Source organism: Humidesulfovibrio mexicanus (assembly GCF_900188225.1).
GTDB lineage: Bacteria > Desulfobacterota > Desulfovibrionia > Desulfovibrionales > Desulfovibrionaceae > Humidesulfovibrio > Humidesulfovibrio mexicanus.
The window spans coordinates 1-55,733 of sequence record NZ_FZOC01000007.1 but is presented as its reverse complement, the minus strand read 5'-3'; the positions used below and the strand labels follow the sequence as shown (position 1 = coordinate 55,733).

Below are 55,733 nucleotides of genomic sequence, written 5' to 3'. Positions count from 1 at the left end.
GTCATCTAGACAACGCAAGGCGGGGCGTTTCGGCCATTCCCGGAACGCCCCGTCCATTTCCACCCTCACACACCGGAGCGCCGATGTTCACCAAGGCCGGACTGCTCATCGCCCTCGCCCTTGTCTTCTTCGGCTACCGCTGGGGCAAGCGCAAGGCCCTGGAACGCCTGGCCCCGCCGCAGGCCCGCGCGGCCGCAGCCCCCCCGCCAGACGCAGCCCAGCCCAAGGCCGCCGGTTGGCTGTCGGTCAAGCTGCTGCTCGGCGTCGTCATCGTGCTGCTCATCATCGCCATCTTCACCAGCCTGCAACGCTGAGGCCTTCCCGGAAACAGTGCCCGCGCGGCTACTCCCCGTCCGGGGAGCACGCGTCCTCCGGGCCGGTCAAGACGGCCAGATCCGCCAGGTCGGCCAGCTTGTGGCCGAACACGTGCAGCCGGATGTTCCTGGCTTCGCGCACGGCGCCCACGGCGCGAAAACCCTCGGGCGTCATCTCGCTGACCTCCAGATCCAGGTTGATGGCCGAAAGCGGGCCGAAGGACGGGTACTTCTCGCCCCGAAGATGCCGGATCTCGACATCGAGCCGCAGCGCATCGCCAAAGCCCTCCTGCACGCCGCGGTAGACGTGCGTGTCGTTGGCGCCGTGCACGCCGCAGGCGTCGAACACGACGATGCCGTCGCCCACTGTGGCCAGGCTGGATTGGAACTCGACGCGATAGATTCCTTTGAGCATGGGGACCTCACGGTTCGGGGTTGCAATCCGCTTTACCCCACTTCCGCCCGCCTGTGAAGCCGCCCCTCTGGAAAAAGCTTAATCTTGCCGCCAGATGACGGACATCATGCGGCCGGTCTTACGCGCGGCGCGGTACGAGAAGAAGGCCTCCGGCTCGGACAGGGTGCAGCGGTCCAGGCCAAAGACGCGCTCCGGCGCAAGGCCAGCGCGCTCAAGCTGATGTCGGGTGAGCCGCCACAAGTCCACGGTGTCGGCCCGGCGGTCGAAATAGGGCAGAAACTCCTGCCCGAACTCCTGGGCGAAATTGAGGAACTGGGCCTTGTCCGGGCCGAGGCTGGGGCCGCGCACGGCGAAGAGCTCGCCCGGCGCGCAGCCGTAGCGCGCGCACAGCCGCGCCACGGCCGTTCCCGGCAAATTCAGCACGTTGCCGCGCCAGCCCGCGTGCAGGGCGGCCACGAAGCGCCCGGTCTCATGGGCCAGCAGAATGGGCTGGCAGTCCGCGGTCTTGATGCACAGGGCCACGCCGGTCCGGGCCGTGGCCAGGGCGTCGCCCTCCAGCACGGCCCCGCGCGCGGCGAATTCCTCAAGCGGCGCTGGACGGGGGTCCAGGTGCAGCACATCGCCATGCACCTGGCGCAGCTCGCACCACAGCTGCGGCCCCATTTGCGCGGCCAGGGCGCGGCGATTGGCCGCCACGGCCAGCGGATCGTCGCCCACGTCAAAGGACAGGTTGGCCCCGTCAAAGGGCGGCGGGCTCGCCCCGCCCTTGCGCGTGGTGAAGACGCAGCGCACCCCCTCCAGGCCCGGGAAACGAAACTCGACGGTCCCGATCACCGCCAGTCCCCTACCGGAACCACTTGAGCTCGCGCTCGGTGCATACGGCCTGCACCGGCTCGTCCCAGGCGTTGGTGGGCAGCACGGGCAGGCGCTGGAACTCGTAGCACAGGCCGATGGTCACGGCCTCGTCCATCTCGGGCCGTGCCAGCAGGCGGTCGTAATAGCCGCCGCCGAAGCCCAAGCGGTAGCCGTGGGCGTCGAAGGCCACGGCGGGCACCAGCACCAGATCGGGCACAAAAGGCTCGCCGGAGTCCTCGCTGGTGGCGCAGCAGGCCGCGGGCTCCATGATGTTGAACGACCCTTCCGTCAGATCCTCCTCGCAGGAGCAGGCGCACAGGTCCATGAATCCGGGCTGCTCCGGCCGACAGCGGGGCAAAAGCGCGTTGGCGCCGCGCGCCCACAGCTCTTCCAGAAGCGGCCGCGTGTCCACCTCGTTCTTGATGGGCCAGTACAAAAGCACCGACCAGGCGTTCTTCCACTCCGGCAGCGCACGGATGCGCTCGGCCACGGCCTGGCTGGCGCGGGCCACCTCTTCAGACGTCAGCGCCATGCGCCGCTCCACCAGACTCTTCCGCAGCCGGTCCTTCTCCTGGCTCGCATCGGTCATCTTCTCCCCCCCAAAACGCTTGATTTCCGGGCGCCCCCGCACCCTTTGCGCCGTGATTTTGTGTATGCTATGACCGCCCCGAATGGAAGGGGAAAATTCCCCGTCCCCCAGTCGGAACATAGCGATTTCCCCAATTTCTGCGGGTGGATGCCCACACCGTATGAGAACCAGAAGAGGCGCAACATGGAGTGGATCGTGCTGGGCGACGTGCATGAGGATGCGGGAGTGTTCGCTGGCATTCCAGGCGTGGCCGGGGCCGACGGGCTCATCATCTCCGGCGATTTGACCAACCGGGGCGGCCCGCGCGAGGCCGGACTGGTGCTCGCCGCCGCACGGCGCGCCAACCCCGCCGTGCTGGCCCAGATAGGCAACATGGACGAGCCCGGCGTCACCGGCTTCCTTGAGGCCGAGGGCGCGAACATCCACCGTGCGGCGCGGCTTCTGGCCCCCGGCCTGGCCCTCATGGGCGTCGGCTGGTCCACGCCCACCCCATTCGACACGCCCAGCGAGGCGTCCGAGGCGGATCTGGCCGCCTGGCTGGACCAGGCCCACGCCGCGGCCCTGGCCCTGGCCGGGCCTGGGGGCCGGGTGCTGGCCGTGGTCCACAACGCGCCCCACGGCACCGGGCTGGACCGCCTGCCAAACGGCGTAAGCGTCGGCAGCCGGGCCGTGCGCGCCTTCCTGGAATCCGCCCAGCCCGAGATCTGCGTCTGCGGGCACATCCACGAAGGCCAGGGCGAGGAGCGCCTGGGCCGCTGCCATGTGCTGAATCCCGGCCTCGCCGGGGACGGCGGCTTCGTGCGGGTGCTGCTGGCGGACGAGGGAAGGCTCTCGGCCCGGCTGGAGCGCCGCTAGTGCCGCTGGGCTGCCTGTTTGTGGGCAAATGCCGCGAGGCCGCCCTGCGCGACGCGGCCGAGCTGTACGCCCTCAAGCTCTCCCGCCTGGCCCGCTGCGACTTCGTCACCGTCAAGGACGCCCCGGCCGCCTGCCCGCCTGCGGAAAAACCCCAGCGCGAGGGCCGCGACATTTTGGCCAAGCTGCCCGCCGGGGCCACGCCCGTGCTCCTTGACGAACGCGGCGAAACCTGGTCCAGCCGGGAGCTCGCGGCGCGCATCAAGGCCTGGGAGGACGCGGCCCGCACGCCCTGGTTCATCGTGGGCGGGGCCTTCGGCCTGTCCGACGAGCTGCGCGGCCGGGCCAAAAACGGCGGCGCCATGTTCTCCCTGGGACGCATCACCCTGCCGCACGAGCTGGCCCGCGTGGTGCTGCTGGAACAGCTGTACCGCGCCGCCAGCATCAACAAGGGCCTGCCCTATCACCACGACTGAAACGGCCCCCCACGGCCAAAGGACGCGACAATGCTCGACTCCGCCTACCTGGACAAGCTCGAACAGTACTTCAGCTCCGGCGACCTGACCTTTGACTTCGAAAACGGGGACGAGGCCCGTCGGCACGCCATCCTCGAATACCTGGAGAAGCTCATGGACCTGGCCGAACAGGCCGACGAACTGGCCACCCGCCTCATCTTCAAGGGCGGAATGCTTCAGACCCTGTCCAACTCCAGCAACCAGAAGTAGCGCCGCCCCCCGCCCGCCGGATACTCCCGCGCCCCGGCCAGCCGGAAGCCCGCGCCCAGGCCCTCCCCGATGGCGGCTGGCGGGGCCTCGTTGGCCAGCACCACCAGTTTGCCGCCTGCCTCTGCGCGGTCCGGGCCCAAAAGCCCGGCCGCCAGGGGCAGCAGCCTGGGCCAGGGCATGAAGGCCCGGCTCAGCACCAGGTCCGCGCCCTGGCGCGGACGCAAAAGCCCAAGGCCCGGCAGGGCCTGCACGGCGCCCTCGGCCCGGCCGTGCAGCACGAAGGTGCGCGCCAAGCGCACGGCCGCAACGGCCTGGGTCAAGAAAATGGCCCGTTTTTCGCGCAGTTCCACCAGCACGTACTCGCCCTCCGGCCAGAGCACCCGCAGGGGGATGCCGGGCAGGCCCGCGCCCGCCCCAAGGTCCAGGGTCAACGGATTCGGCGGCAGGCCCGCTTCGGCCAGAAAGCGCGCCAGGTGCAGGCTGTCCGCCGCCAGGTCGCGGAACACCTCGGGCCAGCCGGTGCGGCCCACCAGGTTCATGGCCCGGCTCCACTTGAGCAGCAGGGTCAGGTAGCGGGACAAGGCCTCCGCCTGCGGCGCGGACAGCTCGAAGCCCGCGCGGGCGGCCTCGGCGGCCGTCTCGGCGGGCGTGGGTGCGTACGGAGCGGCAGCGGCCGCGCCTTTCTGTCTCTTGGTCATGGGCGTCCCCTCCGGGGCGCGTGCCGGGACTGCGCGGGTGCGCCTAGTTCTTGAGGTCGGCCTCGGACGCCGGAACCGCTGGCGAGGCTTCTGGCTGGGACGCGGCAGAGCCGGGCTGGGGCCGGACGATCTCCACTGGATCGTCCACGGGAACCACCGGAGCGGGCGCAGGGGCCGGGGCGGCGATGCCCGAGAGAGACGGCCTCCGGGCCTTGAACTCGGCCACGGCCTTTTCCTTGGCGGCCACGCGATTGGTCCAGTCGCGCACCATCAGCGTGGCTGGTCCGATCTTGGACTTGAGCTCCCGGCATTCCAGGTCGTTCTCGGCGCGGTCGCTCTTAAGCCCGTCGAGCACCTTGCGGTTCTCCTCGCCCTTGCCCAGATTGCTGCCCATGACGGCCTCCATCTTGGCGATGTCCAGGGCGATCTCCGCGGCGCGGGTCTGGCATTTGGCCAGCTTGGCGTAGAGGCTCGCCAGGTCGTCCTGGCGGTCGGCCAACTCCTCTTTCAGCTCCGCGAGCTCCTGATCCTGTTTGGCGCAGGCCAGCAGGAACTCGGCCTTGTTGATGCCCTCGCGCTTGGCCTGGGGCACCCGTCCCACCAACTCGGCGTCCACGGGCGACCCGAACAGGCCGCCCATGCTCAGGGCATGGGCCTGTCCGGGCCAGACCAGCGGCGCGGCGGCGAGAAGCGCGGCAAGTGCGGCCGCGAACGCGGTTCGGGAAAGCGGAAATGGTGCGCGCATGGGCTCCTCCTGGCTCGAACGGTGGCGGCTTTCTGCCGACGGCATGGCGCAACGCTAGCCCAAAGGCGCTCCCAAGGCAACGCCGCCCCGACTCCCGCTTCGCTCCGGGGTCTCGCCGCTCCGCCTCGAAGCCGCGCACTTGTTCCCCTGGCGTAACGGCACGGTAACCACGGCCCGCCGGGCGCGTGATAGCCGTCTTCATGCTCGGCGGTACAGCCGGGCCTTCCGCCAAACCAGGAGGACACGCCATGCAGACGAACCTTCGCCAGCAGTTGATGGACGCCCTGAACGGACTCATGCCCCCTGTCGCCCCGGACCCGGACATGGACGACGCCACCCGGCTCGACGCCTGCGCCGATGAAAACGAGTACGCCTCCCGCGTGGTGGAGGTGGGGATGCAGCTGGTGCTGCGCCGCCGCATGGAGGCCCGGCGCGCCGAGATAGAGGAGGCCCTTGCCCGCATGGACGCCGGGACCTACGGCGTGTGCGAGGACTGCGGCGAGGACATCGCCCTGGCGCGGCTTTTCGCCAACCCCACGGCGCGGCTGTGCGTGCACTGCCAGTCCGACCGGGAGCGCGGCCCGCTGCCGCGCTGCGCCTGACGCCCACGGCCGCCGCGAGACCAGCATGACAGAAACAGCAGCCGACCGTCAGCGCTTTTGCATCGACCTGCACGTGCACTCGCGCCACTCCACGCGGCCCTCCCAATGGGTGCTCCAGCGCATGGGCTGCCCGGAGAGCTTCACCGCCCCGCGCACTATTTACGACACCGCCCGGGCGCTGGGCATGGGGCTCGTCACCATCACCGACCACAACACCATCGCCGGGGCCCTGGAGATCGCCCACCTGCCCGGCGCCTTCGTCAGCGAGGAGATCACCACCTACTTCCCCGAGGACCGCTGCAAGCTGCACGTGCTGGCCTACGACATCACCGAGGCCCAGCACGCGGACATCCAGCGCGTGCGCGGGGACGTGTTCGAGCTGGTCCCCTATCTGCGCGCCCAGGGCATCGTGCATGTGCTGGCGCACCCGCTCTTCGCGGTCAACGGCAAGCTCACCGCGGAGCACTTCGAGCAGGCGCTCCTGCTCTTCAACGTCCTGGAGCTCAACGGCTCGCGCGACGAGGGCCAGAACCGGGCCCTGCGCCGCATCGTGGGCGGGCTTGGCCGCGAGGACGTGGAACGTCTGGCCTGCAAGCACGGCATCGCCCCCTTCGGCGACACGCCCTGGGAAAAGGCGCTGGTGGCCGGCAGCGACGACCATTCGTCCCTGGGCATCGCCCGGATGCACACCAGCTTCCCCGGCCCGGCCACGGTGAACACCCTGCTTAGAGGCCTGGCCGCTGGCGAGGGCCTGGTGCAGGGCGAGGCCGCCACCCCCTGGAACATGGCCCACAACCTGTGCGGCATCGCCTACCAGTTCTACAAGAGCCGCGCGGGCAGGCTGCCGGAAAGCCATCTGTGCCTGCGCTACGCCAACGCCCTGCTCGACCCCCGCGCCAGGCGGCCCAGAGGCTTCGGGCACAGGCTGCGCGCCCTGGCCGACCGCGCCCGGCTGGCCGCCTTCTCCCTTGCCGCGGACAAGAACTCCACCAGCGCCATGCTGCTGGCCGAGGCCGGGCGGGTCATCCGCGCCGATGCGGCCATGCTGGACGCCGCGCGGGGCCGCAACGCTTCGGCAAAGCCCGAAGACTCCTGGCGGCGCTTCGTGTCCCGCGTGGCCGACAGGATGCTTGCGCGCTTCGCCGGGCGCACGCTGGCGGCCGTGCAGCGCGCGGACATCTTCGGCCTGCTGCACGAGGTGGCCCAGGCCGGTTCGCTCTACGCCATGCTCTCGCCCTTCCTCATCTCCTGCGGGCTCTTCGCCTCGGAGCGGGCCTTCGCCCGGCAGTGCCTGGAGGCATTCGGCCACGCGCCGGCTCGGCACAAGCCCGGCGGCCTCAAGATGGCCCATTTCACCGACACCTTCGCCGAGGTCAACGGCGTGGCCCGCACCATCCAGCAACAAATCGCCCTGGCCGAAAAGCACGGCAAGGACATGACCGTGGTCACGTGCGGGGCCGGGCTGGAGGCGGACGACCTGGGCCCCGGCGCGGCCCGCTTCGCGCCCATCGGCTCGTTCCAGCTGCCGGAGTATCCGGAGATCGCCCTGCACTACCCGCCGTTCCTGAAGCTGCTCGCCTGGTGCGCGGAGCAGGACTTCGACTGCATCCTCACCGCCACCCCCGGCCCCATGGGCCTGGCCGGGCTGGCCATCGCGCGCATCCTCAAAATCCCCGTGCACGGCACCTACCACACCGCCTTCCCGGAGTACGTGCGCATGTTCACCGAGGACCCGGCCATGGAGGACACGGCCTGGCGCTACATGCGCTGGTTCTACGGCAGCATGGACACGATCTACGCCCCCAGCCGCAGCACCGCCCAGGACCTGGCCCAGCGCGGCATCGGCGCGGAGCGCATCGTGGTGCACCCGCGCGGAGTGGACGCCGAACGCTTCCGCCCGGACAGGCAAGGCGCCTTCTTCCGCGACCTGGGCCTGGAACGGCAGTTCAAGCTGCTGTACGTGGGCCGCGTGTCGCGCGAAAAAAGCCTGGACGTGCTGGCCGAGGCCTTCCGCCTGGTGCACGCCCACCGCCCGGACGCCCGGCTGGTGGTGGTGGGCGACGGGCCGTACCTGGAGGAGATGCGCGCGGCCACGGCGGACCTGCCCGTGGTCTTCACCGGCTATCTCTCGGGCGAGGCCCTGGCCCAGGCCTACGCCGGGTCGGATCTCTTCGTGTTCCCCTCGGCAACGGACACCTTCGGCAACGTGGTGCTGGAGGCGCAGGCCAGCGGCCTGCCCGTGGTGGTGACCAGCGCTGGCGGCCCGCGCGAGGCCATGCAGCCGGGCCGCACCGGACTTGTGGTGGAGCCCGGCGACCCGGCCGCCCTGGCCATGAGCGTGCTGGACCTGATGCTGGACCGTCAGCGTCTGGCCGACATGGCCGTGCTGGCCCGCAAGCACGCGGCCCAGACCTCCTTTGACCAGGCCTTCCTGCGCACCTGGGACATTTACGCCAGCACGGTGCGCGGCGAGGCCGACACCACGCCGACGTTCCAGCCGGGCCCGCCTTCCGGCCCCCGGCCCGGCCCTGTGCGCCCGGACGCGGGCGGTCCCGCCGGGCAGCAGGCCCGCGCGGCATAGGCAACGACTCTCCAGCCCCGCCTCCTTCCTCCAGGCCCCGGACTCCGGCAGCGCGCCGGGCTCCGGGGCCGCACGGTTCCGGGACGCTGGCGCGGCGATACGACGAACCCCGCCCCCGGCGCAGGGCCGATGGGCGGGGGCAGGGTCGAAGGGGGAAGTCCGGCGTCTAGGCCTTGGGCGCGGGCTTCGTGGCCGGGCCGGAAGCAGGGGAGACAGCCGGGCCGGAAGACGGGATGGCGGCGGGGATCGCGGCGTTCTTTTCTTCAGGCTTGGCCTCAGGCTTGGCCTCAGGCTTGGCCGCAGGCTTGGCCGCAGGCTTGGCCTCGGGCTTGGCCGCAGGCTTCGCATCGGACGTCTTGTCCTCCTCCTTGCGGTCCTTCTTTTCAAGGGCCTTGGCGGGGCCGTCCTTGCCCGCGCCCACCGAGGCCTCGGCGCTGATGCGCAGGGCCGTTGGGTCATCCTGCTCGCGAGCCACGCGCCAGGTCACCTCCAGGGAAAAGCGGGCCTTATCCTTCTTGACGCGGGCCTCCACCTCCACCTCGGCGGTCTCCACCGGGATGAGGGTCAGGCTTTCGCCGCCCTTTTCAACGGTGATCTGTCCCTTTTTGAACCCCCTGGCCAGTGCCTCCAGGTAGTCGGCCACGGCGGCGGTCTCCATCACGGCCTTCATCTCGATCTTGTCCTTGTCCATAGCCACCTCCATCTGTCGGGTTACGTGGTGCAGCGGCGTTGTGGTCACGCCAGGGAAAGCAGAATGGGCGCGAGAAAACGGTCGTCGATGTCCGTGCTGGCGCCGTAGCCGATGAGCGGGCAGTCGATGACCTCCACGCCCAGGTTCCGTATGCGCGGCACGTCCAGCCCGCCGGGGTACTGCCCGTGGCGCGAGTCCACCAGCACGTAGTGCAGCACGTCGCACAGGCGGATGCCGGGGGCGTCGGCCATGAGGGTTTGGCCCAGGCGCTCCACCTGGTCGGCCACGCCCAGGCCCAGGCATTCCGGGTCGTCCCCGGTGGAGGGCACGTAGACCTTGGGGCAGGAGGCCCCGGCCACGGCCTGGCCCACCCCGCGCGGCAGCAGGTTGGCCAGCAGGCTGGAATGGAAGCTGCCCATGGGGTAGCAGATGAGCTCGGCCGAGGCGATGAGGCCGCGCATCTTGTCGCGGATGGGCTGTTCCACCGGGCGGCCGGTCTCGTCGGAGAGAAACAGGCGGGCGATGGGCTGGGAGAGTCTGGCCGTCTCCTTGCCGGTCATGCGGTGCTGGCCCACCACAAGGGCTCCGTCGGCCAATTCCGCGGCTAGGTGCAGGTTCTTGTTCACCACAGGGCGTACGGTGCCGCGCACCTGCACCAGGTTGGAGAACATGAAGATCACCGGATCCAGGTGCCTGCGGTTGGCCAGATACCCCCCGGCCAGCACCAGGTTGCCGATGCTCGCCCCTGAGAGGTCGAAGCTGTCGGGCATGTTCTGCTGGAACATGGCCAGATGGTTGCGCACAATCTTGCGCATGGGGTCGGGAATGCCCGCCACCAGTTCGTGCCTGCCGCGCACCATGCGGTCCAGCTCGCGGCGCAGCTCGTCCTGGCCGCCTGTCGCCTTGGGCAGGCGGTGGGCGAAGAGCGCGAAAATCTCCGGGTTGCCGCGCAGGCTCTGGTCGGCCAGGGCCATAAGCCGGTTGCGGATGTCGCCCACGGCGGGCATGTTGAAGGCCTGCCGGAGCTTGGCCGAGCTGCCGCCGGAGTCGAAGGGCGTAACCACGTGCACGGAGTTGTGCGTGTAGTGCACCAGCCGGGCGCTGGTTCTGCGCAGGGCCGTGCCCCCGCTGAAGAACAGCACCCGGGGCCCCAGCTCCGGGCACTTCTCCAGCCGCGCCAGGGCCATGTGATTGGGAATCTCCACCTCGCGGCGGATCCAGGTCTTGGCCACGTTCGCCCCCTGCCTAGCCGTGCACAAGGTATTCGATGCAGAAGTCCGCCGCGCGGCCGAAATCCACGCCCCCGGAGACCTCGACAAGGTCGCAGCGGGACAGCAGCTCCGCATAGGCCGACTGGTCCGGGTCGCGCCAGGCCGCGTCGCCGTTCATCGGCAGGGCGAACAGCCCGGCGGCCTTCATGAACGCGGGCAGCAGGTCCGGCCGCTCGGCCGCATCGACGAAGCGGATGGAGGTCTCGCCGCCGCCGCGCCGCCAGTTGAGCACCACCAGCCCGTCCATGGGGGCCTGGAGCACGAAGCGCCCCTCCCCGAAGCAGGCGTCCAGGAACACGTCGTACTTGTGCTCCAGCTCCCACAACTCGTCGGCCGGGAGGTCGGAAAAACGCTCGCGGTCTTCTTCCGGCACAACGGCGGCCAGGTGCGGGTTGTTCAGGGCGGTGCCGGGGTTGATGCGCGGCAGCTTGGGGATGCCGAACATGCGCAGTCCGGCCGCCCCCTGCGCCGCCGGGCGGCCGTTTCCATGGCCGGGGGCCTGGCCGGGCTGCACCAGCAAGCGGTCATTGCTGACGAACAGCGCGCCCCGGCTCATGACATGCATAGCCAGGGTGCTTTTGCCCGCGCCGGAAAAGCCGCACAGGGCCAGTCCCCGCAGGCGCCCCCCGGCGGGGTCGGCCATGAGGTGGGCCACGGCCGCCGCGTGTCCGAGCAGGCAGCCCTGGCGCAATTTGTGCTCGATGTAGCGGTTGTTGATGAAGTTCACCACCTGGTTGGCGTTCGCAAGGCAGGGGCCCATGGCCAGATTCAACTCCTTGCCGAAGAGGAACACCATGCCGGTGAGGGCCTTGCGCACCAGCCGCCCGCCGGGCAGGTCGGCGAACTCCTCCTTCACCTTGGTCTTGCCGGGGTCGGGCTCCTTCACCGCCAGCTCCAGGGGAACGTTGGGGGCCGGTCCTTCCAGCGCGGTGACGGCCACCTGCGCCGGGCCGGGCGCGGCCACAAAGCCGCCGAAGTAGGCGTCCAGCGCCTGAAGCAGCGCAGCGGAGTTGGAGCGCACCTCCATGCGGCAGTCGCCCAGATCCAGAAAGAGCGAGTGCGGGGCCGGCGCGCCGCCGCCCAGCATCTCGGCCAGGGCGCTCATGACATACGTGTGCCTGCTCATGCGTCGATCCTCCCCGCGGCGTACTCCGCGTACAATTGTGCGGCGTCCAGGCCCCTGGCCTCCAGAATGCCCCGGAAGCCCCCGAAGGCCGACACCTCGAACACCTGCGGGCCGTTGTCGGTCAGGGCCACGTCCACGCAGGTGAAGTCCAGGCCGAAAAGGTTCTGCGCCCTCCAGGCCAGGTCGACGACCTCCCGCGGGGGGTCGAAAGGCTCGTAGCGCCCGCCCGAGGCCGTGGTGGTGTTCCACGCGCCGGGCTGGCGGCGGCGGGAATAGGTGGTCAGGTACTGCCCGCCCAGAAACACCACGCCCAGGTCGCGCTCGCCCAGGACAACAGTCTTTTGGATGTAGAAGAAGCCCTGCGCGCGAAGATAGCCCTCCAGCGCCGCGCGCAGGCCGGGCCCGGGCCGCAGCACCATCATGCCGCGGGCCTTGGTGGAGTACAGCGGCTTAAGCACGGCCTCGCCGTAGGCCTCCACCGCGGCCTGGGCCGCGTCCAGGTCCTCGGTGACGGTGGTGGGCGGCATGGGCACCCCGCCCAGGACCATGGTGGTGGTGCAGGCCAGCCGGTCCAGCAGGCCCGCCACAGCTCCGGGGCGCGAGAACATGCGCACCCCGCGCCCTTCCAGAAAGCGCAGCATCTCCAGCCGGTCCAGCAGGCCGGGCGAATACTCCGGCCCCAGTTTCTTGAGCAGGAGCCCGCCGCAGCGGGAGAGGTCCAGGCCCTCGTACAGGGCGCGGCCGGTCCCAAGGTCCAGGCTCAGGCGCTCCAGCTCGATGACCAGCGGCTGGCAGCCCGTGGCCTCGGCCGCGCGCCGGGCCAGCAGATCGGAGGACCAGCCCCCGCGCACGCCCACCACGGCCAGCCGGGGGGCGGAATGGTTCGTATGTGCCGTCATGGATGCGTCCCGTCAGCTGAAGAGCACGGCCTCGGGCAGGACGAAGTCCTCCCAGGGGCGGCCCCGGTGTTCGGCCACGCGCTCCATGAGGTAGTGCGCCCGCTGGCACATGCCGCGGGAGAAGGCCGGGTTGAGTTCAAAACGCGTGGAGGTGAACAGCGAGCGCGCCAGGGCAAGGGCCATGCGCGCCTCAAAGGCGGCGTCGCCCGATTCCTTGGCGAAGGCCCTGGCGAAGGCCAGGAACTCGGCCATGATCCAGTGGATGCGCTCGCGCAGGGGCGGCTCGAACACGGGCATCCGGTAGTTGGACACCAGGAACACGCTTGCGTCCTGCACATAATCGCCCGGGCGCGAACGGTGCACGTCCAGGTAGTGCAGGCGCTGGGTCTGGTGGTTGTAGACCAGGTTGTTCACGTTGAAATCGCCGTGGATGAGCACTGAGAAGGGCGCGAAGAGCTCCTTCTCGGCTTCGGCGCAGGCCTCCATGAGGGCGCGGGTGCCGGGCGCGGCGCAGCCGCAGATGTCCGCATCCGGCCGGGTAAAGCCGGGGTGGATCTGCAGCACGGAATCCAGACGCGCGTTGAGCTGGGCCATGAAGGCCGCCGGAACCTCCCGGCGGCTCCTGCTGGTCTCCCAGATGTCCTGCACGGTCTGGGTCAGAATGAACAGGGCGTTCTGCAGCACATCCTCGCCGGAGGTGAGCAGCACCTCGTCCATGTTGCAGCCGGGCAGAAACTCCACCAGGAGCGAGGCCTTGTCCCCTTCCTCGTGATACCCGTAGACCGCCGCCACCAGGCCGGGATAGGTCTTGGCCCAAAGCTCCAACCCGGCCTTTTCGGCCACGATCTTGGCCCTGGCGCCCTCCTTGTAGATGCTGCCCAGCGGGTCCACGCCGGGGCCGCCGGTGTCGCCCTCGGCCAGCTCCGGGCGCGAATCCACCCGGCCGATGCGGCAGCCGCTGCGCGTGCCCCAGATGGCCTTGAAGTCCACGCCCGAAAGCCCGCCGGGAAAGCCGGTCTTGGTCAGGGTCTGCTGCAGGGCCTCGAACTGCTCGATCTTGATGCGCTCGCCCAGGATGGAGAAAATGAGCGCCTCGCCCACGTTCAGAAGCGCGTCGCCGATGCGCTCCAGGTAGCGGAAGATGAACAGCACGGTGATGAGGTTCTGCACGTTCTTGCCCGTGCGCAGTTCGCCCATGATGCGGTCGAAGCCCACCTTGTAGAGCCGGTCCAGTCCGTACTCCGAACGGCACACGGAGAGCGCGCCGGAGATGTCGGCCTGCTGGAAGGCGGGCAGCACCCGCGACAGGCAGCCCTCGATCTCGGCGAACATCTCGCGGTAGGCGTAGGTGTGCAGAAAGCCGTGGTCGGTAAGGTAGTTGGTCTGCTGCACGATGTTCACGCAGAAGTCGGCCACGCGCTCCAGGTTCACGCACATCACCTGGATGGCGCGCACGCGGTTGGCCCTGGCCTTGTCCGGCCCGCGCCCGGCCGCGTCATCATGAAACCGGCCGTAGCACTTGTTCTCGATGACGGTCTTGAGGTTGTCGATGTAGTCGTCGCGGCCCACGATATGGTCGTAGAGGCTGTGGCTGGGCGCGTCGAGGAAGGCCAGGGTGGCGCGCACTTGCCGCTCCACCTCGGCCACCATGAAGGTGAAGTTCTCCTCAAGCCCCTCGAAGGTCATCATGCCGGGCCGCCCCTAGGATTCCACGCGGATGGAGCGCTCGGCCCCGGCCGCGGGATTCTTGGCGTCCTTCCAGCCGATTTTGATGGTCATCTTGCTCTCGCCGTCCTTGCGCTTGGCCTTCACCGAAAAACTCACCAGACTGGAGGGGCTCAGCACGATCTCGTCGGCCTCGCTCCTGAGCACAACGCGTCCCTTGCCGAAGCCCTCGGTAAGGGCGGCCAGAAAGGCCTGGATGCTTTTCTCGTCCTGAACGGAATCGAACTCGAACTTGCCGTCTGTGGGCATGGGGCGCTCCTTTTTGGGCTTTGGCCTAGCCGTCGAGCCGGGCGGTGTATTCGTTGATGACGCAGGCGCGGTCCATGCCCGAGGCGAGCAGGCGCTTGCGGATGCCGATGTCGTCCCAGGCGCTCTGCACGCCGATTTCGCGCAGCACCTTGTCCGAGGCCTGGTCGGGGTTCCTGATCTTCTCGCTCATGTGGGTGTCGTCGCCCATGAACACGAGCTGCCTGCGGTCGGTCCAGCCCTTGCGGTTCTTGCGCGCCAGGGTGTCGATGAGGAACTCGGTGTAGCGCTGGGACTGCGGATTCCAGACCTCGTAGCCGTCCACGTCGTAGTCGGCCAGAAGAATGGGCCAGAACTGCTCCGGGTGCGGAATGACCACCCCCGCGCCAAAGCCCCGCGCCTCCTCGATGACCTCCGAGGCGCGGTAGAAATACTGCATGGGGAACTGGGCCTTGACGCGCAGCTTCACCGCCTGGGCGAAGGACTGCACGCGGGTCACCAGCCGGTCGCCAAAGCGCGGGCGCTGGGCGTCCAGAAAGCCGCGCACCAGCTTGTTCTTGAGGGTCTCCAGCGGCACGTCGCCCGCGTGGCGCTCCAGCAGGGCGGAGAGTTTGCGGGCATGGATGCGCGCGAAGCGGATGGTCTCTTCCGCCGCGCCGGTCTCGGCGGCCACGCGGTTCAGGCGCTCCTCGTCGCGCCCGGCCAGCACGTCCAGGAACTCGAAAAGCTGCGAGGAGCGGTAGCGGGCCGTGTGCGCCAGCATGGAGGCCAGCACCCCGGCCTTGTCCTGGCGGTCGGCCCGAAAATGGACGAGCAGCTGCACCTTCTGGTTGAAGCCGCTGGAATAGCAGTCCACCTCCACCCCGCAATAGGCGTCGTAGGAAAGGATCTGGTTGTGCTGGGTGGGGATGAACAACCCCTGGGCGCAGCCGGGGAAGGTGGCCTCGATGCGCCGCCGGATGAGCTCCATGGGCACGAATTCCGGGTGCCAGTGCACGGCCAGCACGCGCTCCTGCCGGGGCAGCACCACGGCGGGCCGGGCGATGCGCTCCCGCTCCTCGTCCGTAAGGGCCGTGGCGGTGATGGCCGCGAACGCGCGCTCGTCCTCCTCTGTGGGCTCCGGGCCCAGGCCGCCCCGGAGGGCCTCCGCCTCGGCGCAGGCGCAGTCACCGGCCGAGAGCGTTCCGGCGGGCGCGTCCTTGGCCGAGTCTCCCTTGGCGAGGCGAGCCGCGCTTCGTTGCTGCTTCATCTTCATGCCGCTCCTTATTTGGCCACCGCGTGGCAGGCCTTCTTGGAGGCGTTCAGCTCCTCCAGGGCCTGGGCGGCGGCGGCGCGGTCCCTGTTGTCGCAGGCGGCCTTGAAGCCGTTCAAAACCTGGAGGTACGGCCCGTAGTCGGCGCTTCCCCGATCCGGGTGGGCGCACATGGCCAGGGAGTCCTTGAGGAAGGCGTCCACCACCTCGGCCGGAGGCAGGGTGAGGGCGTCCAGGCTGTGCTGGAGGAACTTGAAGCTGGTCTTCATGCGCTTCTTGATGGCTTTGTAGCTGTCGCCCTGTCCCTCTTCCTCGCCGGGGCGGGGCACGCCCTTGGCCTTGAGCTTGAGTTCGGCCATGCCGCCCAGCTGCTTGACGGAGAGCTCCAGCTTGGAGCAGGCCGCAAGATGCGGGGCGATGACCTTCAAGGCGTCGGGCTGGACCGCGTGACGGAAGCCGTCGGCCAATGCCCTGAGCAGAACCGTGGTCTCCTCGGCCTGGAGAATGATCTCGATCTTGGTGTCGTCGCGTGCCATGGGCGTGCTCCTTGGAGGGTCGTTGGTGCGTCGAGCCCTGTGGTAGCGGAAAGCGCGACCGGAAGTGTGACGCGGCCGTCACGCCGGGGTGAAGGTCTGGCAAAGGGGCAAGGGCATTGCCAGGCCGCACGGACCGGAGTATTGCCGCCCCATGGACGCCTGCCCCCGCCTTGTGGACCTCTCCTGGCCATTGCGGCCGGGCATGGCCATGTTTCCCGACGACCCGCCCCTGGCGCTGGCGCCCCTGGGAGCCTACGGGCCGGACGGCTTTCTGTCGCACCTGGCCAGCCTGCCCCTGCACAGCGGCACCCACGTGGACGCGCCGGGGCATGTGCTGCCGGGCGCGCCCATGCTCTCGGACCTGCCCCCGGAGCGCTTCCGCGGCCCCGGCGCGCTGCTGGACCTGCGCGCCCGGCCGAGCCTGGCCGTGACGGCGGCGGACCTGGCCCCGCGCCTGGCGGGTCTTGCCGGGGCGGAGTTCGTGCTGCTGTCCACGGGCGACGAGGAACGCTGGGGCGGGGCGGACTATTACACGGCCGGGGCGCACCTGACGCCCGAGGCCGCGGCCCTGCTGGCGGCGCTCCCCGGGCTCAAGGGCGTGGGCCTGGACGCGGGCTCCGCGGATGCGGCGGATTTGCGGGACTTGCCCGCGCACCGGGCGCTGCTGGGGGCCGGGTGCATTATTGTGGAGAACCTGCGCGGCTTGGCGCAGCTGGCCGGGAAGCGCTTCCGCTTCTGGTGCCTGCCGGTGTTCGGGGCCGATGGCTCGCCCGTGCGCGCCGTGGCCGAGATCCACGGCCCGGAGGCCCGGCCGTGAGCGCCGCGCGGCCGGGGCTGGCCGTCTACGCCAAGCTTGTGGGCTCCATGGCCCTGTGGGGGGCCACCTGGGTCTCGGGCCGCTACGTGGCGCAGGTGCTTTCGCCCTTTGCGGCGGCCTTCCTGCGTTTCCTGTTCGCCTCGACGTTCCTGTACCTGCTGCTGTGCCGGGCCACGGCCCAGCTGGGCGGCCAGGCGGGCCAAGCGCATGGGGGAACACCCCCGGATGCGTCGCGCACGCGCTGGCCCCGGCCCCCGCGCGCGCTGCTGCCGGGGCTGGCCTTCCTGGGCTTCACGGGCGTATTCCTGTACAACGCGCTGTTCTTCTCCGGCCTGGCGCGCATCCCGGCCGGGCGCGCGGCCATGATCGTGGCCTGCGTGCCCTCGGCCGTGGCGCTGTATTCCGGGCTGGTGCTGCGCTCGCCCACCGGGCTGGTCAAGGGGCTGGGCATCGCGCTCTCCCTGGCAGGGGTGTCGGTAATCCTGTCCGAGGGGAACCCGCTGTCCCTGTTCACCCACGGTGCCGACCCCGGCGACCTGCTGATCCTGGGCTGCGTGGCGGCCTGGGCGGCCTACACCATCGCAGGCGGACGCGTCATGCGCCGCGCCACGCCGCTTGCCGCGGTCACCTGGTCCTGCGTGCTGGGTTGCGCCATGCTGCTGCCCGCCGCGCTGGCCACGGGCCTGGCCGGGCAGGTTCTGGCGGCGGACTGGATCATCTGGGCCAACATGGCTTTTCTCGGCGTGGGGGCCACGGGCCTGGCCTTCACCTGGTACTACGACGGCATCCTGGCCCTTGGCGCGGCGCGGGCCAGCGTGTTCATCAACCTGGTGCCGGTGTTCGCCACGGCCCTGGGCTGCGCGCTTCTGGGCGAGGGCGTGGGCCTGCCGCTGGTGGCGGGCGGGCTGATGGTGCTTGGCGGCGTGGCCCTGGCCAACCGCACGGCGGCCAGCGGACAATCCGGCCAAGGGCGGAACGACGGCAAACGCACAGACGGCGTCCGCAGCGGCGCGGACCAGGGCCGCCCCTAGCTCCCCGGACCGGACTCCGGCCCCGCGTCCTCCATGGGCAGGGAAAACGCCAGGACCACGCGTCCGTCTTCCTGGCGCAGGTCAAGGGAGCCGCCTAGGGCCTGAGCCAACAGCCGCGACACGTGCCGAGCGCGGCGCAGGGCGAAGTCCGCATCATCGGGCCGGGGCTTGGCGAAATAGTCCTGCGCCTCCTGCGGGGGCAGAACGCCCGGCCGCGACACCTCAAGCGCCGCCCCGCGCTCCATGCGGACGATGGCGGCCCGCAGCGCAGCGCCCGATGCGCAGCCGTGCAGCGCATCGCACAGCAGCCGTTCCACCAGGGCGCGGGCCAGCAAGGGATCGCCCGGCGCAGGCACGGCCGCTTCCTGCGCCAGGGGCGCGCCGTCCACCTGCACGGCCACCTCGACCCCGGCGGCGGCGGCCTGTGAGGCCAGGTTCTTTGCGGCGCGCCGCAGGACCGCGGCCAGGTCCATGCCGCGTCCCGCGGGCGGGCGGTACCGCCCGCGCTCCATGCGGAACACGTCCACGGCCAGATTCACCGTGTTCACCAGCCGGTAGCCGGAATCCCGGATGTCGGCGAGCTTGGCGGCCTGGCCGGGCGGCGTGGCCGGGTCGTCCAGCAGCTCCTGCGGCAGGCGGATGAAGGCGGCCAGGGACTGGCCCAGCTCCCCGCGCGTGGCGGCCTCGACCTCGTCCAGCAGGCGCTCCATGTCCCGCTCCAGGTCCGCGCGCAGAGCCGCCCCCTGCTCCGCTTGCTCCAGCGCCCCGGACCGGGCCCTGTCCAGCTCCGCGCAGCGCGCCTCGGCCTCGGCCAGGCGCTCTTGGAGCGCATCCCGTTTCCGACGCACATCATCAAGCCGCGCGTTCGCGGTGCGCGCCGCGTCCTCCAGGGTCTGTGCGCGGCCACGCACAGCCTCAAGCTCGGTGGAAAGCGAGCCGGTGCGCTCCTTCTCCCGCTCAAGCTCGGCGGTGACGCCCGCAATCCGGTTCAACGCCTCCTCGCCCTCGGCGGCGCGCACGGCGGCCAGCCGCGACCCGGTCTCGGCCAGGCGGGCGCGCATGGCCTCGGCCTCGTCGGCCAGGGCGGCGCGCTCGGAACGCAGCCGCGCGAGCAGAGCCTCCTGCTCCTTGAGGCTGCGCCCCCCGGCCTCGGCCTGGATGCTCAGTTCCCGGGCACGACGCTCCGCCGCGCGCAGCGCCTCGGCGTGGCGGTCGGCGTCGGCCTGGGCGGCCTGCGCCTCGGCCTGCGCCAAATCGAGCCGCTCACGCAGGGCGCGAACCTCCGCGGCATATTCCTCCCTGTCCCGGCCCCGCGCGGCAAGGGCCACCTGCAGCTCCGCCACCCGCGCCTTCACGGCGCCGTGCTCGGCCTCGGCCTGGGCGGCCTCCCGCTCGCAGGCCGCCTCGCGGGCCGCAAGACGTTCCTGCAGCTCCGCCGCCTGCCCGCGCGCCAGCTCCAGACCGGCGGCAAGGACCTCCGCGCGCTGACGCGACTCGCGCAGGGCCGTGGTGAGCCTTTTGGCCGCGTCCATGGCGCGGCGCAGCTGGTCCTCGCGCAGGGCCAGGCGCTCGGTGAGGCCGGGCGCGGGGCGCTGCGCCTGGGCATGGCCCGTCCAGGCGGCCACCAAGCCGGCCAGGGCGCGCTCGAAAAACCGCTCCACGTCCTCATGCGCGCGCGAGCGGGTATCCTTCTCCACCCAGGACTCGCGCACAAGGTCGTCGTAGGCGCGGCGCAATAGCCGCTGCGTCTTCAGCGATGCGGACAGGTCGAACCCGGCCTGCCGGTGCGCCTGCCCCTGTTCGCGGCCAAGGGCGAAGGCCGGGTCGGCGTTCTCGTCCGGGCGCAGTGCGGCACGGCCCTCGGCGGCAAGAATCCCGGCCAGAACGCGCGAAGCCCCGTCAACGGCGGCCTGGGCCACTTCGCGGTCAAGGTTCAGGTCCGCCTGGGAGGCCAGGCGCAACAGACGGTCCGCAAGCCAGGGTCCATTGGCCGCAGCCAACCCGGCCAGGCTCGGAGAGTCTGGTGCGGGGGTGTCGGGCATGGAGCCTCCTGCCGGTTGAGCCGGTTGGACAGTTGAGGGAGGAAGCCCGCGGCGGGGCCTTTGCTCAGGCCCCGTTCCGGTCGGGGATGGCCAGCAGCAGGGTGTCCGCCCACTGGAACGAGGCGTTGTAGGCCGAGGACACCGACCCTGTGGGCAGGCCCAGGTCCAGGGCCAGCCGCCCCATGTCCTCCCAGCGCGTGTCCTCTATGGCCTGGGCCAGGTCCAGCCAGCCGGAATAGGGGCCGGGCTCGCCCAGCAGGGCGGCGCGCAACTGGTCGTCCAGGGAGATGGCCTCCAGAACCTGGGGCATGGCGGTTTCGAGCATGGTGGGCAACAGGGAGAACAGGCCCAGCAAAAACAGGCTCTCGGCCTTTTCGCCCCAGTTGGCGGCCAGGCCCAGAAGCTCCAGAAACTTCGCCCGCTGGGCCGAAAGGTGCAGCAGCTCACGCGCCTTGGTGGTTGGCGAAAGATCGCCAAGGGCCATGACCCGCAGCCAGGCGGACAGCTGCACCCAGCCCGCCAGCAGCACGGCCTGGCGCACGGAAGACACCTTCTTGAGCAGCCCGAAGTGCGGGGAATTGAGCATGGACAGCACCCGATAGGAAACCGAGGCGTCGGCCTCTATGGCCAAGACCACCTTGTCCATGGGCGGTTCGCTCCGGCAGAGCAGGTCCAGCAGGGACAAGCGGGTGCTCTCCGCCGAGGAGACCTTGCGCTGGGACAGGGTCACCGGCTCGCGGAAGAAGTGCCCCGCGAAAAGGGTCATGCCCAGGCTCCTGGCCAAATCAGCCGCCTCATGGGTCTCCACGCGCTTGGCCAGCAGGGTGTGCCCGCTTGCCAGCAGCGCCTTGGCCGCTTTGGCCAAGGCCGCCTTGCCGCCCTCCGGGGCCCGAAGGTCCAGAATCACGGTATCGGCCACCCCCAGCAGGGGGTTCGCCAGGTCGGCGAGCCGGGGCAGGTCCAGCGCGAAGGAGTAGCCTTCCGCCCGCAGCCCGCGCAACGCCTCGACATATTTGGGGTCGTCTGCCGGGAAGGAGTCCAGAACGGGCACCACGCACTCCGGGCCCAAGGCCCTGGGGATGCCGGTGACAAGCGCCTGAGGAGGCAGATGGATGAGGGCCTTGTGCGGTCTGGAGCAGGTTTCGATGCAGGCGGGCAGGCACTGGATGACCGACAGGGTCGCCAGCAGCGGGTCGGTGAACTCGGAGTAGGTATGCTCCACGCACCGGCGGTAATAGTGGAAATACCCCCAGGTGTTGAGGGCCGAATCGAGCACGGGCTGCCGGGCGACGAAAAGTGTTTCGTAAGGCGAGGGAGGGGGCATTCCGCGCTCCTCTAATGTAACTTTTTTGACAATCTGCGCGTTGACATGGACTTGTTCAAAAACAAATGCTAGCGACTCCTTCTATGAATGTAAAGGAACTGCTGGAGGAAGGGGCCGGTCCCGAACTCGTCTCCCGGCTCTTCCACATCGAGCGCTACGCCTGGATGTCCCTGTCCTACGACATGGCCGTGGCCCTGGACATGGACGGCTGCATTCTGGCGGCCAACGCGGTCTGGCAGCGCGCCACCGGCCTTTGGCCAGAGGCCCTGCGCGGCCAGTATCTGCTTGAATTCATGGACTTTGACGAACGGGAGCGCGTTCTGGCCGCCTTCCAGAGCCTCATCACCAGCGATGCGGCCAGCACCACCCTGGACTTCCGCTTCCGCTGCGAAGCCGGACGCTTCAAACGCTTCAACTGGAACGTGCTCTTCTTCCCGGACACGGAAATCTTCTATTGCATCGTCAAAGACTTGAGCAACGTCCATGACCTGCAGCACGCGGCCTACCACGACACCCTCACCGGGCTGCCCAACCGGCTTTTCCTCACCGACGCCCTGCCCAGACTGTTTGAAGGCGCCCTGCAACGCCGCCACGAGCTGGGGCTTTTCTTCATCGACCTGGACGGCTTCAAGGCCGTGAACGACACCTTGGGGCACCAGGCCGGAGACATCCTGCTCCAGACCGTGGCCGAACGCCTGCGCCACTGCGCGGCGCTGCCGGAAAACTGCGTGCGCCTGGGCGGCGACGAGTTCGTGCTGCTGGAAACCTGGCCCTGCCAGAACGCCCGCCCGGAGCTGCTGGCCCAGCGCGTGCTGAGCGCCGTGAGCCTGCCCGTGTGCATCGACGGCCGCGAGGTGCGCGTGGGCGCGTCCATCGGCGTGGCCCTGGCCCCGGCTGCCGCAACCAGCCCCTCGGAGCTCATGGACCTGGCCGACAAGGCCATGTACAGCGCCAAGCGCGGCGGCAAGAACCGCTTCACGATCGCCGCCGGGGAGGACGGGGCGGCCTGCCGCATGGAGCTTGAAACCTCCGGCGCGAACAGGTAGGCCAAAAGCCGCTCCGTCTGCCGGGGATGCGCCAAAGCGGGCCATCCCAAGACGGATACGCCCCAAGCGGAGGTTTCCCCACATGCGCACCAGACCCCATGCCCTGACGGCACTGGCGACGGCCTTGCTGGCCCTTGCGGCCGCCATGGCCCTGAACTACGCTTTCTGGTGGCGCGACGGCCGCCCGCAGGACATTCCCGATGCGCGCACCCCGCGCATAAAAAGCGCCTCCTTCAGTCCGTACCGCGCAGGCCAAAGCCCCTTCGGCGCCCCCTTCACCCGGGAGCAGTTGGAGCAGGACATGGCCGTGGCCGCGCGGCACTTCTCGCGCATCCGCACCTATTCCAACACCGCGCAGTTCGCCCCCGTGCCCGAGCTGGCCCAAAGACACGGGCTCAAGGTCATCCTTGGGGCCTGGGTGGGGGCCAACCTGGAATCGAACGAAAAGGAGATCGCCGGGCTCATCCAGGCGGCCAACGCCTACCCGGACACCGTGGAGCGCGTGGTGGTGGGAAACGAGGTGCTGCTGCGCCGAGAGATCACCCCGGAACTGCTCATCGACTACATCCGCCGCGTCAAGGCGGCCGTCAAGCAGCCCGTGACCTACGCCGATGTCTGGGAGTTCTGGCTCAAGTACCCCCAGGTGGCCAGGGAGGTGGACTCCATCACCATCCACGTGCTGCCGTACTGGGAAAACACCCCCACGCCCATCGACCACGTGGTGGAGCACATGCTCGAAGCCCATGCGGAAATCTCCCGCGCCTATCCCGGCAAGCCCATCCTCATTGGCGAGATAGGCTGGCCCAGCGCGGGCCGCGTGCGCAAGGGCGCCGTGCCCGGCCGCGTGGCCCAGGCCCGCTTCGTGCGCCAGATCATGAACACGGCGGAAGACAGAGGCATCGACTTCAACCTGTTCGAGCTCTTCGACGAGCCCTGGAAGTTCGGCCAGGAAGGCACCGTGGGCGGCAACTGGGGCATCATCGACGTGGACAGGGACATCAAGTTCCCCCTCACCGGACCGGTGAGCGAAAACCCGCGCTGGTTCGAGTGGTTTCTGGGCTCCTCGGCCCTGGCGGCGCTCCTGGCCGGGGTGGCCCTGTGGCGACGGCCCCCGCAGGGCTTCGGCCGCACGGCGCTCGTATGCCTGACCGCCCAGGCCCTGGCCACCCTGCTGGCCCTCAGCGCCGGACAAAGCCTGCGCCTGGCCTTCGGCGCGATGGGCGTGGCGGGCGGCGCGCTTTTGACCCTTGGCGGCGCGACCCTGTGCCTGCTGGTGCTGCGCGAGCTGGCCGACCTGGCCGCGGGCGGTCCCGGACCCAGGCCCCTGCCACCGGTCATCGCCCGGCTGGAGGCCCTGCGCTCCTTTCGGCTCAACCTGCGCGATCCGGTGTCCCTCATCGGCCTGCTGGACCTGGTGTTCGGCCTCGCCGCCCTGGCCCTCACCTTCGGCCTGCTGGTGGACCCGCGCTACCGCGACTTCCGCACCGAACAGTTCCTGCCCGTGGCCGTGTTCATGCTGCTGCGCGCCCTGGCCACGCGCGAAGCTCCCAGACCAATGGGCTCCCCGCGCGAGGAGTGGCTGCTTGCAGGCACGTTCCTTGTGGGCGCCGTGGCCATTCCGCTCATGGAAAGCCTGACCAACACGGCCGCGCTGGCCTGGGGTGGCACGCTGCTGCTTTTGGCCGCGCCCTGGGCCCTGTCCATTTTGCGCCAGCGGCGCGCCTTGATGCAGGCGGGCTGAGGATGCACCCTGCGCGCGCCCGCCTCATCCACGACCGGCCCCAAACGCAGGGGCCGGTACTCTACTGGATGCACCGGGAAATGCGCGCGGCCGACAACTGGGCCCTGCTCCACGCCCGCGAGCTGGCGGACCAGCGAAGGCAGCCCCTGGCCGTGGCCTTCTGCCTGGCGCGGGAATACCCGTTGGCCGCCCTGCCGCACTTCGCCTTCCTGCTGCACGGCCTGCGGCACACGGCGCAGGAGTTGGAGGCCCTGGGCGTCCCCTTTATCCTGCTGCGCGGCGAACCGGGCCAGGCCGTGGCCCAGTATGCCCGGGACGCCAGGATCGGGCTGCTCGTCACCGATGCCGACCCGGCCAAGCCCAAGCGCGCCTGGCTGGCCGATCTGCTCTCCCGCCTGCAATGCCCGGCCATGGAGGTGGACAGCCGCAACGTGGCGCCCGCCCGGCGCGTCTCGGACAAGGCCGAGTACATGGCACGCACCATTCGGCCCAAGATCCAGCGCCTGCTGCCGGAGTTCCTGGACCCCTTCCCCGCCTTGCAGCGCCAGTCTTTGCCCTGGCCCGGCCCCGCGCCAGCCACGGACTGGGACGTCCTGCTGGCGACCTTCGGCCCGCCGCCCGCGCACTTCCCCCCCGGCGAGGCCGCGGCGCGACAACGCCTGGACGCGTTTCTGCGCCAGGGCTTGCCCCGCTATGCTGACGAGCGCAACACGCCCGTTTCGCCCGCGTCCTCCGGTCTGTCCCCGTACCTGCACTTCGGCCAGCTTTCCGCCCAGCGAGCGGCGTTGGCGGCCATGGCCGCCAACGCCGCCCCCCAGGCGCGCGAGGCCTTTCTGGAGCAACTCATCGTGCGCAGGGAGTTGGCCGAGAACTTCTGCCTGCACACCCCCCACTACGACACAGTGGAGGCCTTCCCGGCCTGGGCGCGGCAGACCCTGGCGCGGCACAGGGCCGACGCCCGGCCCTTCCTGGCCAGCGAGGCCCAGCTGGACGCGGCCGCAACGCCGGACCCGCTCTGGAACGCGGCCCAGCGCCAACTGCTGGCCACCGGGCACATGCACGGCTGGCTGCGCATGTATTGGGCCAAGCAGATCCTTTTCTGGTCGCCGGACGCCGAAACCGCCCTGGCGCGGGTGCTGCGCCTGAACGACACCCTGTCCCTGGACGGCCGCGACGTGAACGGCTACGCCGGGGCCGCCTGGAGCATCGGCGGCGTGCACGACCGCCCCTGGCCCGAGCGCCCGGTGTTCGGCACGGTGCGCTCCATGACCTTCTCCGGCGCGGCGCGCAAGTTCGACGTTAGGGCCTTCGTCTCCCGCTGGAGCGGGCCGGAACCGGCCTGAGGCGAACCTTCCGCACACCGCATGGCTCAGTCGGACACAACCGGTTGCACATAGCAACCTTTTGCGCCGTACGTCTTCCAGAATGGCTGGCGACAGAGGGATGGCGGGGGAGGATGGCGGGCCGCGGACTCCCGCCAGCGGCTGGCAGGGCATGGGCCTTGGGCAAAAAAAGGCTCCGGTCCCCTCCCTAATGAGTCCCGGAGCCGCGCCGCGGTTCACATGCGGCCTGTGCCATGCTTATCGGTCGCCCGGGGCCGGGGATTAGCCCGCAAGCGCAAAAAAAGGCCGGGTCCTTGCGGACCCGGCCAAAACGGAATCGTGTCGGCGTTCCGCTTGCGCTACTTCTTTTCGTCTTTCTCTTCGGCCTTGTCGGCCACGGCGCACTCGGTGGTGAGGAGCAGGCTGGCCACGGAGGCGGCGTTCTGCAGGGCCACGCGGGCGACCTTCTTGGGATCGATGACCCCGGCCTTGAAGAGGTCCTCGAAGACGCCGGTGGCGGCGTTGAAGCCGAAGGCGGCCTTGCCCTCGCGGACCTTCTCCACGATGACCGAGCCCTCGAAGCCCGCGTTGGCGGAGATCATGCGCAGGGGCTCCTCCAGGGCGCGGCGGATGACGCCAATGCCCGCGAGCTCGTCGTCGTCAATGCCCTTGACCCCGTCCAGCACGCCGGACACGCGCACGAAGGCGGTGCCGCCGCCGGGGATGATGCCCTCTTCCACGGCCGCGCGGGTGGCGTTCAGGGCGTCCTCCACACGGGCCTTCTTCTCCTTCATCTCCACTTCGGTGGCCGCGCCGACCTTGATGACGGCCACGCCGCCGATGATCTTGGCCAGGCGCTCCTGCAGCTTCTCCTTGTCGTAGCTGGAGGTGGTGGCGGAAATCTCGCCCTCAAGCTGCTTGATGCGCGCCGTGATGTCGTCCTTCTTGCCCGCGCCGTCGACGATGGTGGTCTTCTCCTTGTCCACGGTGATGCGCTTGGCGGTGCCCAGGGAGTCCACGCGGACCTTGTCCAGGGTCAGGCCCATGTCCTCGCTCACCACCTGGCCGCCGGTCAGAACGGCGATGTCCTGGAGCATGGCCTTGCGGCGGTCGCCAAAGCCGGGGGCCTTGACCGCGCAGACCTTGAGGGTGCCGCGCAGCTTGTTCACCACCAGGGTGGCCAGGGCCTCGCCGTCCACGTCCTCGGCGATGATCATCAGCGGGCGGCTCATCTTGACCACCTGCTCCAGCACGGGCAGCAGATCCTTCATGTTGCTGATCTTCTTCTCGGAGATCAGCAGCATGGCGTCGTCGAACTCGCAGGTCATCTTGTCGGGATTGGTGGTGAAGTAGGGGGAGAGGTAGCCGCGGTCGAACTGCATGCCCTCCACCACGTCGAGCACGGTTTCCATGCTCTTGGCTTCCTCAACCGTGATGACGCCTTCCTTGCCGACCTTGCTCATGGCCTCGGCCAGGATGGTGCCGATGGTCTCGTCGCTGTTGGCGGAGATGGTGCCGATCTGGGCGATTTCCTTGCGGTCCTTGGTGAACTTGGCGATCTTCTCCAGCTCGGCCACCACGGCCTCCACGGCCTTGTCGATGCCGCGCTTGACGCTCATGGGGTTGCGGCCCGCGGCGATGAGCTTCAGGCCCTCGCCAAAAATGATCTGCGCCAGCACGGTGGCGGTGGTGGTGCCGTCGCCCGCCACGTCGTTGGTCTTGGAGGCGACCTCCTTGACCATCTGCGCGCCCATGTTCTCGAACTTGTCCTCAAGCTCGATCTCCTTGGCCACGGTGACGCCGTCCTTGGTGATGGTGGGCGCGCCCCAGGACTTCTGGATGGCGACGTTGCGGCCCTTGGGGCCGAGGGTGACCTTTACGGCATCGGCAAGGGTGTCCACACCAATCTTCAGGCCCGCGCGGGCGGTCTCGTCAAAGCGGATGGTCTTGGCCATGATATGTCTCGCTCCTGTATGTGTGTGAGGATTCGTGTGCCTGGGCTATTTCTCGATGACGGCCAGGATCTCTTCCTGGCGCATGATGACGCATTCCTCGCCATCCATCTTGAACTCGGTGCCCGCGTACTTGGCGAACAGCACCACGTCGCCCTTCTTGACCTGCATCTTGACCTTGTCGGTGCCGGGGCCGGCGGCCACCACGGTGCCGCGCATGGGGCGTTCCTTGGCGCTGTCGGGGATGATGATGCCCCCGGCGGTCTTCTCCTCCTCGGGCAGGCGCTGGATGATCACGCGGTCGTGCAACGGGGAAAGCTTCATGTGAGACTCCTCCTCAAAGGGTATGTGTGTGGATTGCCGCGCCGGACCGGACGGCGATGAAGCCGTGCGAAATGTCGGACGGTCCGGCTTGGGCGAGGGAAAGATAAGCAGGGGTCGGGGGATGTCAACGGCGTAGGCGCGCATTTTCTTGCCGCCGATCCGTGGCGGGGAACGGGCGGGCGCCGACGGGGCGGTCCCGTCGGCGCCCCTGGCGCAACCGGAAAAACGGTCCCGCCCGTCAGGCGGCTAGCCGCACTTGGTGTAGCCGCAGGCCTTGCAGCAGTTGCAGCCTTCCTCGAAGGTCAGGGTCTCGCCGCATTCGGGGCACACTTCGCGCACAAGGCCGTTGGCGTGGACGCTGGCGTGCTTTTCGCCCGCAAGGTAGCGGTTCTCCAGCACCCAGGCCACGGCGTCGGGTATGGATTGCAGCAGGATCTTCTTCTGGAACTTGGGGTGCTCGCCGCCGATGCCCTTCAATTGCTCCACAATGTCGCGCACCTCGACCCCGCTGCGCAGGGCCAGGGACACCAGCCGCCCAATGGCCTCGGCCTTGGCGGTGATGGACTTTCCGGACTTGCCGATGGTGGCGAAGACTTCGAAGGGCCTGCCGTCCTGTTCGTTGATGGTGAGGTAGAGCGCGCCCAGGCCCGTGTCCACCTTCTGGGTGAAGCCATAGACGATGTCCGGCCGCTTGCGCACCACGGTCTTGGGCTTGGCGTCCTCGCCCGCGCCCTCGATCTTCTCCTGGCCCTCGCCGGTGCACAGCACCTGGCTGGTCTTGCAGCCGTCGCGGTACACGGTGACGCCCTTGCAGCCGTACTCGTAGGCCTTCCAGTAGATGTCCCAGATGTCTTCCTGCGTGGCGGAGTTGGGCAGGTTGACGGTCTTGGACACGGCGTTGTCGGTGTATTTCTGGAACGCGGCCTGCATCTTGAGGTGCCAGATGGGCTCGATGTCCATGGCCGTGACGAACACCCGGCGGATGTCCTCGGGCAGGTAGTCCATGGCCTTGATGCTGCCGATCTTGGCCACCTCCTCCATGAGCTTGGGGCTGTAGGCCTGGGCCATTTTAAGCGCGGCCTCGAAGTGGGGGTTCACCTCCACCAGCCTGTCGCCGTCCATGACGTTGCGCACGAAGGACAGGGCGAAGAGCGGCTCCACGCCGGAGGAGCACCCGGCCAGAATGGACAGGGTGCCCGTGGGGGCGATGGTGGTGGTGGTGGCGTTGCGGTAGGGGCCCTGCTGCTTCTGGGCGAACACGCTGCCCGCATAGGCCGGGAACGCCCCGCGCTCCTCGGCCAGGGCCTTGCTGGCCAGCTTGCTCTCGTCCTGGATGAAGCCCATGAGCTTCTCGGCCAGGTTCACGCCCTCCTGGGAGTTGTAGGGCACGCCCAGCTGGTAGAGCAGATCGGCGAAGCCCATGACGCCCAGGCCGATCTTGCGGTTGGTGCGCACGGTCTCGGTGATCTGGGGCAGGGGGTACACGCTGGCCTCGATGACGTTGTCCAAAAAGCGCACGCTCTGGTGCACGACCGTTTTGAGGCCCTCCCAGTCCACGCCATCGCGGGCGTTTTCATCGTGGAACAGGGCCAGATTGATGGAGCCCAGGTTGCAGGCCTCGTAGGGCAAAAGCGGCTGCTCCCCGCAGGGGTTGGTGGCCTCTATCTCGCCCAGCTGCGGGGTGGGGTTGTCGCGGTTGATGCGGTCCAGGAAGACCATGCCGGGGTCGCCGGACTCCCAGGCCTTCTGCACCAGCATGGAGAACACCTCGCGGGCCTTGAGCCGCGCCTTTTCCTCGCCCGTGTGCGGGGCGACGAGCGCGTACTCCTCGTCCGCGTCCACAGCCTTCATGAAGGCCTCGGTAAGCCCCACGGAAAGATTGAAGTTGTTCAGCTCGCCCTCGCGCTCCTTGGCCTTGATGAAGCGGATGATGTCCGGATGGTCCACGCGCAGGATGCCCATGTTGGCCCCGCGCCGGGTCCCCCCCTGCTTGATCTGCTCGGTGGCGGTGTTGAAGATGCGCAGAAAGGACAAGGGCCCGCTTGCCACGCCGCCGGTGGAGCCCACCCTGGCTTCGGCCGGGCGCAGGCGCGAGAAGGAGAAGCCCGTGCCGCCGCCGGATTTGTGGATGAGCGCCGCGTGCTTCACCGCGTCGAAGATCTCCTCGATGCTGTCGCCCACGGGCAGCACGAAGCAGGCGGCCAGCTGGCCCAGGTCCGTGCCCGCGTTCATGAGCGTGGGCGAGTTGGGCAAAAACTTGAAGCTGGTCATGAGCTCGTAGAATTCCCGCGCACGCTGCGCCACCCTGGCCTTGCCGCCCTTGAAGGCCGCCTCCTGCGCGGCAATGTGCGAGGCCACGCGCCAGAAAAGCTCCTTGGGCAGCTCAAAGGGCTTGCCGTCCGGCCCCTTGCGCAGGTAGCGGCGAGAAAGCACCACCTTGGCGTTCTCGTTCAGGGTCACGTCTGGCAGGTCGGCGGGAATGGGCAGCTGCGTCATACGGGCATCCTTGCGCGGGGGTTCGGTCCGCGTTTTCATCATCATGGTTTATTTTGAAAAAACAGGCGGGGGGGCGACTGCAACGAAAACCTATCAAGTTTCTCTAGAAAAATCCAGAAGCCGGGAGGTGTTGCAGATCAAGCCTCAAAGACAAAAATCCGCGCCGCACAAGGGCTGGCGGACGGCGTTTTTTCTAAAACCAGGAATCTTTCCCGCTTTCAGTCCTCAAACCCCAGGGCGCGGATGACGCTGTTCGACACCAGCATCCCCGCCGTTGTGAGGGCCAGACGCCCTGCGGACACGCGCGCAAGCCCGGCGCGGTCAAGCTGCTCCAGCAGTTCCGCTTGGCCCCTGCGCACGTCGATGCCGTGCGCCAATGCGTAGGCGTCCAGGTCCAGGCCCTCGGCCGTGCGCAGGGCCAGCATCAACGCCTCGCGCGCCCGTATCTGCGGGGACAAGACCTCCCGGTTCGCCTGCCCGGCGCGGCCGGAAAGCGCCAGGTCCGCCCATTGCGGCACATCGGCGGGGTTGGCCCAGCGCAGCGGCGCGCCGGGACCGCTCAGGGTGGACACGGCGGCAGGGCCGAAGCCCAGCGCGTCCTCGCCGCGCCAGCAGGACAGGTTGTGGCGGCAGCGCAGGTCCGGCCCGCCCACGCGGGCGAAGTTGGATACCTCGTAGTGCGCGTAGCCTTGAGCGGCAAGCAGGTCCGCCCCGCGCAGGAACATCTCGGCCTGGGCGTCTTCGTCCGGCAGGCCAGCCAGGGCGGCGGCGTCCGCGGCCAGGGGGGTGCCGGGCTCGATGGTCAGGCCGTAGCAGGACAGGTGCTCCGGCCCAAGGGCGACGGCCTGGCGCAGGGTGTCCAGCCAGTGTTCCACGCCTTGCCCCGGCAGGCCGAAGATGAAGTCCATGCCGATGTTGTGGAATCCGGCGTCCCGCGCCGCGGCGAAGGCGACTCGGGCCTGCCCGGCATCGTGCGCGCGGCCCAGGGCGGCCAGCATGGCGTCGTCCAGGCTCTGCACGCCAAGGCTCAGGCGGGTGACGCCCAGGGCGCGCGCGGCGGCGAGGAACTCCGGCGTGGCCGAATCCGGGTTGGCCTCAAGGCTGATCTCGGCGTCGGGAAGCAGCTGGAACTGCGCGCGCAATATGGCGAACACGCGGGCAAGGCCGTCCGGCCCAAGCAGACTGGGGGTGCCGCCGCCGAAAAAGAGCGTCGGCGCGGTCACGCTGCCGAAGCGCTTGGCCTGTGTCCCGATTTCGGCCTCAAGGGCGGCGCAATAGCGGGAGAGCGCCTGCGCCTCTGGCCCGGAAGGCCCGCAGGGTGCGGAAAAAAAGGCGCAGTAGCGGCACTTGGCCCGGCAAAAGGGCGCGTGCACGTACAGGCTGGCGCGCACCCTGCCCTCCCCGGCCCTAGCGCGTGTAGCGCCGCGCGCCCAGATAGCGTCTGGCCCAGTAGCCGTCGCTCATGCTGGCCTCGGAAATGCCGCGCCCCGGCCTGGGGCTGTGCACGAACACGCCGTCCTCCATGTAGATGCCCACATGCCAGCGGCCCCGGCGGTTGATCTTGTAGAACACCAGATCCCCGGCGCGCAGCTCGTCGCGGTTCACGCGCACGCCCTCCTGGTACTGCTCGCGCGCGGTGCGCGGCAGGGTCACCCCATGCTGCCGGAAGGTCCATTGGGTGAAACCGGAGCAGTCGAAGCCCGTGGCCGGGGAGGTCCCGGCGCGGCGGTAGCGGCGTCCCTTCTGGGTCAACCCCGTGCGCACGATGTCCAGTCCGAGCGAGGGCGGCAACTTGGCCAGCCGCTCCAGTCGGGCCTCGACCTCCAGGTCCTCCAGGGTGGGGAATTCGGGGATGTCCGTGGCCTTTGGCGGGGCCTCGGCCAGGCCGGGCAGCCGCAGGGTGCCGGGGCGGCCCGGCGGAGCCAGGGGCGGTTTGCCGGGCAGGGGGCCGGGCAGTTCGTCCAGAACCGCCATGGGCAGGCGCTCGCCGCCGGGCAAATTCTGCTCGGACAGCAGGCCGGAGTTCTCGGCGAGAATGGGATCGGGCTCGCCACGGAGTGCGCGGACGCTCATGCCGGAAGGGGCGCAAGCCGCCATAAAAAGCGCGCAGCACAAAACAAGCGGGATGCGCGCGGCAAGCCTGGCGCGGGACAGGGCTTTCGGAGTGCGGGCGGTGCGCCCGCCGATGTCTGCGGTCACGATGTGGCGTTGCTCCTTGGAAGCCGCCCTGGCGCGGAGCGCCCGGCCGTTTGGCCGGATGGGCGCGTGGCGGCGTTATGCCGGGTCCGGGCCGCGTGCCCGCCAGGATTGCGGCGGGAGGAAGAGGGGGGCGGCGCGGAGCGCGGTTTCGGCACCATAGCCCGAACACTGCCCCCGCGCCAAGAAAAAACCGCACCCTACTGCGGTGGACGCGCACAGGCTTCGCCCCCGCTGCGCAGCCTCGGGGTGGGCCTTGACGCACGCCGCCATTGGGGAATATCGATAAGCGTCGGAACGCCCCCACGCCGCGCCCGCAAGCATTCGGCCAGGCAACCGCGCGCCCGCACCAGCCGCCAGGAGACCAATGCCCCCGCACACCAGCTATACGCACCGCGACCTTGCCCAAGCGCTGGGGGTGTCCGAAACCACCATCAAGAGCTACCGGGCCAAATTCCCCGCCTTCCTTCCCGTGGCCCGGCTGGGCAAGCCCGTGCGCCTGCACCCGGAGTCCCTGGACATTTGCCGCCGCATCCGCGACCTTTTCGCCGATGGGATGTCGATTGCTCAAGCAACTGCTGCTCTTCGCACTGAATTCAAAGAGTTTCCACAGAATCGACGCTTATCGACAGCAAAAGGCTTCGCACCGCGCCCCCCTGTTCTTCCACCGGAGACCGAGGACGGCCAGACGCTGTCGGCGCGGCTCGACGCCCTGGCCCAGGCCCAGGACCAGACACGTCTGCGCATGGAGCAATTGGAGCGCGAGTTGCGCAACCTGGCCACCCTCGAAGCCGCGTCCAAGTCCCTGGTGGCCGAGCTTGTGGAGGAGTTCCGCGCCGCGCGCAGGGACGCCGGGCGACAGGCAGCGCAGGGGCCCGTTCCCCTTGCCGCCGCCCAGGGCACGCCCGGTCAGCGCCAGCAGGACGCGCCTTCGCCCAGTCCCAGCCCCGGTGACAGCGCCGCCACCGGTCCTGCGGCGAATTCAGGCGCGGAGGCGGACCTCCCCCCCGGCGGTCGTCCGGGCGCCAAGCCTGTTTCCACGCCTGGAGAGCACCACGGGCCACCGGCAGAGCACGCGGCCGAGGCCAAGTCGCCCGCTCAGGACCAGGACGGCCCCACCGTGCTCACGGCGCGCAAGATCGTCACCCTGCACGGCCCCGCCGGGCCCGTGGCCTCCTACTCCCTGGGCCGCGAGCCCAGCCCGCCCCCGCCCTTTCCGGAGCCCGAGGCCCCGCCTGCGGCCTTTCTGGACCTGCCCGCCGTGATCCGTTCGGGGCGGGGCGACTTTCTGGGCCTGCCAGGCGGACAGAGCGTGCGCCGCCTGGTCCATGTGCTGCGCCCGGAGGGCGGCCCCGCCCCGGCCTGGATACAGGAAGGGCCGGACGCCTGGACCTGCGCCATTCCCCTTGGACGCGCACAGACCCGCGAGATGCTCTTCGAGCGCACCACCACCCCGCGAGGCAATCTGGTGGGCCACATCCGGCGGATGCGCATCAACGAGGTCGAAGCCACCCCGGAGCAATTGCAGGAAATTTTTCGCCAGCTGCGCGATCAGCTGACCTAACTCGCAACCCGTACAGGAGAATTCCCCCCATGCAGCGCATCTGCGTCTTTCTCGGCTCCAACCCCGGCAACAGCCCGGAGTATCGCAAAACCGCCCAGGAGCTCGGCACTGAGCTTGCCCACCGGGGCATCACCACGGTCTATGGCGGGTCCAACGTGGGGCTCATGGGCGCGCTGGCCGACGCAGCCCTCGCCGCGGGCGGCGAGGTCATCGGCGTGATTCCCGAGGCCTTGCAGAAAAAGGAGATCGCCCACACCGGGCTTACGGAGCAGCACATCGTGGGCTCCATGCACCAGCGCAAGGCCCTCATGGCCGAATTGTCCGATGGCTTCATCGCCTTGCCCGGCGGCATGGGCACCCTGGAGGAGCTCTGCGAAATGCTCACCTGGGCGCAGCTTGGCTTCCACAAGAAGCCCTGCGGCCTGCTGGACGTTGGGGGCTACTACCAGAACTTGTGCGCTTTTCTGGACAACGCCGTGTCCCAGGGCTTCGTACAGCCCGCGCACCGGGGCATGTTGCTCTCGGCCCCGGAGCCCGACGCGCTGCTTTCGCTGTTCGAGAACTATCGCGCGCCCGTGGTAAACAAATGGATCGAGCGGCCCCAGACCCTCTGAAAACGGCAGCGGCCGGAGAAGGGGCTGTCCCTCCTCCGGCCGCAACGCACCGCGGGCGCAAACGCCGTCGCGGCGAGCCCCGTTCTAGCGGATGGCTTCCACTTCCAAGCCGCTGATCTTCACGAATTCCCGCACCTGATGCAGGTTGTGCACGTCCAGCTTTTTCATGAAGTTGGCGCGGTGCTTTTCCACCGTGCGGGTGGAAAGGAACAGCTTTTCAGCAATTTCCTTGTTCTTCATGCCCTTGAGCACCATTTGCAGAATGTGCCGCTCGCGCGTGGTCAACCCCTCCAGCGGAGAGGTGCGCTCGGGCCTGGCGCTGCGCAGATACCCGGTAATGAGCGTGGCCGAAACTTCGGGGCTGACGTAGGCCTCGCCCCGGCACACGGCGCGGATGGCCGTAAGCAGATCCTCGGCGCTGGCGGCCTTCACTACGTAGCCGTCCACGCCGGAATCCAGGGCCGCGTGCAGGTAGTCCTCGCTGCGGTGCGCGGTCAGGGCGATGATGCGGGCGTCGGGATAATCGCGCTTGATGGCCTTCACGGCCACCATGCCGTCCACGCCGGGCATGGAGAGATCCATGAGCACGATGTCCGGCTTGAGCTCGCGGCACATGCGCATGGCCTCGCGGCCATCCTGGGCCTCGCCGATGACCTGGCACAGGCCCTGGGCCTCAAGATAGGCCTTCAGACTCTGGCGGAGCAGGGCGTGGTCCTCCGCCAGAAGAACCTTGTAGCGCTTGGTGTCTGTCGTATTCGTCATGTCTTGTCACCTTGGGACTGTTTCGCCACCCCGCCCCATGCGTATTGCGGCGCCCCCCGTACGAGGTGATACGCAAAGCGTGATACGCAGTCAAGGCTTTTGCATACGCACAGGGCGGGCCAGGCAAACCGGTGTGCGAGAAGGCGCGCGGCCTGCGTTCGGGCATTGCCGGACGGGGCCAAGGCGGCCTGAGGAAGAAGGTATGCGCACACGGGCGCAGCCGGATACGTAGAAGACGCTGGTAGCGGCGTTTTGGTTACGCACTTTCGGCGGGACATTCCGTTTTCCGGCCGGTGGGCGTGCCCGCGCCGCACTGCTGCGTGCGCGGAATCCAGATGCGGAAGGTGGAGCCCCGGCCCGGCTCGCTCACCGCGCCGATGCGGCCGCCGTGCTGGTCCACGGCCTTCTTGGCGATGAACAGGCCCAGGCCCGTGCCGCGCGAGCCCTTGGTGGAGAAGAATACCGAGAACAGCCGCGAGAGGGTCTCGGGCGTCATGCCCTGGCCGTTGTCCTCTATTTCGAAGAACACGCCGCTGGCGTCGGGCCGGGCGCGGAACACCACTTCGTGCCTGGTCTTGGCCCCATCGTCCCGGCAGGCGTCCACGGCGTTTTCCAGAATATTCACCAGCGCGGCGGAGAGCACCACCTCGTCCACGGTGCACGCGCCCAAATCCGGGGAGATTTCCGCGCTGAAGCCCACGCCCTGCTGCCGGGCCTTGGGCGCGGCGGCCTCCACCACCTGCGCGGCCAGCTCGGCCCCCGGAAGGGTGCGCAGGGTCAGCTCGCGCTTCTTGGCGTAGAAGAGGATGTCCAGCACCATGCCCTTGATGCGCGCGACGAGCCCGGTGACCTTGTCCCAGCCGTCGCGGACCATTTGGGCGTCGCCGCTGCGGAACCCGGAATTGACCTTGTACACGCCGCCGTCCAGGGCGGTAAGCAGCCCCTTGATGCCATGCGACAGCGAGGCGATGAGCATCCCCAGCGAGGCCAGATGGTCCTGCATCCGGGACAGCTCGGTGATGTCGGTGGCCATCTCCATCACCGCCTCGATCTCGCCCAGGGCGTTGCGCACGGGCGCGGTCCAGACCACCACGCTCAGCGGTCGGCCGTCCTTGCCGCGCACGGTCAGCTCGCATTGGTGGGGCTGGCCGTCGGCGAACGTCTTGAGGGTGGGACACCCGAAGCAGGGGCGTTCTCCGCGTCCGTAGGCGTGGTAGCACAGCCCCCCCGTGCCCGCGCCAAAGGCCTCGCGGAAGCGGCTGTTGGCCGCCTGGATGCGCAGATGCCGGTCCTGCACGGTGATGAAGCACGGGGCCTCGTCGAAGAGCTGGCGGTACAGGCGGCGGCTGGTGTGCAGCTCGTCCTGCAGGCGCTGCACCTCGCTGGATTCCACCAGCATCTCCAGCACGAGGGCCACCTCGCCATCGCGGCCGTGGATGGGCGCCGTGTGTACGGTGACGGCGTTGAGGCTCTCGTCCTCGCCGAACAGGCCTTCCCGGCTCTTCTGGCCCAGGCCGCTGCGCAAGGTGCGGGCCACGGGGCTTTCCAGCCCCTGCCCGGCCGCCCCGGCGTAGATGCTGAAACCCGGCTGGCCCACGCGGTCGCCCAGGCGTTCCCGGTACAGCCGGTTCACGCTGATGACGCGCTGGTCGCGGTCCTGCACGGAGACCAGGCACGGGAGGTTGTTGAACACGCCGAGCTCGCCGGAAATCTCTCCGGCCAGGCCGCCCATCACCTGGGCCAGGCCCTCCACGGCCTCGCGGGCCACGCTCTGCCGCTCCAGCTTGACGAGCTTCTCGGCCTGGACGCGCACCTGCTCCTCCAGCTCGCGCGTGTGCTGGCGCACGGCCTCGCGCAGAAGGATCTTGTCCTGGGCGCGCTTGAGGGCGATTTCCAGCAATTCCGGCACGGCCGGCTTGGCGATGAAATCGCAGGCGTCGAGCTTGAGGCCCTGCACCGCCACGTCCATGTCGCCGTGCCCGGTGACCAGGATGACCTCGGTGTCCGGGGACTCCGCCTTGATGCGCCGGAGCAGCTCAAGCCCATCCATGCCGGGCATCCGCACATCGGTAAGCACGATGGGCGGCCGTTCGCGTCGGAAGAGCTCCAGGGCCTCCTCGCCGCTGGCGGCGCAGAGCACCCTGTGGCCCATGTCGCCCAGGGTGATGCCCACCACCGTGCGGATACCGGCCTCATCGTCGACAAGCAGTACGTCCATGCGCATCTGGCCCGCTCCCGCGGGGCCCAGTCAACGGCCGCGCGCAAACGCGCCCGAGACAGGCCAGTCCCCCAAGGGGGAAAGGGGAAAAGGACGGCCCGCCGGTTACGGCCTGCCTATGGTCCCTTCCACGATTTCGAGCACATGGGCGGGCTCGAAAGGCTTGCTCACCGTGGCCACGGCCTTGCGGATGGCCAGGTGGATGCCCGCAAGCCCGCTGATGACCACAACCGGCAATTCCGCGAACTCCGGCTTCTGGCTGAACTTGCGGTAGAAGCGCGGCCCCCATTCCTCGGGCATCTCCAGGTCCAGGGTCAGCAAGTCCGGGCGCTCGCGCTCCAGCAGCTCCATGGCCCCCTCGCCGCCCTCGGCGGAGCAGGTCTCGTAGCCCTTTTCGCGAAAAATGGAGACAAGATACTCCACGATGTCCTTGTCGTCGTCCACCACCATGATCTTCTTCGCCATCACGCTTCTCCTTCATGTTCGCTTGTGGCGGGGGCCTTGCGCGCACCCCCAAGAATGCGGTGCGCCTCGGCCAGAATGACTTCCGCCGTGGCGGGCTTCTCCACATAGCCGTCCGGCCCGCGCAGGCGGCCCGCAGGCCCGGCCCCGGCGCGGAGCAGGGCCATGCCGTGGCGGAACGCCTCGCCGTCCACGGCGGATACCACCAGCACGCGCACGGCCCCGAATCGCGGATCGGACCGCAGCCCCTCCAGAAACCGCACGCCCCCCTGGCGCGGCATCATCACATCCAGGCACACCAGATCGGGCCGGAACCCGGCCAGCATGTCCAGCCCCTCCTGTCCGTCCTTGGCCGTGGCCGCCTCGTACCCGGCGGATTCGAACACCGCCTTGAGGAACACGCGCAGGTGCATTTCGTCATCCAGCACAAGCACGCGCCAGGGCCTCGCCCCCCCCATGGCCGCTACTCCCCCGCGCGCGGCGGGCCGTAAGGGCTCACGTCCACCTTGTCCGGGTGGTTCACGCTCAACACCGGGCAGGCGCTGCGCAGCACCACCTGCTCGATCGTGCTGCCGAGCAGGGCGTTCTCCGGGTCAACGTCCTTGGTGTGGTGCGCCATGACGATGAGGTCGGCCTTGTTCTCCCGCGCGTACTTGAGCACCTCCACATACGGAAGCCCCTCGCGCAGGGCGGTGAGGGAGTTGTCGAAGTCGCCCATGTTGTCCACGTACTTTTCCCGCACCTTCTGCTCCGCCTGGGCCAACTGCCGCTCGATGAAGGCCTGTCCCTGCTCGGCCTGCCCGCCCAGATCCAGGCAGTGGAACACGTGCAGCCGACAGCCGATCTCCCTGGCCACATTGCGCGCGAACTGGAAGGCGTAGTCCGAGGCCTTGCTGAAATCCGTGGCCACCACGATGTTGGCGAAATACGACCAGCAGGTGACGCAGGGGCGACTGACGATGAGCACCGGGCAGCGGGCGCTTTTGGCCACTTTCTGCATGGTGGACCCGGCAATGGCGCGGTGGCGCATGGCGCCCACGTCCTCTGGCCGGGTGTGCGCGCCCATGACGATGAGGCTGGCGTCCGCCTTTCTGGCCTTGCGCAGGATTTCGGTGTGCGGCTCGCCCACGGCCGTCTCGAACTGGCAGGAGGGATGGTCCTTGGCCAGCGTTTCGTAATACTGGGCCATCTCCTCCCGCACCAGGCTCACGAGATTCTCGTCCACCTCCTCGGACTCTCCGGTGCGCACATCGCGATAGGTGAGGCCGAAACCGCGCGTGGGCAGGCCGAACACATGGAACACGTCCAGGCGCGAACGGTTTTTGCGCGAAAGCTCAAAGGCCACGCGCGCGGCGTCGTCGCAGGTGGAAGAGGCCGAGGTGGCGAACAGGATGGAATCGAACATGAGCTACCTCCTTAGTGCGCACGCGCGCGGCGTGCAGTGAAACGCAAGCTGCCAGACGACGCCCTGAAACAGTTCGAAAAGGGTGCATACGGTTTCAAAGCCGAACCGCTCCACACGGTCGCCAAAAACCACATGCCGAAGCGGGCCCAGGACAAGGGGCACGGCAAGCAGGGACTCCACCGTCCACTGCCGAGGTTCCACGTCCTCGCCGCCGGAGAGCACGCCGCGCAACACATGGTAGATGTCCATGCGCGGCGGGGGCGGATGCCCCACGACCTCCACCACGCGGGAGAACTCCATCCGCGCGAGTCCGGACGGCGGGCTTTGGACGGCATTCCCGGAAGCGCAGAGGGCTGCCAGGTCCGGGGCGAAGGGCGACAGGCGCTGGAGCACGGGATGCGCCGCGGCCATGCGCCCCACCGCGCCAAGGGTGCAGCCCTCGCCCAGGCGCAGACGCGCGCCCAGAACGGCCAAGGCGTCATCCACCAGGCGCCCATGGGGCGTCGACAGGCCGCCGTCATCGTTCAGTATGACTTCGTCCACATTACCCTACCAAGAATGGGTATTTTTTCGTCAGATGTCGGATGCGGCTATGATCTTATTTCAAATAGCCTTTTCCGTCAACCAGATGGGGATTCTCTCTCAGCTCAACAAAATCACACTTCTACAGTATCAATGATGAGTTTTCTCCGGTATGATTATACGAAAACAGCTGCCCGCCCCGGCCAAGGACTCGACCACGAGTGTTCCGCCATGGGCTTCCACGGTTTTTTTGCTGGCCACAAGGCCGAGGCCGCTGCCTCCGTCGCCCTTGGTGCTGAAAAACGCCGTGAACAGGCGTTCCCGGTCTTCATCCGCAATGCCGCAGCCATTGTCCGACACATCGTAGCGCACCGCGCCGTCTGGCTCGCGTTCGACGGAGAGTTCCACCCTGCCGCCGGGCCTGCCGACGAGCCTGCCGCCAGAACTGCCATCGGTCCCCGCAGGCCCGTATCCAGCGGCCAGACAGGCGTCCAGGGCGTTGCCCACCAGGTTCAGCAGGCAGCGGTGCAGGGCCTCGGCATCGAGCATGGCCGGGGCCATTCCCGGCGCGGCGCGCAGGACCAGGTCCACACCCTGTTCCTGGAACCGGGGTGCAAGCAGTTCCGCCACCTGCCGCGCGGGCAGGGCCGGGTCCGTCGGCGCGGGGCGCAACGCTTCCGGTCTGGCGATGCGCAGCATGTCCAGCGACAGGCTTTTGAGGGTGCGCACATTGGCCTCAAGCATTTCCCAGCCCTGGTCGCGCCAGGCCTTGCGGTCGGCCTCCAGTCCCTGGCGCAGCAGGAACAGGCTGCCCTCCAGGCCGCTGGCCATGTTCTTGACGGCGTGCGAAAGCCCGGCCACGGTCTGCCCCACTGCGGCCAGGCGTTCGGACGCCAGGAGTTCACGGGTCTTTTCCTCCACCAGGCGCTCCAGATTTTCGGCGTGCAGGCGCAACGCCCGGCGCATGGCGCGGCGCTCCCAGGCGCGGGAAAGGGCGATGGAGAGCGCATCGTCGCGCAGAGGCTTGGCGATGAAGTCCGCGGCGTCGAGCTTGATGCCCTGGATGGCCAGATCCATGTCGCCATGGCCGGTGATGAGCACCACCTCGCACTCCGGGTCCAGGGCCTTGACCGCCTGCAGCAGGGCCAGCCCGTCCATGCCGGGCATCTTGACATCGGTGACGACGATATCCGCGGGCTCTTGCCGGAACAGCGCCAGGGCCTCCTCGCCGCTGGCTGCCGCGCGCACCCTCCAGCCCATGTCGGCCAGGGTCAGGGCCAGCACGCGGCGAATGCCTTCCTCGTCGTCCACCAGCAGCAGGGAGCGCGCCTCGTCCATCGGGCCTTATCCTCCTTCCCGGGCCTCGTGGAGCACGGGCAGGTCGATGATGAAGTGCGCGCCCTCGCCCGGCGCGGATTCCACGACGATGCTTCCGCCGCAGTCCTGGACAATGCCGTAGCTGATGGACAGGCCCAGGCCCGTGCCCGTGCCCACGCGCTTGGTGGTGAAAAACGGCTCGAATATTTTCTCCCGCACACCCGGGGGGATGCCCCCGCCCGTGTCGGCGATCTCCAGTCGGACGGCCCCCTTGTGCAGCCTGGCCGAAAGGCTGATGCGCTTGGCGCCCTTTGGCGGCGCCGCGCCGCCCTTGGCGCCCCATTTGTCCTCAATGGCGTCGCGGGCGTTGAGCAGCATGTTGATGAACACCTGCTCCAGCCTGCCCGCATCGGCCATGACCTCGGGCAGGTCGGGCTCGATGTCCAGGGCCACTTCGATCTCGCGCAGCTTGAATTGCTGGCTGAAGATGTCCAGCGACCGCGCGAGGATGCCCCCCACGTCCACGGGTCCGAGCTTCATTTCCGGCTTGCGGCCGAACTCTCTGAGATGGTTTATGATCTTGCTGGCCCGGTCCACATGGGCGTCCACCTCCTGGGCCAGGGTGGTCAGGATGTCGCGGGGGATCTCCTCCCCGCGCTCCGCCTTGCGGCGGATGAAGCTGGACGCGGTCTTGATGACGGTAAGGGGCTGGTTCAACTCGTGGGCCATGCCTGTGGCCATTTCGCCCAGGGTGGCCATCTTGGAGGCCTGGATCAGCTGCTGCTCGGTCTCCAGGCGCTTGGTCATGTCGCTGGTGGTGACGAGCAGCACCTTCTGCCCGCTGAACTCCGAGGGCGACAGCCGCACGGTGACGAACAGCCTGCGGCCGTCCTTGGCGATGTTGATCAGCCGGTCGTGCAGGCTCTTTTGCCTGAGCTTGAGCTTGTGGCTCTCGCGGTCCTCTTCCGGGAACAGCCGCAAAAAGCTCTGGCCGAGAAGTTCCGCCCGCTCAAACCCGTACACCGGCTTCACGGACTCGTTGCAGTCCAGAATGCACAGGGTGTCCTGGTCCAGCACGAACACGGGGTTGGGTATGTTCTTGAAGATGGCGAGGTGCTTGCGCTCGCTTTTCTCCAGCTTTTCCTCCAGTTGCTTGCGGCTGGAGATGTCCAGACACATCTCCATGGCGGCCACCACCTGGCCTTCTGCGTTGCGAATGGGCGAACTGGTGACGAGCCAGTGCCGCATGACGCCGTCGGCGTCCTGGCCGGACTCCTCGCTGGTGAAGCTGCGGCCGGTCTCGAAGGTTTTCTCCACCGGGCAGTTGGGGCACTTGTCCGCGCGGCCCTTGTAGGCGTGGAAGCAGGTGTCGCCGGGGCGGGGCCGGAACGTGTCCCGAAATTCCTGGTTGTAGCGCAAGAGACGAAAATTCCTGTCCTGCACGGTGATGATGCAGGGCACCTGTGAAAACAGCGCCTGATATTCGTCGCGCTGGCGGTTCAACTCGATCTGCTTCTCGCTGATGCTTTCGCCCATGCGCTCGATGGTGTGCACCAGAGCGCCCATCTCGTCCGGCTGGTCGATGTCGATGCGGGTGCACTGGCCGCCCTCGGCGATGAGCTGCGCCCCGGTGATGACCTTGCGGATGGGCCGGATGACGAAACGGCGCATGAAGAAAAAGATGGCCAGGCCCATGCCCGCCAAGGCCGCGAGGGTGAAGCCCGCGCTCCTCGCCTTGAGGGCGGCGATCTCCCGGTCGGTCGCATCCAGCGAGAGCACAACGTCGATGACGCCCAGAACTTTTTGCTCAGGCGGATGGAAGTGGCAGTCTCCGGCGCAGCCTGGCTCGTTCTGGATGGGGCTGATGATGCCCAGGCGGCGCTGGCCGGAGGCATCGGTAAAGATGCGCGTGCGGCGTTCCAGGGGAGCGCTGGCCGGAGGCGGCGCGGACTGGTGGCACACCAGGCAGCCGGGCGCGCGCTGAGCGACCACGGCATCCACCTCGGCGGCCCTATTGGAGAACTGTATGGCCCCCTGCTTGTTGACGATGCGCACGGCCTCAATGCCTGGCTGGGAGCCGATGTTGGTGATGATCTGGCTCAGGTCGTCGCGCGAGTTGATCATCATGGCATAGCGCGTGCCAAGCTTGATGGTGGTGCCGAGGCGGTCGGCCTCGTTCACCACGTAGCTCATGAGGATGTCTTCTTGGTGGCGGATGGCGAAGTAGGACAGGGCAGCCACGCTCAAGACCAACGAGAGGCCAGCCGTGGCGATGAGCTTGAGGGCGAGGCTAGTGCGAAGCAGGGACCAGGGAGTGCGCATCCCCTGTCTATTTGCCGGAAGCAGCGCTCCGGTCAAGGGGTGCGCCGGGCCGGAAGCGGACGAATGGACTCGTCGGCCTCCGGCCCGGAGCGTGGAATCTAGCGCTTATGGCACTGCCCGCAGGCGATGGGGCCCTTGCCCTTTTCCTGGTGGCAGCCGATGCACTGCTTGTGATAGGCGTTGGTCAGGTCCGTGCCCTTGCCGGTCTTTTCCAGCTTGTGGCAATCGGCGCAGGGGGTTCCCTCGGAGGAAACGGTCTTGTCCTGCTTGCCGTCGGCCCCGCTGTGGTGGCACACCGCGCAGTCGTCGATCTTGGCCTTTTCGTTGTGCTCGTCGTGCTTGAACTGGGCGGCGGGGCGGGTAAGCTTGCCGAAGGCCGCCGGAGCCAGGGTCGTCATGTCCGCCTGGGAAAGCGCGGCCTGGGCAAAGGCCAGGATGAGCGCGGCGGACAGCAGGATCGGGAGTGTGCGTTTCATTGCTCTCTCCTCCACGGCCTAGGGCTTGACCATGCATTCATAGATGATGTCGCCCAGGAACTTGATCTCCATGCCCAGCTTGTAGCTGTGCACGGTGTCCTCCAGGCCTCCGTGGCAGTTGTGGCAGGGGGCGATGATGGTCTTGGCCCCCGTGGCCGCGAGTTCGTCGGCCTTGGCCTTGCTGCCGGCCACGCGCACGTTCTTGAACGGGGGGCCGCAGTTGATGACGCCGCCGCCCGCGGTGCAGCACATGTTGTGCTCGCCGTGGGAGGCCGTCTCGATGATGTCGCCATCAATGAGGAAGCGCACCAGTTCTCGCAATTTCTGGTGCAGGCCGCGGCCGCGCACCACATTGCAGGGGTCGTGGATGGTGACCGGGCCGGGGTACTTCTTGGCCATGTTCAGCTTGCCGTCGCGCATGAGCTCCCAGAAGAACTCGATGGAGTGCACCACCGGCACGGGGTGCATCTTCCAGCCCACCCAGCGGTTGCCGTTGTCGTACACGCTGCGGAAGGCGTGGCCGCATTCGCCCATGACGATGCGCTTGGCCTTGAGCTTCTGGGCGCTTTCGAAGTGCCTGCGCTTGAGGCGTCCCATCATCTCGAAGTCGCCTGTGTACATGCACATGTCCGAGTTGTCCCAGCCGGGCTCGGAGGGCATGGTCCAGTCAAGGCCGGCCATATGGAAGATGGCCGCGGCCTGGTAGATGAGCTGGGTGCGGAACTTGGGCTCCGGCGCGATGACCGAGTAGTAGATGTCCGCGCCCTCTTTATCGAGGGGGATGCGCAGACCGGGGAACTCGTCGCGCGCCTCTTCCTCCTGCCACTGCAGGGTGTCCGGCCATTCGTCGTCCTTTACCCACATCTGGTTGAAGGTGGCGCTGTGGCTGTGGGCGGTGTCCTGGATGTACTGCGGGGTGACGCCCAGCTTGTGGCAGATGCGCCGGACCATGCTCATGATGTAGCCGGTATCGATGCCGATGGGGCAGTAGTGCACGCAGCGGCGGCACAGGTTGCACTCGGTGTAGGCGAGCTGGGCCATGCCGTAGACAAAGTCCGGGCTGACCTTGCCGCCGGTCTTCAGGAGCACGCCCATGGTCTGGTGCACCTTGCCGGCCGGGGTGTAGCTGGGGTCGCCGGGATGCGAACGCGAGAAGTGGCACGCCTCGGCGCAGAGGCCGCAGCGCATGCACGTCTCGGCGTAGGCCTTCAGGCGCGCGCCGGTTTCTCCGCGGATGACGGAATTGACGGTTTTCTCGATTTGCTCCGGGGTGAGTTTGGAAACCCCCCGCCGGAGCCCAACGTCTTCGATGAGTCTGTCTTCAATGCCCATGTGTCGCTCCTCCTTGGGGAGTTACCAGTCGCGCGCATGGCGCACGCCGCCGAACTCCGAGCCCATGTAGGCGCGGGTGAACACGGCGAAGACCATGTGGGAAAGACGGGTGAAGGGGATGGCCGCAAGCATGATCTCGCCGGTCACCACGTGCAGGATGATCATGAGATCGTAGCCGCCCAGCTGATGGTAGGCCAGAAAGCCGGTCAAAAACGGGGCGAGCACGATGACAAGCGCAAGCCAGTCCTGGGGCGTGGTGATGTACCGCACCTCGGGCTGCAGGATCCTGCGGCCGGCGAAAAACAGGCAGACGGCGATGACCAGCATGGTCATGATGTCCGCCACGGAATCGGGGATGGTGACGTAGCTGATGCCGAAGAACTGCTCCCACAGCATGACGTGCGCCACCAGGAAAATGGGGGCAAGCACAAGGCAGATGTGAAAGGCGAAGGTGGCCACGGTCATGGCCGGGTTCTTCTTCCAGCCCAGGGCGTTGAAGGGAATGAGCCAGTTGATGATGGAGCGCAGGGAGTAGCCCCAGCTCATGAAGGCCAGGGCAGCGGCCTCCTTCTTTTTCGCCAACTGGTACATGGAGAAAAGCCGCCAGGCCGATCCCAGGAGAAATATCCCCCAGGCGACCCAGGCCAGCGGCCCGGTGACAAATTCATACGCGGCATTCATGTCGGTTCCTCCTTGGCGGGGTTAGGCCTGGCCCACGTCGGCCACGATGCGCACGACGGAACCTTTGTCGATGCCGCGGATGAGCAGCTTCTTGCCATCCTGGCTGAAGGCGGGCGCAAACACCTGGTCAAAATCGCGGGAATAAGGTTTGCCGTCCACCACAACGCTTTCGCGCTTGCCCTTGCGCACCTTGACGGCCACGTGCCCGCCAGCGGCGCTCAGCACCGGGGTCCAGGCCATGTCCCATACGCCGGACCAGGCGCGGCCATTGACCAGCACCTGCCAATCGTCGTTGTCCACGCAGCCCAGGGCGGCCACGGTCGCGCCGTCGCGGCTCACGACCAGGTCGGTCACCACCGGGAAGCGCAGGCTCCAGGACTGTCCGTTGACGGCCACGGAGAAGCAGCCGAACTCCGGCGCCACAATGGCCGCGATGGTCTTGCCGTCCTGGCTGATGACATGGTTCCAGCACTGCACGAACTTGGGCTCCCAGATGATCTGACCATCCTGGGCCATGCCCCAGCCGCTCGCCAGGCGCACCGGGGCCACCACCTTGCCGGAGGCCGGGTTGAACCGGGGCTCCCACACGCAGCCGTAGGACTCGCTCCAGGGCGTGCCGTCCACAACGATGGTGTAGTCGTAGAGGCTTGTGCGGGCCTGTGCGGCCACGCGCTGTCCCTGGGCGTCAAAGGCCGGGGTCCAGCAGTTGACGAACTGCTTCTCCCAGGCCTGGCCGTTCACGGCCACGCCGAACACGCCCTTCTGGAAGGCCTCCGTGTCAGCGGGCTTGAGGGACTCAAGCTGCACCACCAGGGCGGAGGACTTGCCGTCCGCCGACAGGGCGCACTGGCTGCCAGTCTCGAAAAGTGTCTCCCAGGGCGTGCCATCGGTGCAGACGCCGTATTCGCCGCCGTTCTGGATGCAGGCGGCGATGACGTCGCCCGCCTCGGAAAAACGGGTGCCCCACAAATAATCGAAGCTCTCTTCCCAGGTCTCGCCGTCCACGGCCAGGGTCCACACGCCATCCTGCTGCACGATGGCGGTGAAACGTCCGTCCGGGCTGAACTGCGGCAGCCAGGCCTTGTCAAAGCTGCCTTCCCAGGCCTCGCCGTTGACAAGGACGCCCGCGCCGCCCTCCTCCAGGCCGACAATGACCCCCACGCGCTCGCCATCCGGAGAGACGTGGAATTCCTCAAGCCAGGCGACCCCCTCCGGCCGCTCCAAGGACCCGAGGATCACGCGCTGTCCTGTTTCCCAATCCCACAAAGCTGGTGGATGCATGCCGCTTACCCTCCCGCACGCCTTCGTGCGACTTGTAATGTGCTCACACTGAAAAACTCGGCAAAAATGAACGTTCCGCGCCAAAGGCGGCGCCATGCCCGACACGACCCGCCCTTTCTTCGTTCACCAAATGCAGTTTCACCCACAACTCTGCCACAGTATTCGCTTTGTGGGAAGCCCTTTTCGCCCCTTTTGTTTACCTACAACAAAAGTATGGTTATACTCTTTAAACATACTTTGCAGGTGTGGGTTGAAGGGCTCCAGAAAACGCTGTACTCAATACCCTGGGACATCTCAGGGGCGCGGAAAAGCCCGCCACGATGGTCACACAATACTGTTTTTACACGCTTTTATTCTACGGAGACGCGTATGCGGCTGACGACCAAGGGGCGTTACGGGATGCGGCTGGTGCTGGACATCGCCCAGCACGAACAATACGGGCCTGTCTCCATGGCGGAAACCGCCCTGCGGCAGGATATTTCCGCAAAGTACCTGGAGCGCCTGGTGGGCGAGCTGCAGCGGGCGGGCATTGTGCGCAGTCTGCGCGGCCGCGAGGGCGGGCACCTGCTGGCCGTGCCGCCGGAAAAGATCACCGTGGGCGACATCGTCCGCGTGCTGGAGGGCGAAAGCGCGCAGCTGGCGTGCAGCCACAACCGTCTGGCCTGCCCGCGCTCCGCGAACTGCCTTACCCGCGCCATATGGGTGGCGGCCGACCAGGCCATGTTCGAAAAACTCGACTCGGTCACCGTGCGCGACATCATGGTTGACGGGCTCAACTGCCTGTCGCGCAAGGAGGCCGAGCAGGCCCGGCCGGCGCACAGCCTGCCCCAGGCACCGGCCCAGCCCATGGACGGCGCCACCCGCAGGCGCGCCGTGCGCCGCATCATGCGGCAGCGCCCGGCCCTGGCCGCGGCGCAACCGCCCAGGGCCCAGGACGCCCCCAAGAAGATCCTTGTGGTGGACGACGATCCGGACATCGTGGAATACTTGGTGAACATCTTCCGCGACCGCGGCTACGACACCTGCTGCGCCTCCGGCGGGGTGCAGGCCACGGAAATGCTCATCAAGGAGAACCCGGACCTCATCACCCTGGACCTGGAAATGCCCGAGGAATGGGGCCCGCGTTTCTACAACCGCTATTCCCGAATGCCCGAATACAAGCACATCCCGGTGGTGGTCATCAGCGGACTGCCCGGCATCCACATGGCCATACCCAAGGCCGTGGCCACGGTGCGCAAGCCTTTCGACCCGGCCGAGGTGCTGCGCGTGGTGGAGGACGCCATCGGCGCGCCCTAGCCGTTGTCCCCGCCCGCGGCAGCGGCGGTGTCGGCATGGGTCCGCTGCCAGTCGAAAAAGGCCTGCACGTAGCGGCCGGTCACCACGTCCGCCATGCCAAAATCCGGAAAGCCCTCGGGCATGAACTGCCCGCTCAAGGCCTGGTATACCTCCCGCGAGAGCTTCAGCAGCGCCGGGGCCAGGGTCTGGTCCCACAAAGCGCGCCGCCGCGCCTCGGGCAGGTCATGCACCCGGCAGGACAGGGGCCGCAGGTCAAAGGCCGCGCAGGCTCCGTTTTCAAGCAAGGGGCAGGGCCCGCCGCCCTGGCGCCGCTCCGTGGCGCGGCCGATGGCTCTGGCGCGGGCCTCGCTGGACAGGGCCGCCCCAAGCCCGGCGTTGACGCGCACCGCCTCCGCCAGGGTCAGGCGCGGCGGGGTCTCGCAGCAACGTGCGTGCGTTTTGCCGCACTCCCCGTCCGTGCCGCTCTGGGCCGCCTCTTCTGCCGCCTGCTCCAGCAGGCGCGCGTAGTCGGCGAAAAACGGCCGCATGTCCACCTGGAAGCGGTGCTCCAGGGTGGGCTGGCGCAGGGTGAGCCGCCGGGCCGTGCTGCCGTAGCGGCGCACCGCGCGCCACTGGCGGAAATTGGCGGGCTGGGAGCGCAGGCCTAGCAGTTTGCGCCAGGCGAGCAAATGCCCCAACCCCCGGCGCAGCAGATAGGCGTTCAACACCGTTCCCGTGCGGCCGATGCCGTGGCGGCAGTGGATGTACACCTTGCGGCCCAGATAGGTGGCCTCGTCCAGCCAGGCGAGCGCCTTCTCCAACTCGGCCAGGTCCGGGGCCTCCTCGTCGGCGATGGGCAGATGGTAGACCTCGAAGCCCGCGGCCGACTCGATCTCGTGCAGATCCGTGAATTCCTGGCACAGGTTCAGAATGGCGCGCACTCCCTGCCTGCGCAGGGAATCGAGCGCCGCATGGCTCATGGGCGCGGCGCCCACGCCCAGATGCTCGGTGATCCAGGTGACGGGAAAGACATCGGAACGCGTCGCAGCCATGAAGGCCTCCTGGCCTCAGCTAGCACGAAGCACTTCCGAGAGGAAGGCCTCGGCCTCGCGTTCGGCCTGACTGGCGTCGGCCAGGCGCATGTCCATGAGCCGCGTGCGGGCCAGAAGCCGCCCGAGAACGGCCAGATTTGCGCGGGTCGCCTCCAGCCCGGCCCTGGCGAAGCGCGCGTCCAGCATGTCGCCACGGGTGCGCACGGCGAAGCCCACCCCGGCAAGCACCCGGCTGATGAACAGCAGCCGGAGCAGCTTTTGCTCCTCCAGCCCGCCGCCGCCCTTGAAGCGCAAGCCCACATAGTTGGCCTCGGGCCTTGGGCCGCACAGGCTGTCCAGCACGGCGAAATGGTAGCCGAAACGCACCAGCAGATGCAGATAGTCCGCGGAGCACAGGGCATAGCTCGCCAGAAGCTTGCCTCCGGGCCGGAAAATGCCCGCGCTGACCCGGTCGAACTCCTCCCAGTCGCAATGGGGCAAGCTGGAATCCCAGCGCTCGCCCGCATGGGCCAAGCCGCTCCAGAAGGCGGTCAGGGGCACGCTGGCGAAATCCTCGGGCCGGACATCGTCCCCGGCCCGGCCAGGCGCAAAGCCGCCGCCCAGGTCCAGCAGATACATGGACAGCGGCAGGGGGCTTGCAAGCCGCCTGGCGCCGTGCATTCCCCGGCCCCCGCGCCCGGCAAGGGAAAACATCTCGGCCACGGCCTTCTCGTGGCAATAGCGCACCACGTCGTGCAAAGAGCGGCACCCCTGGGGCGAAAAGTCCGGGCTCTCCGGATCCGTAAGGCCCAGGCTGCACACCAGCCGCGCCAGTTGCCCGAAGCGCTCCGGCAGGCGCTGCGACCTGCTCCCGGCGGCGGGTTCGGCGGCAGCTCCGGGCGCGGGCGCTTCCCCCACAGGGCAGGCCCCGGCGAACACCGCGCCCGCATCGGCGTCCACCGTGACCAGCCGCCCATGTTCCAGGCCGCGCAGTTGCTCTTCCCCGCCCACAAGCACGGGCAGGCCGAACTCCCGGGCGATGGAGGCGAAATGGCTGGCCCTGCTGCCGCAGGAGGACAGCACCGCCCTGGCCCGGCCCACGCAGCGGGCAAGGGATGGGGACAGATGCCCGGCAAGGACCACCGCGCCCGGCGGCACCCCGCTGGGATCGGCCTGGCCGTCGAGCCGGAACAGCTCCCCGGCCGCCAGACCGCCGCTCACGCGGCGCAGGCCCACGGCCAGAGGCTCCAGACCACAGCCCGCTCCGGCGTCCACGCCGCGCTCCGGGAGGTCCGTTTGGGGCAGATGCGGACGGGACTGCAACACCAGCACCCGGCCCTCACGGTCCACGGCCCACTCCACCTCTTGCGGGCAGCCGAAGCGCTCCTCCAGGGCCAGGGCGGCGCGCACCAGCCCGGCCAGGGTCTCGGGGGCGAGTTCCGGCTCGCGCGGGCCGTGGTCCTCCAGCACTTCCGGGCGCTCCCCGCGCGAGAGGCGCAGGCAGCGCGGGGCCACGCTCCCGGCCATGAGCCTGTCGCCCAGCCCGGCCAGGGCAAAGACGCTCACCGCCGCCGCCTGGCCCTCATCGCGGGAGAACAGCGCCCCGGCGCACCGCGCGTCCACCATGGGCATCACCAGCACGGCCATGGGCGTCTCCTCGTCGCGCAGGCCGTGCAGAATGCGGTACACCACGGCCCTGGGCCGATACTTTGCCGCCGCCACCCGCAGCCAGGCCCCGGCAAGACCGTCCGGGGCCACATGCAGTTCGCTGGCGTACTGCCCGGCGAAGGAGAGGCCGCCGTCCTCGCCCACGGCGGAACTGCGCACGGCGAACGCGCCGCCGCCGAAACCCGGCAGCGAGGAAACGCGGTCAAGGGCGGCCTTCACGGCCTGGGGCAGGCGCGCGCCAAGCACCATGTCGCGCAGGTCGCCGCACAGGGCGGCCAGGCGCTCGGGCCGCTCCAGGTCGATTTGGCGCAGCAGGCGGTCCAAGCGCGGCCGCAGGGCGTTGGACTCTATGAGCAGGGAAAAGGCGCGCGCGCTGACGGCCACGGCCAAGGGCACCGGCAGCCCCAGGCTGGCGGCCAAGGCCAGGTTGGCGGCCTTGCCCCCGGCCTGCTCGGGGCGGTCCAGGCACTGGGCGAGGGACAGCAGGTAGGGCGGCCCCGTGGGCGGCGGCGGATGGTCCAACAGCGGGTCCAGTTCCGCGCCGATGCGTTCCAGCACGGGCGCAAGGCCCTGGTAGCGGCCGGGCTGCATGGCGTCCAGGCGCTGGGTTACGGCCTGCACCGTGGCCAGAAGCCGCTGGCACAGCCAGGGCACCCGGGCCGGGTCCGCCGGACGCCCCGCGTACAGAACCTCTTCCAGCTCGGCGATGAGCACCTGGCTCTTTTCGTCGGCGTCGAGCAGCCCCTTGAAGTCCTCGTACTTGGCGCGCAGGTGCGCGGCCGGCGCAAAAATGCGCCGGGGCCAATGCCTGAGCAGGTCGCGCAGCACGCCCATGGCCGCCTCCCCCCTACTCCTGCAGCACCGCGGCCACCTTGGCCTCCAGCTCCTCCCGGTCGATGGGCTTGACGCAGTATTCCCGCGCGCCAAGCTGCAGGGCCTGCCTGGCGGTCTCCAGGGTGGGGTAGCCGGTCAGCATGATGGCCCGCGTGCCGGGGGATATCTTGCGAATCTCCTCCAGCACCTCCACGCCGGTCATCTTGAGCAGCTTCACGTCCAGGATGGCCAGGTCCACAGGATGCTGGCGCACATGCTCCACGGCCAGCTCCTCGTCGGTGAAGGCCTCCACCTGGTGCCCCAGGCGGGAGAGCATCCGCTTGATCATGATGGCCGCGTCGGCCACGTCGTCTAAAACGATGATGGACGCCATGGGCGCTCCTTACGGTGTTGGAGGTTCCTTGCGGGCCGACGCCGCGGCCAGTGGAAGCAGGACGCGGAACACGGTTCCCGGCCCTGCCGCGCCCGGTGCGCCCGGTCGCAGGCTTTCCGGGGCTGGGCTCTCCGCCTCGATGACGCCGCCGTGGTTCTGGATGATGCCGAAGGACACGGACAGCCCCAGGCCCGTGCCCTCGCCCACGCCCTTGGTGCTGAAGAAGGGGTCGAAGATCTTGCCCAGGTGCTCCGGGCTGATGCCCGTGCCGGAATCGGCCACGCAGACCTCGGCCAGTCCTTCGGATGCGCGCTGGCGCGTGCGCACGCGGATGGCCCCCCCGCCGGGCATGGCGTCGCGGGCGTTGTTCAGCAGGTTCATCCATACCTGGTTCAGCTTTTCCTTGTCGCCCACTATGCCCGGCAGGCCATCGGCCAGATCGAGCTCAAGGGCGACCTTCTCCAGGCTGAAGGTGTGGCGCACCAGGGAGCTCACCTCCCGCACGGAGGCGTTGAGGTCCACCTCGCCCATGCTGGACTCGTGCTGGCGCGAAAAACCGAGCAAGTCGGCCACGATCTTGCGGCAGACCTTGGCCTGGCGCTCGATGATCTTGAGGTCCTGGCTCAGCTGGCCCTCCGGGGGCACATCGTCCTGCAATAGCTGGGCATAGCCCAGGATGATGCCCAGGGGGGTGTTGATCTCGTGGGCCACGCCCCCGGCCAGCTTGCCCAGGGACTCCATCTTCTGGGCCTGCAGCAGCTTCTCCTCTATGCTCTTGACCTCGGTGACGTCGCGGGCGGTCTTGAGGATGCCCAAGGCCCGGCCGGAGGCGTCGCGCACGGGCACGTCCACCTGGTGGAACCAGCGCCTGCCCCAGGGGGTGCGCGCCGCGGTCTCGGCCTGCTCCCCCCGCTCCGAGGCGAGCACGGCCAGATTGCGCTCCCGCCTGACCGTCGCCTCCTCCGGGGGGAACAATTCGTGCTCCAGGCGGCCCACGATTTCGCTTTCAGGCTTTTCCAGAAACGCCGCGAAGGCGCGGTTCACCGCCAGCACGCGGCCATGCGGATCAAGCAGGCACACCAGGTCCGGGGTGGCGTCCAGGATGGTGCGCATGAGCTGCTCCTGCCGGGCCAGGGCGCTGATCTGCCGCTTCAGGGTCATGGCCATGATGCCGAAGGTCTCCGCCAGGTCCTGGATCTCGTCGCCCGCGTTCTCGCGGTACACGGGACAGCGGTGGCAGGCCTTGCGGCCGTTGTTGTCGGCCGGGGCGCAGTCCGGACACAGGGTGCCCTGCATGTGCCAGCAGCGGTGCCTGGGCTTGCCATAGGCCGGGCATTCCTGACGCTTGCAGTCCATGATCTCCCAGCAATTGCGCTCCAGGGTGGAGGCGGTCTCGATGTCCAGGTTCCCCCGCACGACCTCCTGCGCGTACTGCTTGAGCACGTTGAGCCGACGGGTGACGCGGCGGGCGAACATGGTGCTGAGCAGGATGGCGGCGGCCAGCGCGGCGGCCGAAAGCCCGGCGAAGGTGACCAGCAGGCTGCGCACCTGGGCCTCGGCCCGCGAACGCGAAAGCCCCAGCCGCGCGGTGCCGAAGCGCCGACCGGAGATGGCCACCGGGGCGGCGAAGTCGTACACCAGCTCCTGGCCGGTATCGAGCAAGGTGATGTTGGCCCCGTCCCCCTGGGCGGCGTTGGCCCGTGCAAGGGCCACGGGGAACCCCTTCTGGAACGTGTGCACCAGGACGTTGCCGTTCTCGTCCTGCACAAAGGCGTACAGAATGTCCTGGCCAACCACGGTAAGCTCGTCCACCATGGTCTTCATGCGCAGCAGGTCCATGGTGAGCATGGCGTCGGCCAGGCGCAGGGACAGGTTTTCCGCCAGCACCAGGCCGCGGTTCTTGGCCTCGGCCAAAATGGCGCGGCTGGCCATGCGGCTCACGGGGATGGCGGTCATAAGGGCCACGGTCACCACGATGAGAAAGATGCCGAGGCCGATCTTGGCCTGAAAGGAGAGCTTGGACAGCACCCGCATGGCCGCTACTCCAGCCCAAGCGTGCGCACCAAATCGCGCACTGGATCGAAGTCGCGGTCCGTCGCCGGGATGATGCGGGCCAGCCTGGCCTCTTCCAGAATCTTGGCGTGCTCGGGATTGCGCGGGTCCAGGGCGAACATGGCCTTGGCAATCTTGTCCACGGTGGCGGGATCAAGCCCCTTGCGCGCCGCGAAGAGCCACTCCGGGTAGGCCCTGGTGCGTCCAAGCACGCGTATCTGGTCCATGTCGATGCGGCCCTTGAGCACGTCGAGCGTGCCCTCGCGTATGGTGCCGAAGTCGTACTTGCCCGCCAGCACGGCCAGCACCACGTTCTCCTGCTTGCCGCCGGGGCCCGGCGCAAAAGCTATCTCCGCGAAGTCGCCACGGTTGATGCCAAGGTCATGGAAATGGGCCAGGGCGAACAAATAGCCGCCGGCCGAGATGGGGTCCACGGCGATCCAGCGCTTGCCCCGGCAGTCAGCCAGGGTGGAGAACTCGCGATTGTCGCTGCGGCAGATGATCTCGCTGCGGAACTCCGCGCGGCCGGACGAGCGCACCGTGCGGGCGAAACACGTCGCCCCCTGCCTGGCCAAGCGGATGTAGACGAACGGATTGCTGAAGGAAATGTCGATCTGCCCCTGGGCCACCATCTTCACATGCTCGTCAAAGGTGTCGGGAAACACCTGGCGCAAGGGCAGGCCCGTGCTCCGCGCAAGATACTCCACCAGCAGATGATGGCGCTGATACGAGGTGGTGTGGGAATACTGCGGCAGATAGGCGTACGTAAGCCCGCCCAGAGGCGGCGGCGGAGAGGTCTCCTCCCGACTCTGCAGGTCCACCCGTGTGGCGGGCTCCTGGTCGGAACAGCCCAGGCACAAGAGCAGCAGCACGGCGACCCCAAGGCGGAACACCCCCACGGACAACGCCCGCCGACACGCTCCATCGCCCATACGCCCCTCCCCGCAGCGCCAAGGCGAGACACAGAGCCAGGCGCCGCTTCATCCCGCCATATCACGCTTTTCATGAAATGGAAACGCCCCGGCGTAGAATCGCGGGCACAACGCCCTGCCCATTTCATGCTCCGCAGGCCAGGGGCTTGCGCGCCCCTGGACCCGCGTGAACGGGGACAGGACAGCGCCTCCCCCCCCT

At 68.5% G+C, this 55,733-nt stretch carries 52 protein-coding genes (1 of these 52 running past the window's edge); 15 read left to right on the top strand and 37 right to left on the bottom strand.

All coding sequences use genetic code 11. From position 1 onward, the window contains the following. Positions 1-9 carry the 3' portion of an ATP phosphoribosyltransferase gene (gene hisG, locus CHB73_RS13495; protein WP_089275129.1) on the top strand. Its footprint begins 870 nt before the window's first position, so the window shows 9 of its 879 coding nt (coding positions 871-879); its start codon lies beyond the left edge, outside the window; its stop codon occupies positions 7-9. Between the two features lie 74 nt (positions 10-83). After that, positions 84-314 (top strand): hypothetical protein, encoded by a 231-nt coding sequence (locus CHB73_RS13490; RefSeq protein ID WP_089275128.1) that lies wholly within the window; start codon positions 84-86, stop codon positions 312-314. A gap of 28 nt (positions 315-342) precedes the next feature. Here the strand turns inward: CHB73_RS13490 and CHB73_RS13485 are convergent, their stop codons facing one another. From CHB73_RS13485 to CHB73_RS13475, 3 genes are all read right to left on the bottom strand, one after another. Next, on the bottom strand, positions 343-729 hold the full coding sequence (locus tag CHB73_RS13485) for a GrlR family regulatory protein (protein WP_089275127.1): 387 nt from the start codon (positions 727-729) through the stop codon (positions 343-345). 78 nt (positions 730-807) lie between these two features. Then, positions 808-1,563: a polyphenol oxidase family protein gene (locus CHB73_RS13480; RefSeq protein ID WP_089275126.1), complete on the bottom strand. Its 756-nt coding sequence runs from the start codon at positions 1,561-1,563 to the stop codon at positions 808-810. 10 nt (positions 1,564-1,573) lie between these two features. Further along, positions 1,574-2,173, bottom strand: coding sequence for a 5-formyltetrahydrofolate cyclo-ligase (locus CHB73_RS13475; protein ID WP_089275266.1), 600 nt, complete (start codon positions 2,171-2,173; stop codon positions 1,574-1,576). A gap of 183 nt (positions 2,174-2,356) precedes the next feature. Between CHB73_RS13475 and CHB73_RS13470 the strand changes: the two genes are divergently transcribed. From CHB73_RS13470 to CHB73_RS13460, 3 genes are read left to right on the top strand one after another with little or no spacing between them, the layout of a single operon-like run. Beyond that, positions 2,357-3,028: a metallophosphoesterase gene (locus tag CHB73_RS13470; protein WP_089275125.1), complete on the top strand. Its 672-nt coding sequence runs from the start codon at positions 2,357-2,359 to the stop codon at positions 3,026-3,028. Continuing rightward, complete coding sequence (locus tag CHB73_RS13465) at positions 3,028-3,501, top strand: 23S rRNA (pseudouridine(1915)-N(3))-methyltransferase RlmH (protein WP_089275124.1); 474 nt, start codon at positions 3,028-3,030, stop codon at positions 3,499-3,501. The genes CHB73_RS13470 and CHB73_RS13465 overlap by 1 nt, the downstream gene beginning before the upstream one ends. Before the next feature lie 30 nt (positions 3,502-3,531). Beyond that, complete coding sequence (locus CHB73_RS13460) at positions 3,532-3,750, top strand: hypothetical protein (RefSeq protein ID WP_089275123.1); 219 nt, start codon at positions 3,532-3,534, stop codon at positions 3,748-3,750. On the opposite strand, the gene CHB73_RS13455 is transcribed toward CHB73_RS13460, so the two are convergent. Together CHB73_RS13455 and CHB73_RS13450 are read right to left on the bottom strand one after the other, a co-directional pair. Beyond that, positions 3,717-4,448: a 16S rRNA (guanine(527)-N(7))-methyltransferase RsmG gene (locus CHB73_RS13455; RefSeq protein ID WP_089275122.1), complete on the bottom strand. Its 732-nt coding sequence runs from the start codon at positions 4,446-4,448 to the stop codon at positions 3,717-3,719. The two genes, CHB73_RS13460 and CHB73_RS13455, sit on opposite strands and share 34 nt — an antisense overlap. Positions 4,449-4,491: 43 nt before the next feature. Then, complete coding sequence (locus CHB73_RS13450; RefSeq protein ID WP_089275121.1) at positions 4,492-5,193, bottom strand: hypothetical protein; 702 nt, start codon at positions 5,191-5,193, stop codon at positions 4,492-4,494. A 248-nt stretch (positions 5,194-5,441) separates the two neighbouring features. On the opposite strand from CHB73_RS13450, the gene CHB73_RS13445 reads away from it, so the two are divergent. Then, positions 5,442-5,795, top strand: a complete 354-nt coding sequence (locus tag CHB73_RS13445) for a TraR/DksA family transcriptional regulator (protein ID WP_089275120.1) — start codon at positions 5,442-5,444, stop codon at positions 5,793-5,795. A 25-nt stretch (positions 5,796-5,820) separates the two neighbouring features. Next, positions 5,821-8,376 (top strand): glycosyltransferase, encoded by a 2,556-nt coding sequence (locus CHB73_RS13440; RefSeq protein WP_089275119.1) that lies wholly within the window; start codon positions 5,821-5,823, stop codon positions 8,374-8,376. A 166-nt stretch (positions 8,377-8,542) separates the two neighbouring features. Here the strand turns inward: CHB73_RS13440 and CHB73_RS13435 are convergent, their stop codons facing one another. From CHB73_RS13435 to CHB73_RS13400, 8 genes are read right to left on the bottom strand one after another with little or no spacing between them, the layout of a single operon-like run. Then, positions 8,543-9,067 (bottom strand): amphi-Trp domain-containing protein, encoded by a 525-nt coding sequence (locus tag CHB73_RS13435; protein ID WP_179217047.1) that lies wholly within the window; start codon positions 9,065-9,067, stop codon positions 8,543-8,545. A 44-nt stretch (positions 9,068-9,111) separates the two neighbouring features. Next, a complete protein-coding gene (locus CHB73_RS13430; RefSeq protein WP_235641614.1) occupies positions 9,112-10,299 on the bottom strand; it encodes a GAK system CofD-like protein in 1,188 nt (395 codons plus the stop codon). A gap of 13 nt (positions 10,300-10,312) precedes the next feature. Then, positions 10,313-11,464, bottom strand: a complete 1,152-nt coding sequence (locus CHB73_RS13425; protein ID WP_089275117.1) for an HprK-related kinase B — start codon at positions 11,462-11,464, stop codon at positions 10,313-10,315. Then, entirely contained in the window at positions 11,461-12,363 is a 903-nt protein-coding gene (locus CHB73_RS13420) for a GAK system ATP-grasp enzyme (RefSeq protein WP_089275116.1), read from the bottom strand. Before CHB73_RS13420 ends, CHB73_RS13425 begins: the two co-directional genes overlap by 4 nt. A 12-nt stretch (positions 12,364-12,375) precedes the next feature. Next, on the bottom strand, positions 12,376-14,052 hold the full coding sequence (locus CHB73_RS13415) for a PhoU domain-containing protein (RefSeq protein WP_089275115.1): 1,677 nt from the start codon (positions 14,050-14,052) through the stop codon (positions 12,376-12,378). Positions 14,053-14,064: 12 nt separating this feature from the next. Further along, positions 14,065-14,337 carry an amphi-Trp domain-containing protein gene (locus CHB73_RS13410; protein WP_089275114.1) on the bottom strand — a complete coding sequence of 91 codons (273 nt, stop codon included), beginning with the start codon at positions 14,335-14,337 and terminating at the stop codon, positions 14,065-14,067. A gap of 25 nt (positions 14,338-14,362) precedes the next feature. Next, positions 14,363-15,583: a hypothetical protein gene (locus CHB73_RS13405; RefSeq protein WP_235641613.1), complete on the bottom strand. Its 1,221-nt coding sequence runs from the start codon at positions 15,581-15,583 to the stop codon at positions 14,363-14,365. A gap of 14 nt (positions 15,584-15,597) precedes the next feature. Next, complete coding sequence (locus tag CHB73_RS13400) at positions 15,598-16,122, bottom strand: GAK system XXXCH domain-containing protein (RefSeq protein ID WP_089275113.1); 525 nt, start codon at positions 16,120-16,122, stop codon at positions 15,598-15,600. A gap of 151 nt (positions 16,123-16,273) precedes the next feature. On the opposite strand from CHB73_RS13400, the gene CHB73_RS13395 reads away from it, so the two are divergent. Both CHB73_RS13395 and CHB73_RS13390 read left to right on the top strand, forming a co-directional pair. Next, positions 16,274-16,939, top strand: coding sequence for a cyclase family protein (locus CHB73_RS13395; protein ID WP_089275112.1), 666 nt, complete (start codon positions 16,274-16,276; stop codon positions 16,937-16,939). Beyond that, positions 16,936-17,970, top strand: coding sequence for a DMT family transporter (locus tag CHB73_RS13390; RefSeq protein ID WP_235641612.1), 1,035 nt, complete (start codon positions 16,936-16,938; stop codon positions 17,968-17,970). Before CHB73_RS13395 ends, CHB73_RS13390 begins: the two co-directional genes overlap by 4 nt. Here the strand turns inward: CHB73_RS13390 and CHB73_RS13385 are convergent. After that, a complete protein-coding gene (locus tag CHB73_RS13385) occupies positions 17,967-20,012 on the bottom strand; it encodes a coiled-coil domain-containing protein (protein WP_089275111.1) in 2,046 nt (681 codons plus the stop codon). The two genes, CHB73_RS13390 and CHB73_RS13385, sit on opposite strands and share 4 nt — an antisense overlap. Before the next feature lie 64 nt (positions 20,013-20,076). Continuing rightward, positions 20,077-21,336, bottom strand: a complete 1,260-nt coding sequence (locus CHB73_RS13380) for an EAL and HDOD domain-containing protein (RefSeq protein ID WP_089275110.1) — start codon at positions 21,334-21,336, stop codon at positions 20,077-20,079. Between the two features lie 83 nt (positions 21,337-21,419). Here CHB73_RS13380 and CHB73_RS13375 point away from each other — a divergent pair, with 83 nt between their 5' ends. The 3 genes from CHB73_RS13375 to CHB73_RS13365 all read left to right on the top strand — a co-directional run bounded on the left by CHB73_RS13375 (position 21,420) and on the right by CHB73_RS13365 (position 25,466). After that, positions 21,420-22,382, top strand: a complete 963-nt coding sequence (locus CHB73_RS13375; protein ID WP_179217046.1) for a GGDEF domain-containing protein — start codon at positions 21,420-21,422, stop codon at positions 22,380-22,382. An 82-nt stretch (positions 22,383-22,464) separates the two neighbouring features. Continuing rightward, positions 22,465-24,123, top strand: coding sequence for a glycoside hydrolase family 17 protein (locus tag CHB73_RS13370; protein ID WP_089275108.1), 1,659 nt, complete (start codon positions 22,465-22,467; stop codon positions 24,121-24,123). A gap of 2 nt (positions 24,124-24,125) precedes the next feature. After that, positions 24,126-25,466, top strand: a complete 1,341-nt coding sequence (locus CHB73_RS13365; RefSeq protein ID WP_089275107.1) for a deoxyribodipyrimidine photo-lyase — start codon at positions 24,126-24,128, stop codon at positions 25,464-25,466. 338 nt (positions 25,467-25,804) lie between these two features. Here CHB73_RS13365 and groL read toward each other — a convergent pair whose 3' ends face one another. The 5 genes from groL to CHB73_RS13340 form a co-directional block, all read right to left on the bottom strand. Further along, positions 25,805-27,400: a chaperonin GroEL gene (groL, locus tag CHB73_RS13360; RefSeq protein ID WP_407656633.1), complete on the bottom strand. Its 1,596-nt coding sequence runs from the start codon at positions 27,398-27,400 to the stop codon at positions 25,805-25,807. A 45-nt stretch (positions 27,401-27,445) separates the two neighbouring features. Next, the gene (locus CHB73_RS13355; protein ID WP_089275105.1) at positions 27,446-27,721 is read right to left on the bottom strand and encodes a co-chaperone GroES; all 276 of its coding nucleotides are present in this window, start codon (positions 27,719-27,721) and stop codon (positions 27,446-27,448) included. 246 nt (positions 27,722-27,967) lie between these two features. Further along, positions 27,968-30,217, bottom strand: a complete 2,250-nt coding sequence (locus CHB73_RS13350; RefSeq protein ID WP_089275104.1) for a vitamin B12-dependent ribonucleotide reductase — start codon at positions 30,215-30,217, stop codon at positions 27,968-27,970. 218 nt (positions 30,218-30,435) lie between these two features. Further along, a complete protein-coding gene (hemW, locus tag CHB73_RS13345; protein WP_235641611.1) occupies positions 30,436-31,608 on the bottom strand; it encodes a radical SAM family heme chaperone HemW in 1,173 nt (390 codons plus the stop codon). Positions 31,609-31,624: 16 nt separating this feature from the next. Continuing rightward, positions 31,625-32,416: a C40 family peptidase gene (locus CHB73_RS13340; RefSeq protein WP_089275103.1), complete on the bottom strand. Its 792-nt coding sequence runs from the start codon at positions 32,414-32,416 to the stop codon at positions 31,625-31,627. Between the two features lie 364 nt (positions 32,417-32,780). Here CHB73_RS13340 and CHB73_RS13335 point away from each other — a divergent pair, with 364 nt between their 5' ends. Then, positions 32,781-33,977: a MerR family transcriptional regulator gene (locus CHB73_RS13335; protein WP_089275102.1), complete on the top strand. Its 1,197-nt coding sequence runs from the start codon at positions 32,781-32,783 to the stop codon at positions 33,975-33,977. A 29-nt stretch (positions 33,978-34,006) separates the two neighbouring features. After that, complete coding sequence (locus CHB73_RS13330) at positions 34,007-34,591, top strand: LOG family protein (protein ID WP_089275101.1); 585 nt, start codon at positions 34,007-34,009, stop codon at positions 34,589-34,591. Positions 34,592-34,675: 84 nt separating this feature from the next. On the opposite strand, the gene CHB73_RS13325 is transcribed toward CHB73_RS13330, so the two are convergent. From CHB73_RS13325 to tmcD, 12 genes are all read right to left on the bottom strand, one after another. Beyond that, positions 34,676-35,353, bottom strand: coding sequence for a response regulator (locus tag CHB73_RS13325; RefSeq protein WP_089275100.1), 678 nt, complete (start codon positions 35,351-35,353; stop codon positions 34,676-34,678). 256 nt (positions 35,354-35,609) lie between these two features. Further along, entirely contained in the window at positions 35,610-37,577 is a 1,968-nt protein-coding gene (locus CHB73_RS13320; protein WP_089275099.1) for a hybrid sensor histidine kinase/response regulator, read from the bottom strand. 99 nt (positions 37,578-37,676) lie between these two features. Then, positions 37,677-38,036, bottom strand: a complete 360-nt coding sequence (divK, locus tag CHB73_RS13315; protein WP_089275098.1) for a DVU0259 family response regulator domain-containing protein — start codon at positions 38,034-38,036, stop codon at positions 37,677-37,679. Beyond that, complete coding sequence (locus tag CHB73_RS13310; RefSeq protein WP_089275097.1) at positions 38,036-38,491, bottom strand: response regulator; 456 nt, start codon at positions 38,489-38,491, stop codon at positions 38,036-38,038. The genes divK (CHB73_RS13315) and CHB73_RS13310 overlap by 1 nt, the downstream gene beginning before the upstream one ends. A 5-nt stretch (positions 38,492-38,496) precedes the next feature. Further along, positions 38,497-39,438 (bottom strand): universal stress protein, encoded by a 942-nt coding sequence (locus CHB73_RS13305; RefSeq protein WP_089275096.1) that lies wholly within the window; start codon positions 39,436-39,438, stop codon positions 38,497-38,499. Between the two features lie 3 nt (positions 39,439-39,441). Then, on the bottom strand, positions 39,442-39,981 hold the full coding sequence (locus CHB73_RS13300; RefSeq protein WP_089275095.1) for a hypothetical protein: 540 nt from the start codon (positions 39,979-39,981) through the stop codon (positions 39,442-39,444). Between the two features lie 129 nt (positions 39,982-40,110). Beyond that, complete coding sequence (locus tag CHB73_RS13295) at positions 40,111-41,298, bottom strand: sensor histidine kinase (protein ID WP_089275094.1); 1,188 nt, start codon at positions 41,296-41,298, stop codon at positions 40,111-40,113. Positions 41,299-41,304: 6 nt separating this feature from the next. Further along, positions 41,305-43,599, bottom strand: a complete 2,295-nt coding sequence (locus tag CHB73_RS13290) for a PAS domain S-box protein (protein WP_089275093.1) — start codon at positions 43,597-43,599, stop codon at positions 41,305-41,307. 98 nt (positions 43,600-43,697) lie between these two features. Further along, positions 43,698-44,075 (bottom strand): acidic tetraheme cytochrome c3 TmcA, encoded by a 378-nt coding sequence (gene tmcA, locus CHB73_RS13285; RefSeq protein WP_089275092.1) that lies wholly within the window; start codon positions 44,073-44,075, stop codon positions 43,698-43,700. An 18-nt stretch (positions 44,076-44,093) separates the two neighbouring features. Then, entirely contained in the window at positions 44,094-45,407 is a 1,314-nt protein-coding gene (gene tmcB / locus CHB73_RS13280) for an electron transfer complex ferredoxin TmcB (RefSeq protein WP_089275091.1), read from the bottom strand. Positions 45,408-45,428: 21 nt separating this feature from the next. Further along, the gene (tmcC, locus tag CHB73_RS13275) at positions 45,429-46,088 is read right to left on the bottom strand and encodes a TmcC family electron transfer complex membrane anchor subunit (RefSeq protein ID WP_089275090.1); all 660 of its coding nucleotides are present in this window, start codon (positions 46,086-46,088) and stop codon (positions 45,429-45,431) included. 21 nt (positions 46,089-46,109) lie between these two features. Then, complete coding sequence (gene tmcD, locus CHB73_RS13270; RefSeq protein WP_089275089.1) at positions 46,110-47,369, bottom strand: electron transfer complex subunit TmcD; 1,260 nt, start codon at positions 47,367-47,369, stop codon at positions 46,110-46,112. A gap of 369 nt (positions 47,370-47,738) precedes the next feature. Here tmcD and divK (CHB73_RS17295) point away from each other — a divergent pair, with 369 nt between their 5' ends. Continuing rightward, positions 47,739-48,665: a DVU0259 family response regulator domain-containing protein gene (divK, locus tag CHB73_RS17295; protein ID WP_327438389.1), complete on the top strand. Its 927-nt coding sequence runs from the start codon at positions 47,739-47,741 to the stop codon at positions 48,663-48,665. Here the strand turns inward: divK (CHB73_RS17295) and CHB73_RS13255 are convergent. The 5 genes from CHB73_RS13255 to CHB73_RS13235 are packed head-to-tail and all read right to left on the bottom strand — an operon-like array spanning position 48,662 to position 55,534. After that, the gene (locus CHB73_RS13255; RefSeq protein WP_089275088.1) at positions 48,662-49,696 is read right to left on the bottom strand and encodes a phosphatase domain-containing putative toxin; all 1,035 of its coding nucleotides are present in this window, start codon (positions 49,694-49,696) and stop codon (positions 48,662-48,664) included. The two genes, divK (CHB73_RS17295) and CHB73_RS13255, sit on opposite strands and share 4 nt — an antisense overlap. A gap of 15 nt (positions 49,697-49,711) precedes the next feature. Further along, on the bottom strand, positions 49,712-52,177 hold the full coding sequence (locus CHB73_RS13250; RefSeq protein ID WP_089275087.1) for a PEP/pyruvate-binding domain-containing protein: 2,466 nt from the start codon (positions 52,175-52,177) through the stop codon (positions 49,712-49,714). A gap of 13 nt (positions 52,178-52,190) precedes the next feature. After that, positions 52,191-52,550 (bottom strand): response regulator, encoded by a 360-nt coding sequence (locus tag CHB73_RS13245; RefSeq protein ID WP_089275086.1) that lies wholly within the window; start codon positions 52,548-52,550, stop codon positions 52,191-52,193. 9 nt (positions 52,551-52,559) lie between these two features. Next, on the bottom strand, positions 52,560-54,584 hold the full coding sequence (locus CHB73_RS13240; RefSeq protein WP_089275085.1) for an ATP-binding protein: 2,025 nt from the start codon (positions 54,582-54,584) through the stop codon (positions 52,560-52,562). A 5-nt stretch (positions 54,585-54,589) separates the two neighbouring features. After that, complete coding sequence (locus CHB73_RS13235; protein ID WP_089275084.1) at positions 54,590-55,534, bottom strand: phosphate/phosphite/phosphonate ABC transporter substrate-binding protein; 945 nt, start codon at positions 55,532-55,534, stop codon at positions 54,590-54,592. Positions 55,535-55,733 lie beyond the last annotated feature (199 nt).

Coding starts and splice junctions, on each gene's coding strand:
- CHB73_RS13425 (WP_089275117.1), bottom strand. CDS start 11,464: ATGAGCAGGCACACGTATGTCATGAGCGCCCTGGCCGAGATGCTGGGC.
- CHB73_RS13325 (WP_089275100.1), bottom strand. CDS start 35,353: ATGACGAATACGACAGACACCAAGCGCTACAAGGTTCTTCTGGCGGAG.
- CHB73_RS13370 (WP_089275108.1), top strand. CDS start 22,465: ATGCGCACCAGACCCCATGCCCTGACGGCACTGGCGACGGCCTTGCTG.
- CHB73_RS13380 (WP_089275110.1), bottom strand. CDS start 21,336: ATGCCCCCTCCCTCGCCTTACGAAACACTTTTCGTCGCCCGGCAGCCC.
- divK (WP_327438389.1), top strand. CDS start 47,739: ATGCGGCTGACGACCAAGGGGCGTTACGGGATGCGGCTGGTGCTGGAC.
- CHB73_RS13255 (WP_089275088.1), bottom strand. CDS start 49,696: ATGGCTGCGACGCGTTCCGATGTCTTTCCCGTCACCTGGATCACCGAG.
- CHB73_RS13460 (WP_089275123.1), top strand. CDS start 3,532: ATGCTCGACTCCGCCTACCTGGACAAGCTCGAACAGTACTTCAGCTCC.
- CHB73_RS13385 (WP_089275111.1), bottom strand. CDS start 20,012: ATGCCCGACACCCCCGCACCAGACTCTCCGAGCCTGGCCGGGTTGGCT.
- CHB73_RS13470 (WP_089275125.1), top strand. CDS start 2,357: ATGGAGTGGATCGTGCTGGGCGACGTGCATGAGGATGCGGGAGTGTTC.
- CHB73_RS13405 (WP_235641613.1), bottom strand. CDS start 15,583: ATGAAGCAGCAACGAAGCGCGGCTCGCCTCGCCAAGGGAGACTCGGCC.
- CHB73_RS13420 (WP_089275116.1), bottom strand. CDS start 12,363: ATGACGGCACATACGAACCATTCCGCCCCCCGGCTGGCCGTGGTGGGC.
- CHB73_RS13365 (WP_089275107.1), top strand. CDS start 24,126: ATGCACCCTGCGCGCGCCCGCCTCATCCACGACCGGCCCCAAACGCAG.
- CHB73_RS13450 (WP_089275121.1), bottom strand. CDS start 5,193: ATGCGCGCACCATTTCCGCTTTCCCGAACCGCGTTCGCGGCCGCACTT.
- CHB73_RS13290 (WP_089275093.1), bottom strand. CDS start 43,599: ATGCGCACTCCCTGGTCCCTGCTTCGCACTAGCCTCGCCCTCAAGCTC.
- divK (WP_089275098.1), bottom strand. CDS start 38,036: ATGGCGAAGAAGATCATGGTGGTGGACGACGACAAGGACATCGTGGAG.
- tmcA (WP_089275092.1), bottom strand. CDS start 44,075: ATGAAACGCACACTCCCGATCCTGCTGTCCGCCGCGCTCATCCTGGCC.
- CHB73_RS13245 (WP_089275086.1), bottom strand. CDS start 52,550: ATGGCGTCCATCATCGTTTTAGACGACGTGGCCGACGCGGCCATCATG.
- CHB73_RS13490 (WP_089275128.1), top strand. CDS start 84: ATGTTCACCAAGGCCGGACTGCTCATCGCCCTCGCCCTTGTCTTCTTC.
- CHB73_RS13375 (WP_179217046.1), top strand. CDS start 21,420: ATGAATGTAAAGGAACTGCTGGAGGAAGGGGCCGGTCCCGAACTCGTC.
- CHB73_RS13250 (WP_089275087.1), bottom strand. CDS start 52,177: ATGGGCGTGCTGCGCGACCTGCTCAGGCATTGGCCCCGGCGCATTTTT.
- CHB73_RS13475 (WP_089275266.1), bottom strand. CDS start 2,173: ATGACCGATGCGAGCCAGGAGAAGGACCGGCTGCGGAAGAGTCTGGTG.
- CHB73_RS13445 (WP_089275120.1), top strand. CDS start 5,442: ATGCAGACGAACCTTCGCCAGCAGTTGATGGACGCCCTGAACGGACTC.
- CHB73_RS13310 (WP_089275097.1), bottom strand. CDS start 38,491: ATGGGGGGGGCGAGGCCCTGGCGCGTGCTTGTGCTGGATGACGAAATG.
- CHB73_RS13295 (WP_089275094.1), bottom strand. CDS start 41,298: ATGGACGAGGCGCGCTCCCTGCTGCTGGTGGACGACGAGGAAGGCATT.
- CHB73_RS13440 (WP_089275119.1), top strand. CDS start 5,821: ATGACAGAAACAGCAGCCGACCGTCAGCGCTTTTGCATCGACCTGCAC.
- CHB73_RS13350 (WP_089275104.1), bottom strand. CDS start 30,217: ATGACGCAGCTGCCCATTCCCGCCGACCTGCCAGACGTGACCCTGAAC.
- CHB73_RS13410 (WP_089275114.1), bottom strand. CDS start 14,337: ATGCCCACAGACGGCAAGTTCGAGTTCGATTCCGTTCAGGACGAGAAA.
- CHB73_RS13335 (WP_089275102.1), top strand. CDS start 32,781: ATGCCCCCGCACACCAGCTATACGCACCGCGACCTTGCCCAAGCGCTG.
- CHB73_RS13240 (WP_089275085.1), bottom strand. CDS start 54,584: ATGCGGGTGCTGTCCAAGCTCTCCTTTCAGGCCAAGATCGGCCTCGGC.
- CHB73_RS13400 (WP_089275113.1), bottom strand. CDS start 16,122: ATGGCACGCGACGACACCAAGATCGAGATCATTCTCCAGGCCGAGGAG.
- groL (WP_407656633.1), bottom strand. CDS start 27,400: ATGGCCAAGACCATCCGCTTTGACGAGACCGCCCGCGCGGGCCTGAAG.
- CHB73_RS13320 (WP_089275099.1), bottom strand. CDS start 37,577: ATGCGCATGGACGTACTGCTTGTCGACGATGAGGCCGGTATCCGCACG.
- tmcB (WP_089275091.1), bottom strand. CDS start 45,407: ATGGGCATTGAAGACAGACTCATCGAAGACGTTGGGCTCCGGCGGGGG.
- CHB73_RS13435 (WP_179217047.1), bottom strand. CDS start 9,067: ATGGACAAGGACAAGATCGAGATGAAGGCCGTGATGGAGACCGCCGCC.
- tmcC (WP_089275090.1), bottom strand. CDS start 46,088: ATGAATGCCGCGTATGAATTTGTCACCGGGCCGCTGGCCTGGGTCGCC.
- CHB73_RS13415 (WP_089275115.1), bottom strand. CDS start 14,052: ATGATGACCTTCGAGGGGCTTGAGGAGAACTTCACCTTCATGGTGGCC.
- tmcD (WP_089275089.1), bottom strand. CDS start 47,369: ATGCATCCACCAGCTTTGTGGGATTGGGAAACAGGACAGCGCGTGATC.
- CHB73_RS13395 (WP_089275112.1), top strand. CDS start 16,274: ATGGACGCCTGCCCCCGCCTTGTGGACCTCTCCTGGCCATTGCGGCCG.
- CHB73_RS13485 (WP_089275127.1), bottom strand. CDS start 729: ATGCTCAAAGGAATCTATCGCGTCGAGTTCCAATCCAGCCTGGCCACA.
- CHB73_RS13305 (WP_089275096.1), bottom strand. CDS start 39,438: ATGTTCGATTCCATCCTGTTCGCCACCTCGGCCTCTTCCACCTGCGAC.
- CHB73_RS13355 (WP_089275105.1), bottom strand. CDS start 27,721: ATGAAGCTTTCCCCGTTGCACGACCGCGTGATCATCCAGCGCCTGCCC.
- CHB73_RS13235 (WP_089275084.1), bottom strand. CDS start 55,534: ATGGGCGATGGAGCGTGTCGGCGGGCGTTGTCCGTGGGGGTGTTCCGC.
- CHB73_RS13330 (WP_089275101.1), top strand. CDS start 34,007: ATGCAGCGCATCTGCGTCTTTCTCGGCTCCAACCCCGGCAACAGCCCG.
- CHB73_RS13455 (WP_089275122.1), bottom strand. CDS start 4,448: ATGACCAAGAGACAGAAAGGCGCGGCCGCTGCCGCTCCGTACGCACCC.